The sequence below is a fragment of the Streptomyces sp. NPDC024017 genome (genome assembly GCF_040638895.1).
Classification (GTDB): domain Bacteria; phylum Actinomycetota; class Actinomycetes; order Streptomycetales; family Streptomycetaceae; genus Streptomyces.
In genome coordinates this window covers 1-54181 of sequence record NZ_JBEZYZ010000006.1, presented here as the reverse complement: position 1 = coordinate 54181, position 54181 = coordinate 1, and the positions used below count along the sequence as shown (strand labels likewise).

56 protein-coding genes, 1 tRNA gene and 2 pseudogenes (1 of these 59 cut by a window edge) are annotated in these 54181 nt (G+C 71.4%); 25 read left to right on the top strand and 34 right to left on the bottom strand.

Features of this window, described 5'->3' with window-relative positions; translation table 11 throughout:
* Nucleotides 1–1116, top strand: a pseudogene (locus AB0G20_RS17290) (tyrosine-type recombinase/integrase) (it extends 260 nt beyond the left edge of the window).
* Between the two features lie 45 nt (nucleotides 1117–1161).
* On the opposite strand, the gene AB0G20_RS17285 reads toward AB0G20_RS17290, so the two are convergent.
* Together AB0G20_RS17285 and AB0G20_RS17280 are read right to left on the bottom strand one after the other, a co-directional pair.
* A tRNA-Thr gene (locus AB0G20_RS17285) sits at nucleotides 1162–1235 on the bottom strand.
* A gap of 92 nt (nucleotides 1236–1327) precedes the next feature.
* Nucleotides 1328–1744 (bottom strand): DUF3224 domain-containing protein, encoded by a 417-nt coding sequence (locus tag AB0G20_RS17280; RefSeq protein WP_361302603.1) that lies wholly within the window; start codon nucleotides 1742–1744, stop codon nucleotides 1328–1330.
* Nucleotides 1745–1844: 100 nt separating this feature from the next.
* Between AB0G20_RS17280 and AB0G20_RS17275 the strand changes: the two genes are divergently transcribed.
* The 4 genes from AB0G20_RS17275 (at nucleotide 1845) to AB0G20_RS17260 (ending at nucleotide 5602) form a co-directional block, all read left to right on the top strand.
* Nucleotides 1845–2813 (top strand): WYL domain-containing protein, encoded by a 969-nt coding sequence (locus AB0G20_RS17275; RefSeq protein WP_361302600.1) that lies wholly within the window; start codon nucleotides 1845–1847, stop codon nucleotides 2811–2813.
* A gap of 206 nt (nucleotides 2814–3019) precedes the next feature.
* The gene (ugpC, locus tag AB0G20_RS17270; RefSeq protein WP_361302597.1) at nucleotides 3020–4102 is read left to right on the top strand and encodes a sn-glycerol-3-phosphate ABC transporter ATP-binding protein UgpC; all 1083 of its coding nucleotides are present in this window, start codon (nucleotides 3020–3022) and stop codon (nucleotides 4100–4102) included.
* Between the two features lie 218 nt (nucleotides 4103–4320).
* Nucleotides 4321–4770 carry a hypothetical protein gene (locus AB0G20_RS17265; protein WP_361302594.1) on the top strand — a complete coding sequence of 150 codons (450 nt, stop codon included), beginning with the start codon at nucleotides 4321–4323 and terminating at the stop codon, nucleotides 4768–4770.
* Between the two features lie 100 nt (nucleotides 4771–4870).
* Nucleotides 4871–5602, top strand: coding sequence for a nucleotidyltransferase family protein (locus tag AB0G20_RS17260; protein ID WP_361302591.1), 732 nt, complete (start codon nucleotides 4871–4873; stop codon nucleotides 5600–5602).
* 222 nt (nucleotides 5603–5824) lie between these two features.
* Here AB0G20_RS17260 and AB0G20_RS17255 read toward each other — a convergent pair whose 3' ends face one another.
* The 6 genes from AB0G20_RS17255 to AB0G20_RS17230 form a co-directional block, all read right to left on the bottom strand.
* Nucleotides 5825–7507 carry a DoxX family membrane protein gene (locus AB0G20_RS17255; RefSeq protein WP_361302588.1) on the bottom strand — a complete coding sequence of 561 codons (1683 nt, stop codon included), beginning with the start codon at nucleotides 7505–7507 and terminating at the stop codon, nucleotides 5825–5827.
* A 128-nt stretch (nucleotides 7508–7635) separates the two neighbouring features.
* Nucleotides 7636–8577, bottom strand: a complete 942-nt coding sequence (rlmB, locus tag AB0G20_RS17250; RefSeq protein ID WP_361302585.1) for a 23S rRNA (guanosine(2251)-2'-O)-methyltransferase RlmB — start codon at nucleotides 8575–8577, stop codon at nucleotides 7636–7638.
* Nucleotides 8578–8708: 131 nt separating this feature from the next.
* The gene (gene cysS / locus AB0G20_RS17245; protein WP_361302582.1) at nucleotides 8709–10103 is read right to left on the bottom strand and encodes a cysteine--tRNA ligase; all 1395 of its coding nucleotides are present in this window, start codon (nucleotides 10101–10103) and stop codon (nucleotides 8709–8711) included.
* Between the two features lie 99 nt (nucleotides 10104–10202).
* Nucleotides 10203–10724 (bottom strand): 2-C-methyl-D-erythritol 2,4-cyclodiphosphate synthase, encoded by a 522-nt coding sequence (ispF, locus tag AB0G20_RS17240; protein WP_361302579.1) that lies wholly within the window; start codon nucleotides 10722–10724, stop codon nucleotides 10203–10205.
* Nucleotides 10714–11478: a 2-C-methyl-D-erythritol 4-phosphate cytidylyltransferase gene (gene ispD, locus AB0G20_RS17235; RefSeq protein ID WP_361302576.1), complete on the bottom strand. Its 765-nt coding sequence runs from the start codon at nucleotides 11476–11478 to the stop codon at nucleotides 10714–10716. Before ispD ends, ispF begins: the two co-directional genes overlap by 11 nt.
* 287 nt (nucleotides 11479–11765) lie before the next feature.
* On the bottom strand, nucleotides 11766–12248 hold the full coding sequence (locus AB0G20_RS17230) for a CarD family transcriptional regulator (RefSeq protein ID WP_003953493.1): 483 nt from the start codon (nucleotides 12246–12248) through the stop codon (nucleotides 11766–11768).
* Between the two features lie 580 nt (nucleotides 12249–12828).
* Here AB0G20_RS17230 and AB0G20_RS17225 point away from each other — a divergent pair.
* Nucleotides 12829–13518 carry a DUF461 domain-containing protein gene (locus AB0G20_RS17225; protein ID WP_361302573.1) on the top strand — a complete coding sequence of 230 codons (690 nt, stop codon included), beginning with the start codon at nucleotides 12829–12831 and terminating at the stop codon, nucleotides 13516–13518.
* Nucleotides 13519–13593: 75 nt separating this feature from the next.
* Here the strand turns inward: AB0G20_RS17225 and AB0G20_RS17220 are convergent, their stop codons facing one another.
* Nucleotides 13594–14274 carry a response regulator transcription factor gene (locus tag AB0G20_RS17220; RefSeq protein WP_030243122.1) on the bottom strand — a complete coding sequence of 227 codons (681 nt, stop codon included), beginning with the start codon at nucleotides 14272–14274 and terminating at the stop codon, nucleotides 13594–13596.
* Nucleotides 14271–15563: an ATP-binding protein gene (locus AB0G20_RS17215; protein ID WP_361302570.1), complete on the bottom strand. Its 1293-nt coding sequence runs from the start codon at nucleotides 15561–15563 to the stop codon at nucleotides 14271–14273. Before AB0G20_RS17215 ends, AB0G20_RS17220 begins: the two co-directional genes overlap by 4 nt.
* Before the next feature lie 246 nt (nucleotides 15564–15809).
* On the opposite strand from AB0G20_RS17215, the gene phoU reads away from it, so the two are divergent.
* From phoU to AB0G20_RS17200, 3 genes are all read left to right on the top strand, one after another.
* Nucleotides 15810–16511, top strand: coding sequence for a phosphate signaling complex protein PhoU (gene phoU, locus AB0G20_RS17210; protein WP_361302567.1), 702 nt, complete (start codon nucleotides 15810–15812; stop codon nucleotides 16509–16511).
* A 144-nt stretch (nucleotides 16512–16655) separates the two neighbouring features.
* A complete protein-coding gene (locus AB0G20_RS17205; RefSeq protein WP_167345925.1) occupies nucleotides 16656–16811 on the top strand; it encodes a hypothetical protein in 156 nt (51 codons plus the stop codon).
* 212 nt (nucleotides 16812–17023) lie between these two features.
* Nucleotides 17024–17275, top strand: a complete 252-nt coding sequence (locus AB0G20_RS17200) for an SCO4226 family nickel-binding protein (RefSeq protein WP_361302564.1) — start codon at nucleotides 17024–17026, stop codon at nucleotides 17273–17275.
* 18 nt (nucleotides 17276–17293) lie between these two features.
* Here AB0G20_RS17200 and AB0G20_RS17195 read toward each other — a convergent pair whose 3' ends face one another.
* The 6 genes and pseudogenes from AB0G20_RS17195 to AB0G20_RS17170 all read right to left on the bottom strand — a co-directional run bounded on the left by AB0G20_RS17195 (nucleotide 17294) and on the right by AB0G20_RS17170 (nucleotide 22465).
* Entirely contained in the window at nucleotides 17294–18439 is a 1146-nt protein-coding gene (locus AB0G20_RS17195; protein ID WP_361302561.1) for a DUF6596 domain-containing protein, read from the bottom strand.
* An 8-nt stretch (nucleotides 18440–18447) separates the two neighbouring features.
* Complete coding sequence (locus AB0G20_RS17190; RefSeq protein WP_361302558.1) at nucleotides 18448–18855, bottom strand: YciI family protein; 408 nt, start codon at nucleotides 18853–18855, stop codon at nucleotides 18448–18450.
* A 124-nt stretch (nucleotides 18856–18979) separates the two neighbouring features.
* A complete protein-coding gene (locus AB0G20_RS17185; RefSeq protein ID WP_361302555.1) occupies nucleotides 18980–19522 on the bottom strand; it encodes a DinB family protein in 543 nt (180 codons plus the stop codon).
* Nucleotides 19523–20000: 478 nt separating this feature from the next.
* Complete coding sequence (locus AB0G20_RS17180) at nucleotides 20001–20465, bottom strand: hypothetical protein (RefSeq protein WP_361302552.1); 465 nt, start codon at nucleotides 20463–20465, stop codon at nucleotides 20001–20003.
* A gap of 302 nt (nucleotides 20466–20767) precedes the next feature.
* Nucleotides 20768–21574, bottom strand: a pseudogene (locus AB0G20_RS17175) (IS5 family transposase).
* A gap of 129 nt (nucleotides 21575–21703) precedes the next feature.
* Complete coding sequence (locus AB0G20_RS17170) at nucleotides 21704–22465, bottom strand: phosphoglyceromutase (protein WP_361302549.1); 762 nt, start codon at nucleotides 22463–22465, stop codon at nucleotides 21704–21706.
* A gap of 181 nt (nucleotides 22466–22646) precedes the next feature.
* On the opposite strand from AB0G20_RS17170, the gene AB0G20_RS17165 reads away from it, so the two are divergent.
* Nucleotides 22647–23930 (top strand): MFS transporter, encoded by a 1284-nt coding sequence (locus AB0G20_RS17165; RefSeq protein WP_361302546.1) that lies wholly within the window; start codon nucleotides 22647–22649, stop codon nucleotides 23928–23930.
* A 98-nt stretch (nucleotides 23931–24028) separates the two neighbouring features.
* Here the strand turns inward: AB0G20_RS17165 and AB0G20_RS17160 are convergent, their stop codons facing one another.
* A complete protein-coding gene (locus tag AB0G20_RS17160; protein ID WP_361302543.1) occupies nucleotides 24029–24565 on the bottom strand; it encodes a GNAT family N-acetyltransferase in 537 nt (178 codons plus the stop codon).
* A gap of 299 nt (nucleotides 24566–24864) precedes the next feature.
* A complete protein-coding gene (locus AB0G20_RS17155; RefSeq protein ID WP_361302540.1) occupies nucleotides 24865–25200 on the bottom strand; it encodes a DUF6233 domain-containing protein in 336 nt (111 codons plus the stop codon).
* A 138-nt stretch (nucleotides 25201–25338) separates the two neighbouring features.
* On the opposite strand from AB0G20_RS17155, the gene AB0G20_RS17150 reads away from it, so the two are divergent.
* Nucleotides 25339–25758 (top strand): nuclear transport factor 2 family protein, encoded by a 420-nt coding sequence (locus AB0G20_RS17150; protein ID WP_361302537.1) that lies wholly within the window; start codon nucleotides 25339–25341, stop codon nucleotides 25756–25758.
* A gap of 102 nt (nucleotides 25759–25860) precedes the next feature.
* On the opposite strand, the gene AB0G20_RS17145 is transcribed toward AB0G20_RS17150, so the two are convergent.
* Both AB0G20_RS17145 and AB0G20_RS17140 read right to left on the bottom strand, forming a co-directional pair.
* Nucleotides 25861–26568 carry a hypothetical protein gene (locus tag AB0G20_RS17145; protein ID WP_361302534.1) on the bottom strand — a complete coding sequence of 236 codons (708 nt, stop codon included), beginning with the start codon at nucleotides 26566–26568 and terminating at the stop codon, nucleotides 25861–25863.
* Between the two features lie 115 nt (nucleotides 26569–26683).
* Nucleotides 26684–27109: a DUF2000 domain-containing protein gene (locus tag AB0G20_RS17140; RefSeq protein WP_361302531.1), complete on the bottom strand. Its 426-nt coding sequence runs from the start codon at nucleotides 27107–27109 to the stop codon at nucleotides 26684–26686.
* A 49-nt stretch (nucleotides 27110–27158) separates the two neighbouring features.
* On the opposite strand from AB0G20_RS17140, the gene AB0G20_RS17135 reads away from it, so the two are divergent.
* Nucleotides 27159–27977, top strand: a complete 819-nt coding sequence (locus AB0G20_RS17135) for an AraC family transcriptional regulator (RefSeq protein WP_361302528.1) — start codon at nucleotides 27159–27161, stop codon at nucleotides 27975–27977.
* 219 nt (nucleotides 27978–28196) lie between these two features.
* Here AB0G20_RS17135 and AB0G20_RS17130 read toward each other — a convergent pair whose 3' ends face one another.
* Nucleotides 28197–28706 (bottom strand): YbjN domain-containing protein, encoded by a 510-nt coding sequence (locus AB0G20_RS17130; RefSeq protein WP_361302525.1) that lies wholly within the window; start codon nucleotides 28704–28706, stop codon nucleotides 28197–28199.
* On the bottom strand, nucleotides 28699–30036 hold the full coding sequence (gene mshA / locus AB0G20_RS17125) for a D-inositol-3-phosphate glycosyltransferase (protein WP_361302522.1): 1338 nt from the start codon (nucleotides 30034–30036) through the stop codon (nucleotides 28699–28701). The genes AB0G20_RS17130 and mshA overlap by 8 nt, the downstream gene beginning before the upstream one ends.
* A gap of 203 nt (nucleotides 30037–30239) precedes the next feature.
* On the opposite strand from mshA, the gene AB0G20_RS17120 reads away from it, so the two are divergent.
* The 3 genes from AB0G20_RS17120 to AB0G20_RS17110 all read left to right on the top strand — a co-directional run bounded on the left by AB0G20_RS17120 (nucleotide 30240) and on the right by AB0G20_RS17110 (nucleotide 33995).
* Nucleotides 30240–31058, top strand: a complete 819-nt coding sequence (locus tag AB0G20_RS17120; RefSeq protein WP_361302519.1) for a class I SAM-dependent methyltransferase — start codon at nucleotides 30240–30242, stop codon at nucleotides 31056–31058.
* Nucleotides 31059–31257: 199 nt separating this feature from the next.
* Nucleotides 31258–32346 (top strand): NlpC/P60 family protein, encoded by a 1089-nt coding sequence (locus AB0G20_RS17115; RefSeq protein ID WP_361302516.1) that lies wholly within the window; start codon nucleotides 31258–31260, stop codon nucleotides 32344–32346.
* A gap of 302 nt (nucleotides 32347–32648) precedes the next feature.
* A complete protein-coding gene (locus AB0G20_RS17110) occupies nucleotides 32649–33995 on the top strand; it encodes a SpoIIE family protein phosphatase (RefSeq protein ID WP_361302513.1) in 1347 nt (448 codons plus the stop codon).
* Nucleotides 33996–34042: 47 nt separating this feature from the next.
* Here the strand turns inward: AB0G20_RS17110 and AB0G20_RS17105 are convergent, their stop codons facing one another.
* The 5 genes from AB0G20_RS17105 to AB0G20_RS17085 form a co-directional block, all read right to left on the bottom strand.
* Nucleotides 34043–34375 (bottom strand): DUF2516 family protein, encoded by a 333-nt coding sequence (locus AB0G20_RS17105; protein WP_361303822.1) that lies wholly within the window; start codon nucleotides 34373–34375, stop codon nucleotides 34043–34045.
* 107 nt (nucleotides 34376–34482) lie between these two features.
* Nucleotides 34483–35145 (bottom strand): hypothetical protein, encoded by a 663-nt coding sequence (locus AB0G20_RS17100; protein WP_361302510.1) that lies wholly within the window; start codon nucleotides 35143–35145, stop codon nucleotides 34483–34485.
* Between the two features lie 87 nt (nucleotides 35146–35232).
* Complete coding sequence (locus AB0G20_RS17095) at nucleotides 35233–35856, bottom strand: helix-turn-helix transcriptional regulator (RefSeq protein ID WP_361302507.1); 624 nt, start codon at nucleotides 35854–35856, stop codon at nucleotides 35233–35235.
* A 91-nt stretch (nucleotides 35857–35947) separates the two neighbouring features.
* Complete coding sequence (locus AB0G20_RS17090; protein WP_361302504.1) at nucleotides 35948–36418, bottom strand: GNAT family N-acetyltransferase; 471 nt, start codon at nucleotides 36416–36418, stop codon at nucleotides 35948–35950.
* The gene (locus AB0G20_RS17085; RefSeq protein WP_361303819.1) at nucleotides 36415–36798 is read right to left on the bottom strand and encodes a VOC family protein; all 384 of its coding nucleotides are present in this window, start codon (nucleotides 36796–36798) and stop codon (nucleotides 36415–36417) included. Before AB0G20_RS17085 ends, AB0G20_RS17090 begins: the two co-directional genes overlap by 4 nt.
* Nucleotides 36799–36906: 108 nt before the next feature.
* Between AB0G20_RS17085 and AB0G20_RS17080 the strand changes: the two genes are divergently transcribed.
* Complete coding sequence (locus AB0G20_RS17080; RefSeq protein WP_361302501.1) at nucleotides 36907–37617, top strand: hypothetical protein; 711 nt, start codon at nucleotides 36907–36909, stop codon at nucleotides 37615–37617.
* Nucleotides 37618–37629: 12 nt separating this feature from the next.
* Here AB0G20_RS17080 and AB0G20_RS17075 read toward each other — a convergent pair whose 3' ends face one another.
* Nucleotides 37630–38283 (bottom strand): class I SAM-dependent methyltransferase, encoded by a 654-nt coding sequence (locus AB0G20_RS17075; protein WP_361302498.1) that lies wholly within the window; start codon nucleotides 38281–38283, stop codon nucleotides 37630–37632.
* A 222-nt stretch (nucleotides 38284–38505) separates the two neighbouring features.
* Between AB0G20_RS17075 and AB0G20_RS17070 the strand changes: the two genes are divergently transcribed.
* The 3 genes from AB0G20_RS17070 (at nucleotide 38506) to AB0G20_RS17060 (ending at nucleotide 40869) form a co-directional block, all read left to right on the top strand.
* On the top strand, nucleotides 38506–39033 hold the full coding sequence (locus tag AB0G20_RS17070) for a DUF2269 domain-containing protein (protein WP_361303816.1): 528 nt from the start codon (nucleotides 38506–38508) through the stop codon (nucleotides 39031–39033).
* Between the two features lie 61 nt (nucleotides 39034–39094).
* Nucleotides 39095–39682 carry a WHG domain-containing protein gene (locus AB0G20_RS17065; protein ID WP_361302495.1) on the top strand — a complete coding sequence of 196 codons (588 nt, stop codon included), beginning with the start codon at nucleotides 39095–39097 and terminating at the stop codon, nucleotides 39680–39682.
* 5 nt (nucleotides 39683–39687) lie between these two features.
* The gene (locus AB0G20_RS17060) at nucleotides 39688–40869 is read left to right on the top strand and encodes a GDSL-type esterase/lipase family protein (protein ID WP_361302492.1); all 1182 of its coding nucleotides are present in this window, start codon (nucleotides 39688–39690) and stop codon (nucleotides 40867–40869) included.
* Nucleotides 40870–40916: 47 nt separating this feature from the next.
* Here AB0G20_RS17060 and AB0G20_RS17055 read toward each other — a convergent pair whose 3' ends face one another.
* From AB0G20_RS17055 to AB0G20_RS17040, 4 genes are read right to left on the bottom strand one after another with little or no spacing between them, the layout of a single operon-like run.
* The gene (locus AB0G20_RS17055) at nucleotides 40917–41540 is read right to left on the bottom strand and encodes an RraA family protein (RefSeq protein WP_361302489.1); all 624 of its coding nucleotides are present in this window, start codon (nucleotides 41538–41540) and stop codon (nucleotides 40917–40919) included.
* 24 nt (nucleotides 41541–41564) lie between these two features.
* Nucleotides 41565–43583 carry an AAA family ATPase gene (locus AB0G20_RS17050; RefSeq protein WP_361302486.1) on the bottom strand — a complete coding sequence of 673 codons (2019 nt, stop codon included), beginning with the start codon at nucleotides 43581–43583 and terminating at the stop codon, nucleotides 41565–41567.
* Nucleotides 43584–43623: 40 nt separating this feature from the next.
* On the bottom strand, nucleotides 43624–44247 hold the full coding sequence (locus AB0G20_RS17045; RefSeq protein ID WP_361302484.1) for a TetR family transcriptional regulator: 624 nt from the start codon (nucleotides 44245–44247) through the stop codon (nucleotides 43624–43626).
* A 26-nt stretch (nucleotides 44248–44273) separates the two neighbouring features.
* On the bottom strand, nucleotides 44274–46391 hold the full coding sequence (locus AB0G20_RS17040; protein ID WP_361303813.1) for an aminoglycoside phosphotransferase family protein: 2118 nt from the start codon (nucleotides 46389–46391) through the stop codon (nucleotides 44274–44276).
* A gap of 566 nt (nucleotides 46392–46957) precedes the next feature.
* Between AB0G20_RS17040 and AB0G20_RS17035 the strand changes: the two genes are divergently transcribed.
* Nucleotides 46958–48184, top strand: a complete 1227-nt coding sequence (locus AB0G20_RS17035) for an MFS transporter (protein ID WP_361302481.1) — start codon at nucleotides 46958–46960, stop codon at nucleotides 48182–48184.
* A 63-nt stretch (nucleotides 48185–48247) separates the two neighbouring features.
* On the top strand, nucleotides 48248–48919 hold the full coding sequence (locus AB0G20_RS17030; RefSeq protein WP_361302478.1) for a TetR/AcrR family transcriptional regulator: 672 nt from the start codon (nucleotides 48248–48250) through the stop codon (nucleotides 48917–48919).
* A 64-nt stretch (nucleotides 48920–48983) separates the two neighbouring features.
* Here AB0G20_RS17030 and AB0G20_RS17025 read toward each other — a convergent pair whose 3' ends face one another.
* A complete protein-coding gene (locus AB0G20_RS17025) occupies nucleotides 48984–49241 on the bottom strand; it encodes a LuxR C-terminal-related transcriptional regulator (protein WP_361302475.1) in 258 nt (85 codons plus the stop codon).
* Nucleotides 49242–49625: 384 nt separating this feature from the next.
* Here AB0G20_RS17025 and AB0G20_RS17020 point away from each other — a divergent pair, with 384 nt between their 5' ends.
* From AB0G20_RS17020 to AB0G20_RS17005, 4 genes are read left to right on the top strand one after another with little or no spacing between them, the layout of a single operon-like run.
* Nucleotides 49626–50270, top strand: a complete 645-nt coding sequence (locus AB0G20_RS17020) for a hypothetical protein (protein WP_361302472.1) — start codon at nucleotides 49626–49628, stop codon at nucleotides 50268–50270.
* A 60-nt stretch (nucleotides 50271–50330) separates the two neighbouring features.
* The gene (locus AB0G20_RS17015; RefSeq protein WP_361302469.1) at nucleotides 50331–50984 is read left to right on the top strand and encodes a class I SAM-dependent methyltransferase; all 654 of its coding nucleotides are present in this window, start codon (nucleotides 50331–50333) and stop codon (nucleotides 50982–50984) included.
* Nucleotides 50981–52540 (top strand): MFS transporter, encoded by a 1560-nt coding sequence (locus AB0G20_RS17010; protein ID WP_361302467.1) that lies wholly within the window; start codon nucleotides 50981–50983, stop codon nucleotides 52538–52540. The genes AB0G20_RS17015 and AB0G20_RS17010 overlap by 4 nt, the downstream gene beginning before the upstream one ends.
* Complete coding sequence (locus AB0G20_RS17005; protein ID WP_361302464.1) at nucleotides 52537–53595, top strand: LysR family transcriptional regulator; 1059 nt, start codon at nucleotides 52537–52539, stop codon at nucleotides 53593–53595. Before AB0G20_RS17010 ends, AB0G20_RS17005 begins: the two co-directional genes overlap by 4 nt.
* On the opposite strand, the gene AB0G20_RS17000 is transcribed toward AB0G20_RS17005, so the two are convergent.
* Nucleotides 53530–54181: TetR/AcrR family transcriptional regulator (locus tag AB0G20_RS17000; RefSeq protein WP_361302461.1), on the bottom strand; the 652-nt coding region annotated here is incomplete at its 5' end. The two genes, AB0G20_RS17005 and AB0G20_RS17000, sit on opposite strands and share 66 nt — an antisense overlap.

Here is a 54181-nt window from a genome sequence, read left to right as displayed (position 1 = left end):
TGACTACTGGTCGAAGACCCGCAACGACATCATCCCCGGCGTCGGCCAGCACCGCATCGACAAGCTTCAGCCCGAGCACCTGGAGCGGATGTACCGGGCCATGCTCGACGCCGGCCACGCTCCCTCGCACGTCGTGAAGGTGCACCGGATCCTGTCCCGGGCCCTGAAGATTGCCCACCGGCGCCGCATCGTCGGCGAGAACGTGGCCACGCTCGTGGACCCGCCGAGCATCGACGAGATCGAGGCCAACCTCTTCACCAAGGAGGAGGCCAAGGCCTTCCTGGAAGCCGCGTCGAAGCGACCCACGTTCATGCGGTGGATCGTCGGCGTCGGCATGGGGTTCCGGCAGGGCGAGACGCTCGGCCTGCGCTGGTCGTACGTCGACCTGGAGGCGGAGCTGTTCCGACCCGAGTGGCAGCTCAGCGCCTCACGTGGCGGCACGGCTGCGCCGACCCGCACGCCTGCGGGGCACGCCTGCACCGCTTCGAGTCGTGCCCCGCCGGATGCGCCCGGCACAAGAGCTACAAGCGAGGCTGCCCGAAGCCGTGCCCCAAGACCTGCACGAGGCACGCGAGCGCCTGCCCGCAGCGAAAGGAAGGCGGGCTCGTCTTCACCCGCCCGAAGACCAAGAAGAGCCGGAACGCCGTCCCGATCCCGCCCGTGTTCATCCCCTCCCTGCGCGAGCACAAGGCCGGGCAAGAGGAGCTGCGGGCCGCCGCCGGCGAACTGTGGCAGGAGCACGACGTCGTGTTCTCGCGGCCGGACGGGCGCCCGCTCGACCCGCGCGCCGACTACGAGGAATTCAAGGAGCTGCTCAAGGAGGCCGGGATCGATGACCGCCGCCTGTACGCCGGCAGCCGCCACACCGCTGGCACCATCCTGAACGAGTTGGGCGTGGACATGCCCACGATCATGGAGATCCTCCGGCACACCCAGATCAGCCAGACCCGGCGATACGTGAAGGGCCGATCCCACCTGTCCAAGGACGCCATGCGACGGATGGGCGAGTTCTTCGTGCCCGCGCCCACCACCGCAGATCCGGGCCCCACTGAGACCAGAACTGAGACCGCCGACACCCGCGCGGCCCGCGCACGGCGCCGCCGCCGTATCCGCTGACGACAAAACCCCAGGTCAGACAGCATCCGACCTGGGGTTCACCAGAGCCCCCTGTCGGATTCGAACCGACGACCTACGCATTACAAGTGCGTTGCTCTGGCCAGCTGAGCTAAGGAGGCGGGACCCGTGCACCGCGTGACCGCGCGCGAGGGCGGCTCCACTGTACACAGAGCCCGTTACGCCGAGCCACGACGTTCCGTTCGGGGTGGGGTCACGGCGTCTCGTACTCGAAGCGGTACGCCACAGCCGTCTCACCGTGCCGTGCGGTGAAGGCGCCCTTGCCCTTCAGGCCGGTCAGCCGGCCGCTCCCCGAGCCCGGCACCACCTCGAAGGTGCAGTGCACGGTTCCGTCCTCGTCGAACCGCCCCCGCTCCTCGACCGCGAAGCTCCCCTCACGGCCGTCGACGCGGCCGGTGAGGAGTTCCATGCCGGCGAAGGAGCCGGTCTTCGCGGTGACGTAGACGATCGAGTACTCGCAGTGCGTGCCGGTCGCCTCGATGCCGCCGGTGAAGGTGTTGCGGACGGAGGCGTGGGCGAGGCGGGGGTTCGCGTCCTCGCCGGGGCCGATCACGCGTTCCTGCCAGTCGGCGAAGGTGAAGTGACCGGTGGTGGTGCGGGGGCCGGGCATGGGTGGTCCTCTCGGTGGGCCGGATGTCTGTGACCAGCCTCGACGCCGTACCTGACATCTCCTGTCAGGTACGTGGACGTACGCCGCGACAATGGCCCCCATGCGCGCCGACCGGCTCCTCTCCCTGCTCCTGCTGCTCCAGAACCGCGGGCGGATGACCGCGCCCGAGCTCGCCGCCGAGCTGGAGGTGTCGGTGCGGACGGTCTACCGGGACGTCGAGGCGCTGGGGGCGGCCGGTGTGCCGGTGTGTGCGGACCGGGGGCCCGAGGGCGGTTACCGGCTGGTCGACGGGTATCGGACGCGGCTGACCGGCCTGACCGACGCCGAGGCCGGTTCGCTGTTCCTCGCCGGGATGCCCGGCCCGGCACGGGACCTGGGGCTGGGGGCGGTGCTGGCCAGCGCCCAGCTGAAGGTCCAGGCGGCCCTGCCGGCGGAGTTGTCCAGGCAGGCGCGGCGGGTCCAGGAGCGCTTCCATCTCGACGCGCCGGCGTGGTTCCGGGAGGCCGACCCGGTGCCGTGTCTGGAGGCGGTGGCCGCGGCCGTGTGGGATCGGCGGGTGCTGCGGCTGCACTACCGGCGGTGGCGCGGCGAGGTGCGCCGGGAGGTGCGGCCGCTGGGGCTCGTCCTGAAGGGCGGCATCTGGTACCTGGCCGCCCTGGCGGAGGAGGCCGTGCGGACCTACCGGGTGTCGCGCGTGCTGGCCGTGGAGGACACGGGGGAGATCTTCGAGCGTCCCACGGGGTTCGACCTGGCCGCCTACTGGGCCGAGTCCTCCCGGCGCCTGGAGGCCGCCCTGCACCAGGGCACCGCCCGGCTGCGGATCTCGCCCCGCGGGCGGCTGCTGCTGCCGATGCAGTTCGGCGCGGCAGGCGTGCGGGCTCTCGACAGCGCGGGCCCGCCCGACGGGGACGGCTGGGTGGAGGTGGAGCTCACCGTCGAGTCGGAGGCGGTGGCCGTGGGCGATCTGCTCCGGCTCGGCACGGAGGCGGAGGTGCTCGGCCCTCCCGCCCTCCGGCAGGCCGTCGCCCGGGCGGTGGCGGTGCTGGCGAACCGGTACGGAGAGCCGTGAGCCGGTACGGACAGCCAAGAGGTGCCGCTTCGAAAATTTCCGCGAAGTTCACAGGCCCGGAACTACTGACAGACGTGTGAACGCCAGGTACCGTCCTGAGCCAGTTCACGCGTGTGGACTACACCACAACGGAACCACCGTCGTGGCACCGCCTTCCTACTCGGATCGTCCGGCACGTTCCTGCCGGTAGAAGGGGTTCATTCACCATGGCCACTGTCTCGTTCGACAAGGCGACCCGGATCTACCCGGGTTCCACCAAGCCCGCCGTCGACGCGCTGGAGATCGACATCGAGGACGGCGAGTTCCTCGTCCTCGTCGGCCCCTCCGGCTGCGGCAAGTCCACCTCGCTCCGCATGCTCGCGGGGCTCGAGGACGTCAACGGCGGCGCCATCCGCATCGGCGACCGCGACGTCACGCACCTGCCGCCGAAGGACCGGGACATCGCCATGGTGTTCCAGAACTACGCGCTCTACCCGCACATGACCGTCGCCGACAACATGGGCTTCGCGCTCAAGATCGCCGGCGTCAACAAGGCGGAGATCCGGCAGAAGGTCGAAGAGGCCGCGAAGATCCTCGACCTCACCGAGTACCTGGACCGCAAGCCGAAGGCCCTCTCCGGCGGTCAGCGCCAGCGTGTCGCCATGGGCCGCGCCATCGTGCGTGAGCCCCAGGTGTTCCTCATGGACGAGCCGCTGTCCAACCTGGACGCCAAGCTCCGTGTCTCCACGCGTACGCAGATCGCCTCGCTCCAGCGCCGCCTGGGCATCACCACCGTCTACGTCACCCACGACCAGGTCGAGGCCATGACGATGGGCGACCGTGTGGCGGTCCTCAAGGACGGTCTGCTCCAGCAGATCGACACCCCGCGCAACATGTACGACAGGCCCGCCAACCTCTTCGTGGCCGGCTTCATCGGCTCCCCGGCGATGAACCTCGTCGAGGTGCCGATCACCGACGGCGGCGTGAAGTTCGGCAAGTCGGTCGTGCCGGTGCAGCGCGACGCGATCGCCGCCGCCACCGACAAGACCGTCACCGTCGGCGTCCGCCCCGAGCACTTCGAGGTCTCGGACGCCGAGCAGGGCCTCGCGGTCACCGTGAACGTCGTCGAGGAGCTCGGCGCCGACGCCTACGTCTACGGCACCGCCAAGGTCGGCGACGACTCCATGGACCTCGTCGTCCGCGTCAACGGCCGTGACGTCCCGGAGAAGGGCAGCCAGCTGCACATCGTGCCCCGCTCCGGCGAGACCCACGTGTTCTCGACGTCGACCGGTGCGCGCCTGTCCGACTGATCAACCGGCGAACGCACAACCCCGGGTGATTCACCCAAGTTGACGAAGAGGGCCCCGCAGCGTGCTGCGGGGCCCTCTTCGTTGTCGACAAATACCCCGGCAGACCGGACGTTTCGAGCTTTGTGCGTCAACGCCCTACCCGGAAAGTGGCACTCTCTCATCCCCCGAACCGGTGACTAAATGTCTACAAACCACTACCGGGCGCTACCCTCACACGCGTGAAGCACTCCATGAACCAACAGACGCGACGCGGCCGGGGCCCCGCCCGCCGGATCGGCCGCACCCTCGCTTTCGTCCTGCCCGTCGTCCTGGTGCTCTCCGGGACCCTCGCGGTCACCCGAGTCAACTGGTCGGGGAACTCCACCGACCCGGTGCTCACCGCCGCGGACACCTCCGTGGGCACCCCACGGGCCGCCAAGCGCGCCCCCCAGGACGTCCTGCGCGACAAGCTGCTGACCGAACTGCAGGAGGAGAACCCGGGCGTCGCCCTCACCCACCTCCAGCAGGCCGTCAACGGCCGCCCGTCGCTGGCGAAGCACTGCGCGTCCATCGCCCGCGCCCTCGGCCAGGCCGCCGTCCGGGTCTACGGCCCGACCCGCGCCCAGTCCTACGCCCGCCCGGTCTGCGACACCTCCTTCGCCACCGGCGTCGCCGCCGCGCACAGCTGAGCGCACCGCCCTGCCACCGGGTGGGAAGTCCCTGACGGCTGACGCGGGAACTTTCGTCAGCCGCAATCCCCGGGCGGGACGCCACGTACAGTTCGTTCTCATGAGCGATCCGAGCGCCGCGTCCCGCCCCGTTCAAGCCGTCGTTCTGGCCGGTGGCCAGGGCTCCCGGCTGCGTCCGTACACCGACGACCGGCCCAAGCCGATGGTCGAGATCCCCGGGACGGGGACGCCGATCATCGGCCATCAGCTGTCCTGGCTCGCCGACGAGGGTGTGACGGACGTCGTGGTCTCCTGCGGCCATCTCGCCGAGGTGCTGCAGAAGTGGCTGGAGACGGCCGAGTTGCCCGTCTCCGTCACGACGGTCGTCGAGCCGGAGCCGCTCGGGCGCGGCGGCGGTCTCAAGTACGCCGCGGCCCATCTCCCCCACCCGGACCAGCCCTGGTACGCGACGAACGGCGACATCTGGACGCGGTTCTCGCTGCGCGACATGGCCGACTTCCATGCCGAGCGGGACGCCACGGCGACGCTGGCGCTGGCACGGCCCCGGCTGCCCTGGGGGGCGGTGCAGACCGACGGGTTCGGGCGTATCACCGACTTCATCGAGGCGCCGCCGTCGACCTTCGAGATCAACGCCGGCGTGTACGTCTTCTCCCCTGAGTTCGCCGGGCTGTTGCCGCACCGGGGAGACCACGAGCGGACGACGTTTCCGCATCTGGCCCGTGAGCGGCGGCTGGCCGGGTTCACGATCCCCCAGGGGTCGTACTGGCGGGCCATCGACACGGCCAAGGACCTGACCGAGGCGGCGAAGGAACTGGCGGCGTTGGGGCGCTGATGGCTCCGCCGGTCGCGCCGGTCGGCGAGGGGCCTGACGTTCGTCGAGGAGCTGATGGCGTTGGGGCACTGAGAGCTCGGCTGGTGGCTTCCGGGCGGCGGCTGACCGCTCGTTGTGGCTTGTCGCGCAGTTCCCCGCGCCCCCTGAAGCCCGTTCCTCCCCCACGCGTGAAAAGGCCCCGCACCTCCCTGGTGCGGGGCCTTCTGCCGTTCGGGTCGGCCGCTAGCCCAGGAGGCCGCCCACCAGGCCCGGGCGGCCGGTGGAGGAGGAGCCGCCGCCGCTGCCCGCACCGCCCGTCGAGCCCGCGCCGCCCGTCGCCGTGCCGCCGGAGGTGGGGCCGGTCGTGGTGCTGGGGGCCTGGTTCTCCGGGGTGGACTGCTGGGGCGGGGCCTGACCCGCGGTGCCCTGGGTCTGGCTGGGGGCGCCGCCGGTGACGGTGCCGGTGTCCCGGGTGGCGTCCGGCCGGGTCGTGGTGCCCGCGCTCGGGCTCGCGGAGCCGGCCGTGGCGCCCTGGGTGGGCGAGGAGGAGGCCGACGGGGTCCGCTTGTCCTGCCGCTTGCCGGGCTCACCCGGGAGCGGGGAGCCGGGCAGCTCGTTGCGCGGGGCCTCGCCGGGGCCCGGGACGACGACCCGGTCGGCGTCGCGGACGGCGCCGCCGAGCAGCGAGCCGACGAGCAGGGTGAGGCCGGTGGCGATGGCGGTGACGAGGGCGCCGCGACGCAGCACGTAGCGGCGCAGGTCCCAGATGTCGGCGCGGGGGCCGAGACGGCGCCAGGCGCTGCCGGCCAGCCGGCCGTCGACGGAGTAGACGGGGGCGCCGGCGATGATCAGCGGGGACCACGCGGCGAGGTAGATGATGTCCGGGGTCTCGTAGGCCGGGACGCTCTTCCAGCTGACCGTGACCAGCAGCGCGGCCGACAGCAGGGCACCCAGACACGCGGCGACGCGCTGCCAGCAGCCCAGCACCGTCAGGACGCCGACGATGACCTGTGCGAAGGCGATGACCAGGCCGGCGCCGACCGGGTGCTCGAGGGCGAACTGGCGCAGCGGCTCGGCGACTTCCCACGGATGCAGGGTGTTGAGCCACTTGACCATGGAGCCGCGCTTGCCGCCTTCGAAGTACACGGGGTCGCACAGCTTGCCCATGCCGGCGTAGACGGAGATGAAGCCGAGGAAGACGCGCAGCGGGAGCAGGACGACGCCGAGGTTCATCCGGCGGCCCGGGTAGTAGGCGTGCCGGGCCGGGTCGTCGCCGTGCCGCTTGGCCCGGCGCCCGGTGTCGTCCGCGTCGGTGGCGGAGTCCTCGAACTCGTCGTCCTCGTAGGCCGGTTCGTCGTAGGCGCTGCCGACGGTGCGCATGGGCGGCAGGAGCCGGGTGCCGTCGGCGGGCTCGTGGGTGCGCTGGGGGCCGACGACGGGGGTCTCGACGGTCTGGGCGAGGTCGTCCTCGTAGCCGCCGCCGTAGCCCGCGCCCTGGTACCCGGGGCTGTCGTAGCCCGGGCCCACGCGGGAGATGACCTGGGTGGCTCCGGTGTCGGAGACGGGCTCGTCGGCGTGGCGGACGCTCTCGTGCCGCACGGCCTGCAGGAGCCGGTGCGCGCCGGTGTCGTCGGGGGCTGATCTGCCGCTCCAGACGACGGGCCGGCGACGGGCGGTGGCCCCGTCCGCCTCGCTCCCCGCGTGGGGGATGCGGGCGGTGTCCTCGGTGGCGGTCAGATGCCGTGCGACCCGGGGGGACTGGACGCGACGCGTCGATACGCCCAACTGCACGCGGAAGCTCGCGTGATTGACGATGACCTGCGCCGGGTCGCTCGGCACCTTCACCATGCTCAGCGCGGGAGCGTCGTCGAGTCCCGACGAGCGGTCCCCCGTGGGTGTGCGGGGTGTTCTGGTGTCCACACTCATCTAACCGAGTGACGTCGGGTTAGGACACTGCTTTGACCCGCCGGATCTGTCCGGACCCCGTCAAGCTTGTCCTCGTCGCCCCAATGACACCGGAATTACCCCGTACGGGTGAAGTTCCGGACGCCTGTTCAGCGGCGTCGGCGAGCCGCCTCGTACAGCACGATCCCCGCCGCCACACCGGCGTTGAGCGACTCGGCGCCGCCCGGCATCGGGATCCGCACCCGGTGGTCGCAGGTCTCCCCGACCAGCCGGGACAGCCCCTTGCCCTCGCTGCCGACGACGATGACGACCGGGCCGTCCAGCGCCGGAAGCTCGCCGACCTCGGACTCGCCGTCGGCGGCCAGGCCGACGACCGTGATGCCGGCCTTCTTGTAGGCCTCCAGGGCCCGCGTGAGGTTGGTGGCGCGGGCGACCGGGGTGCGGGCCGCCGTACCGGCGGACGTCTTCCAGGCACCGGCCGACATACCGGCCGCGCGGCGCTCGGGGACGACCACGCCGTGACCGCCGAAGGCGGAGACGGAGCGGACGACCGCGCCGAGGTTGCGCGGGTCGGTGACGCCGTCGAGGGCGACGATCAGCGGGTCCACACCCTCGTCGTAGGCGGCGGACGCCAGGTCCTCGGGGTGGGCGTACTCGTACGGCGGGACCTGGAGCACCATGCCCTGGTGGTTGAGACCGTTGGTCATCCGGTCCAGCTCGGGACGCGGGGCCTCCATGAGGTTGATCCCGCCGCGCTCGGCGGCGACCTGGAGGGCCTCGCGCACCCGCTCGTCGTTGTCGATGAACTGCTGGACGTAGAGCGTGGACGCCGGGACGCCCCCGCGCAGCGCCTCCAGGACCGGGTTGCGTCCGACGACCAGCTCGGACGTGCCCTTGCCGCCGCGGCCGCGCACCGTGGGCCGGCGCACGGCCTGCTTCGCCTTGGCGTTGGCGACGCGGTTCTTCTTGTGCCCCTTGCGCATCTCGGCGGGCGGGGTGGGGCCCTTGCCTTCCAGGCCCCGGCGCCGCTGGCCGCCACTGCCGACCTGCGCGCCCTTCTTGCCGGACATGCGGCGGTTGTTCGCGGCCATTGAGCTACTCGTCTCCGTGAGGTGATGCGTACGTACGACTGCGTCCGTACGGCTGTGTATGTCTGTTCCGTCTATGCAGTGTGCCGCCCGGAGGCCCGGGCGGCACAGTCGATCAGCCCGTGGGGCTCGTCTCAGCGAGGGCCGAGGCTCCAGCGCGGCCCCTGCGGGCCGTCCTCGATCACCAGGCCGGACTGCCCCAGCTGGTCGCGGATGGCGTCCGCGGTGGGCCAGTCCTTGCGGGCCCGGGCGGCCTCGCGCTGGTCGAGGACCATGCGGACCAGCGAGTCGACCACGCCGTGCAGGTCCTCTCCCCGGTCGCCCTCCCCGGCCCACTGGGGGTCCAGCGGGTCGAGGCCGAGCACGCCGAGCATCGCGCGGACCTCGGCGAGCCGGGCCACGGCGGCTTCCTTGTCGTCGGCGGCCAGCGCGCTGTTGCCCTGCCGGACGGTGGTGTGCACCACGGCGAGCGCCTGCGGCACGCCCAGGTCGTCGTCCATCGCCTCGGCGAAGGCGAGCGGCACCTCGGCGGCGGGCTCGACGGCGCCGGCCTTCTCCACCACGCGCTGCACGAAGCCCTCGATCCGCGCGAACGCCGACTCGGCCTCGCGCAGCGCCTCCTCGCTGTACTCGATCATCGAGCGGTAGTGCGGGGTGCCGAGGTAGTAGCGCAGCACGATGGGGCGCCAGCGCTTGACCATCTCGCTGACCAGGACCGAGTTGCCGAGCGACTTGGACATCTTCTCGCCGCTCATGGTGACCCAGGCGTTGTGCACCCAGTACCGGGCGAACTCGTCGCCGTAGGCCTTGGCCTGGGCGATCTCGTTCTCGTGGTGCGGGAAGACCAGGTCGAGGCCGCCGCCGTGGATGTCGAAGGCGGTCCCGAGGTACTTGTGCGCCATCGCCGAGCACTCCAGGTGCCAGCCGGGACGGCCTCGGCCCCAGGGCGTCTCCCAGTCGGGCTCACCGGGCTTGGTGGCCTTCCACATGGCGAAGTCACGCGGGTCGCGCTTGCCCGAGACGCCCTCGTCGGGCTGGCGCAGGTCGTCGATGTCCTGGTTGGACAGCGCCAGGTACTCGGGGAACGAGCGGACGTCGAAGTAGACGCTGCCGTCCGCGACGTAGGCGTGCCCGCGCTCGATGAGGCCGCGCATCATCTCGATCATCTCGGTGATGTGGCCGGTGGCCCGGGGCTCGTACGTCGGGGGCAGGCAACCGAGGGCGTGGTAGCCGTCGTTGAACGCGCGCTCGTTCTCGTAGCCGATGGCCCACCAGGGGCGGTTCTGGTCGGCCGACTTGGCGATGATCTTGTCGTCGATGTCCGTCACGTTCCGCACGAACGTGACGTCGTAGCCGCGGTACTCGAACCAGCGGCGCATGATGTCGAAGTTCAGCCCGGACCGAATGTGCCCGATGTGCGGGGCGGCCTGCACGGTGGCACCACACAGGTAGATCGAGACGCAACCCGGCTGGAGCGGGGAGAAGTCACGGATCTGCCGGGCGCTGGTGTCGTACAGGCGAATAGTCACCACTCCAGGGTAGTGGGCCCCGGGGTGTGCCTCAGGACCTTCCCCTCGGGGCGCACATATTCGTGACATTGGCAACGGGAACGCCCCGAACGCTTGCTCTCAGGCGGCGCGCACGACCAGCGCGGTGGCCACCGCCATCAGTCCTTCCTCCCGGCCGGGGAAGCCGAGCCCGTCCGTCGTCGCGCCCGACACCGACACCGGGGCTCCGGCCGCCTCCGACAGGAGTTTCTGCGCCTCGTCCCTGCGCTTGCCGATCTTCGGGCGGGGACCCACCACCTGTACGGCGATGTTGCCGATGCGGAAACCGGCCTCGCGCACGATGCGTGCGGCCTCCGTCAGCAGGGTGACTCCGGAGGCGCCCGACCACTCGGGGCGGCCCGTGCCGAAGTGCTGCCCGAGGTCGCCGAGCCCGGCGGCGGAGAAGAGGGCGTTGCAGGCGGCGTGGGCGACGACGTCCGCGTCGGAGTGGCCGGCCAGGCCGGGGCCCTCGCCCTCCCACTTCAGGCCGGCGCACCACAGCTCGCGGCCTTCCTCGAAGGCGTGGATGTCGGTGCCGATGCCCACCTGGGGAAGCGGGATCCCACCCGGCGGCAGCCGGAGATCAGATGCCTCAGAAGCCATCGTTGAGCCTCCTGCGGGCCAGGACCGCCTCCGCGAGGACCAGGTCCAGGGGACGGGTGACCTTGAACGCCTCCTCGTGACCGGGGACGGCCACGACCGTGAGACCGAGCTGCTCGACCATGCCGGCGTCGTCGGTGACGTCGCCGGTCACCGTCTCGTGCGCCCGGACCAGCGTGGCCCGGTCGAAGCCCTGCGGGGTCTGCACCGCCCGCAGCAGGGCGCGCTCCGGCGTGGCGACGACCGGCTCCGGCTCGCCGGGGACCGCGGCCGGCTCGACCTGCTTGACGGTGTCGGCGAGCGGCAGCGCCGGGACCACGGCTGGTGCGCCGTCCCGTACGGCCTCGATCACGGCGTCGACCGTGTCCACCGGCACCAGCGGCCGGGCCGCGTCGTGGACCAGCACGATGTCGTGGCCGGCCGGCAGCGCGTCCAGGCCGAGTTTCACGGACTCCTGGCGACTCTGCCCGCCCGGGACGACGAGGAAGTCCGTCCGCTCGGGCAACGCGTGCGCGTCGAGCAGCGACTTGACCTCGGCGGCACCTTCGGGCGGGGCCACGACGACGACCAGGGAGACGGCGCGGGAGGCGGCCATCGCGCGGACCGCGTGGATCAGCATGGGAGTGCCGCCCAGCGCGCGGAGCGCCTTGGGGGCTCCCGGGCCGAGCCGGACACCACGGCCGGCGGCCGGGATCACGGCCGCCGTACGGGCCGCGGAGAGGCCGGCGGACGGCGAGGGACGCGAATCGTCAGACATCGGTTCCTGTCAGGTTTGTGTGCTGGCCTGGCGTGGGTATGGCCTGGAGGAGTGCCGGGCGCGACGCGCTCGACCGGACCCTTCCGTGACGCTGGTCGAGCCGGCTGCCCGGGCCCGGCACGCCAAACACCGGGGCGTGAGTGATAACACATCCCGGGGGGACGGCGCATCGGCGTCGGATTACGAACATGCCGCAGCGCCCGGCGACAGGAATTCGTCATCGGGCACCGCGGCATTTCGATGTGCAGGCGCGCTGATAAGCAGAGCGCTGAGCGACGGGCTTCGCCTCAGGAGGCGAGAACCTCGTCGAGCAGAGCCTCGGCCTTGTCCTCGTTGGTGTTCTCCGCGAGAGCGAGCTCGCTCACCAGAATCTGGCGGGCCTTGGCGAGCATGCGCTTCTCACCAGCGGAGAGTCCGCGCTCACGCTCACGACGCCACAGGTCACGCACGACTTCCGCGACCTTGATGACGTCACCCGAAGCGAGCTTCTCCAGGTTTGCCTTGTATCGACGGGACCAGTTCGTGGGCTCCTCGGCGTACGGCGCGCGCAGCACCTCGAAGACCCGGTCCAGCCCATCCTGACCGACCACATCACGCACGCCGACGAACTCCGCATTGTCCGCTGGCACACGTACCGTCAGGTCGCCCTGGGCGACCTTCAGCACCAAGTAGGTCTTGTCCACGCCTTTGATCTGGCGAGTTTCGATAGCCTCGATCAGCGCGGCCCCGTGATGGGGATAGACCACGGTGTCGCCAACCTTGAACGTCATGTGACAGGTACCCCTTCCGTGGCTATCCAGGGTAACACGGAAACTGCGGGTTCTGAATGGCGTTTTCGCAGGTCAGGGCATATCTCGGGGCTTGACAACTCCGACAGGAACGTGCTTCGGACAGGGAGTGGAAGAAGGTATTCGCAGGTGGGAGCGGCTCTTCGGGGTGAGCGAAACGCGTACGTTACACGCATCCGGAGCGCCCCCCAGACGGCCGAACATCCCCATATGTCCGGTTCCGTATGATCGACTTCCGCTACTCCGTTCGGAGGGCCGAGCCGGGTTCCGGTCGAATCCGGAATTGATCACGAGGCGCCATGACGAGCCGCCGATGATCAATTCCGAGGTGGTCCGCGCATTCCTTCACGGAAAATTTGCCGCACCGCCCTGGGCTCTTATGTGAATGCCGGACGAGCACCACGCCAATGTGACCCGAGGTCATGTGCGACTCAGGCGGGATCAGCCGTGCCGGGGGGTCGGGTGCGGCCGGACGCGGACGGCTCGGTAACCTAAGGCCCGCTGACAGACACTTAGGGCGGCTTTTCCGGCCGCTCCGCTCGAGTCAAGGAGTTGCCGCCCCGTGAGCAGCAGCCTTCGACGCGGTGCCCTCGCCGCCGCCGTCACCGCGTTCTCGATCGCCTCGCTCGCCGCGTGCGGCGCCGGCAACAACGCCCAGACCCTGGAGATCCAGCCGGACAACGCGGCCACGAGCGTCGGCGACATCAAGGTCCAGAACGCGATCGTGATCACGCAGCCCGACCTCGAGTCGACCGGCCCGGCCGCGATCTCCGCGACCTTCTTCAACTCCGGCAAGAGCGCCGAGACGCTGGAGTCCATCACGCTCCCCGGCACCGGCAAGACCGCCGAGCTCAAGCCCGCCAAGGGCAGCAGCCTCAGCATCCCGCCCGGCGGCTCGCTGATCCTGGGCGGCAAGAACAACGCCACGGCGATGCTGCCGAGCAGCCGTGAGGCCGTGCAGGACGGCAACGCCCAGAAGGTCACCTTCACCTTCAGCAAGACGGGTGCCGTGAGCCTGCGCGCGTTCGTCGTCCCCGCCGAGCACTACTTCGCCGAGTGGGGCCCGTCCGAGGTTCCGGCCGCGCCGGGTGCCTCGTCGTCGCCGTCCGGGTCGCCGTCCGGTTCGCCGTCCGGTTCTCCCGCCGAGGGTGAGTCGGGCGCGCCGGAGAGCCCCGCGGGCGGTGAGACGCCGGGTGGCCACGGGGCGTCCGGCACGCCGACCGACGCGGCCTCGGCGAGCGCCGGGCACTGAGCAGTCGCAGCACGAAGGGCGGGACCTCTCCGAGGAGAGGTCCCGCCCTTCGTGCTGCCGTAGTGCGCGGCCGGTCTACGGCTCGAACTTGTAGCCGAGGCCGCGGACCGTCACCAGGTAGCGCGGGGCGCCCGGGTCCGGCTCGATCTTGGCGCGCAGGCGCTTGACGTGGACGTCGAGGGTCTTGGTGTCACCGACGTAGTCGGCGCCCCAGACCCGGTCGATCAGCTGCATGCGCGTGAGGACGCGGCCGGCGTTGCGCAGCAGCATCTCCAGCAGGTCGAACTCCTTCAGCGGCAGGTCGATCTTGGTGCCGCCGACGGTGACCACGTGCCGGTCGACGTCCATGCGGACCGGGCCGGCCTCCAGGGCCGCCGGCGTGACCTCCTCGGGCTCGCCTCTGCGGCGCAGCACGGCGCGGATGCGGGCGACCAGCTCGCGCGAGGAGAACGGCTTGGTGACGTAGTCGTCGGCTCCTATTTCCAGCCCGACGACCTTGTCGATCTCGCTGTCCTTGGCGGTCACCATGATGACGGGGACGTTGGAACGGCCGCGCAGCTGGCGGCACACCTCGGTGCCCGGCAGGCCGGGCAGCATCAGGTCGAGGAGGACGAGGTCGGCGCCGTTGCGCTCGAACTCGTCCAGTCCGTCGGGCCCGGTGGTCGCGACCGCGACCTCGAAGCCCTCTTTGCGGAGCATGTACGACAGGGCGTCGGAGAAGGACTCCTCGTCCTCGACGACGAGCACACGGGTCACGGAAGGACCTCCGGGGCGGGAAGCGTTTCGTACGCTGCTGATTCGGGGGATGTGGGGGTGGACCGCCCGGCCTCCACGTCGAGGCCCGCGCCTCCTGCGCGTGTCTCTCGGGCGGGCTGCTGATGTGCGCGGTCGCGGGCCGCACCGGCCTCAGGCAGCCGCAGGGTGAAGGTGGAGCCCTGGTTCTCGGCGCTCCACACCGTGACCTCCCCGCCGTGCGAGGCGGCCACGTGCTTCACGATCGCCAGTCCCAGTCCCGTGCCACCGGTGGCACGGGAGCGGGCCGGGTCGACGCGGTAGAAGCGCTCGAAGATGCGCTCCTTGTCCTTGTCGGAGATGCCGATGCCCTGGTCGGTCACGGCGATCTCGATGTGGTCCCCGCCGGGCGCGTTGACGGTGCGGGCCGCTATGCCGACGCGGGTGCGGGCGGGCGAGTAGTTGACCGCGTTCTCGACGAGGTTGCCGAGTGCGGCGGCGAGCTGGCCGCGGTTTCCCCATACGTGCAGGTCGGCGGTGCCACCCGCGGCCATGGTGATCTCTTTGGCGCCGGCCTGGTGCCGGCAGCGGTCGATGGCCTCGGCGACGAGTTCGTCCACGCGGACCGGCTCGGCGTCCTCCAGCGGATCGTCGTTCTGCACCCGCGAGAGGTCGATGAGCTCCTGTACCAGGCTGGTGAGCCGGGTGGCCTCGATCTGCATGCGCCCGGCGAACCGCTCGACCGCCTCGGGGTCCTCGGAGGCGTCCATGACGGCCTCGGAGAGCAGCGAGAGGGCACCGACCGGCGTCTTCAGCTCGTGGCTCACGTTGGCGACGAAGTCGCGCCGGACCGCCTCGATGCGGCGGGCCTCGGTCAGGTCCTCCACGAGCAGCAGCACCAGCCGGGAGCCGAGCGGCGCGACCCGCGCGGAGACGGCCAGGGCCTCTCCGCGTCCGGTGCCGCGCCGTGGCAGGTCCAGCTCGACCTGGCGTATCTCCCCGTCCCGCCGGGTGTCCCGGGCCATCTGCAGCATCGGCTCGACGGCGAGCTTGCCGCCGCGGACCAGGCCGAGGGCGTACGCCGCCGAGCTGGCCTTGACCACGGCGTCCGCCTCGTCGAGAACGACGGCTGACGACCTGAGGACCGACAGGACCGTGTCCACGCCCGGCGGAAGCACCGCGTCCGTGTGCAGGGAGCTACGGGTGGGGCGCTTCTGCTCGCGCTCACTCCAGCGGAACGCGAGCATGGCGATGACACCGGTGAGCACCCCGGTGATCGCTGCCGCTGCGGCGACCGCCGCGTTCACGTCCATGCACCCAGGTTAGGCATGGCTCGGGCACCCTCCACAGCCGTCGGGCTGCGAGCTCGAACACTCGTCGCCCAGAGTTCACCTTGGAGCCAGTATTGGTTCATTTGGGATGACGGAAACGGACGCGTACGGGCCGGAACGTGGGAGCGTGGGGTTCGGACCGTTGGTTGTACGACGGTCGTACCGCCGGTTGTCCGGTGGGCCCCGGCCCTTGGACCCCCGACTGAGACGCACGAGAGGGAAAGCCTGATGCGGGACGCGTACCACGAGGAACTGGACTCGATCGGCGACGGTCTGGTGGAGATGGCCCGGCTGGTCGGGTCGGCGATCGGACGCGCCACGACCGCCATGCTCGACTCCGACCTGAAGCTGGCCGAGAACGTCATCGAGGCCGACCAGCGGGTCGACGAACTCCAGCACGAGCTGGAGGCGAGGGCCATAGCCCTGCTGGCGCGGCAGCAGCCGGTGGCGACGGACCTGCGCATCGTCGTCACGTCGCTGCGGATGTCGGCCGACCTGGAGCGCTCGGGCGACCTCGCCCAGCACGTGGCGAAGCTCGCCCGCCTGCGCTACCCGGACCGCGCGGTCCCGAGCGACCTGCACGCCACCATCCTGGAGATGGGCCAGCTCGCGCAGCGCCTGATGGCGAAGGCCGCAGAGGTGATCGTCACCAAGGACGTCGACCTGGCGCTCCAGCTGGAGCAGGACGACGACGAGATGGACCTGCTGCACCGCACCCTCTTCCAGCACCTGATGGACGACCGCTGGAAGCACGGCATCGAGACGGCCGTGGACGTCACGCTGCTCGGCCGCTACTACGAGCGGTTCGCCGACCACGCGGTGTCGGTCGCCAAGCGCGTGGTGTACCTGGTGACGGGTGAGCACGCGGACGAGCTCCAGGCGGATTCGCAGCCGGAGATCCAGCCGGTTTCGGGGGCGGAGAGCGCCTGACGGGCCGCGTCGGGGGCGGGCGCCCGGCACGGGCCGGGGGCGGCCGGGGATGGGCTGGGGCGCGCGGGCGCCTCAGTGCGCCGTTGATGCGCCCAGCGGAACGGGCATCCAATGGGCACAGGCACCAGCCTCGAGGAGGGACCCATGGCCGAATCCCCCAGCACGACGCCCGACCCCGCCCGGCAGCGTGAGACCGAGCAGCCCGCCGAGATCAGGAGCCTGCCCCTGATCGCCGCGTGCGGCTGCGGCTCGGGGTGCGGCTGCGGGTGCCAGTCGGGCAGCCCCTGCCAGTGCGGCTGACGCCGGCGCATCGTTGTTCGTACGACCTGTGGGGCCTCGGCGGTTCGCCGGGGCCCTACGGCGTGGGAGCCGACGTAGGTCTAGGGGTCTTGGGGTCTTGGGGTCTTGGGGTCTTGGGGTCTTGGAGTCGCCCGTGTGGCCGTACGGGCGGAGCATGAGAGGGAGGCAAGGCGGCGCGGGCAGGCTCCGTGCCGGGAAGGAGGCACGCGGCCATGGCCAAGTTCATGGATGTCCACCGCGGCATGAAGGGCATCACGGAAGAACAGCTGCTCGAAGCCCACAACGCGGACCTCGCGATAGAGAAGGACGAGCAGGTCCACTTCGAAATGGCCTGGGCGGACCCGGAGTCCGGTTACGTCTACTGCCTCTCCGAGGCCCCCTCGGCCGAAGCGGTCCAGCGCATTCACGAGCGTGCCGGACACAAGGCGGACGAGGTGCACCCTGTGCCGTTGTCGGTGAGCTGACCTGTCGCATGCGGCCCGTCAGCGGCGCCGGCCGGCGTTGAGGCGGGCCGCTTGGCGGGTCAGGTAGACGCGTTCGGCGAGGTTGGAGGCCTTGCGGGCCGCCTCGGTGTACAGGCGGGCCGCCGTTTCCTGGGCGCCGTCACGTTCGTGGAGGTATGCCGCCACCGCGGTGTGGCGGGGCAGTGAGTCGTCCAGTGCCGCGAGCGCCGCGAGTCCGGCGCGCGGTCCGTCGGCCTCCCCCACGGCCACCGCGCGGTTGAGCCGGACGACCGGACTGTCGGTCAGGCGGATCAGTTCGTCGTACCACTCGACGATCTGCACCCAGTCGGTCTCCTCGGCGGTGGGCGCATCCGCGTGGAGTGCCGCGATGGCGGCCTGGGCCTGGAACTCGCCCAGCCGGTCGCGGGCGAGGGCCGCCTGCAGGATCCCGACGCCCTCGGCGATCGACGCGGTGTCCCAGCGGCCGCGATCCTGCTCGGCGAGCGGCACCAGGCTGCCGTCGGGCGCGGTCCGGCCGGCGCGCCGGGCGTGGTGGAGCAGCATGAGCGCGAGCAGCCCCGCCACCTCGGGGTGGTCGATCGCGGCCGCGAGCTGCCGGGTGAGCCGGATGGCCTCGGCGGCGAGGTCGACGTCGCCGGAGTAGCCCTCGTTGAAGACCAGGTAGAGGACGCGCAGCACGGTGGCGACGTCGCCGGGCTGGTTGAATCGCACGTCCGAGACGGTGCGCTTGGCGCGGCTGATCCGCTGCGCCATGGTCGCCTCGGGCACGAGGTAGGCCCGGGCGATCTGCCGGGTGGTGAGCCCGCCGACTGCACGCAGCGTGAGCGCGACCGCCGACGACGGTGTCAGCGAGGGGTGGGCGCACAGGAAGTAGAGCTGGAGCGTGTCGTCCACGTCGGGCGGGTGCCCGGGCGCCGGCTCCTCGTCGACGAGGTCCTCACGCCGGCGGCGGGCGGTGTCCGCCCGTGCCTGGTCGAGGAACTTGCGCCAGGCCACGGTGATCAGCCAGCCCTTCGCGTCTCCGGGCGGATTCGCCGGCCAGACGCGGAACGCCTCGATCAGCGCGTCCTGCACGGCGTCCTCGGCCGCCGCGAAGTCGGCTCCGCGGCGGACGAGGATCGTGAGCACGCTCGGCGTGAGACTTCTGATCAGGGCCTCGTCCATCGGTGAGCTCACTCCGTGATGCAGGGCTTGGCGCCCATGAACGGGCGCACCTCCAGCCACTCGTGGATCGGCTTCCCTCCCGCCCCGGGGGCGGCTGACAGCTCACCGGCCAGCTCGACGGCGCGCTCGTAGCCGTCGACGTCGACGATCATCCAGCCGGCGATGAGGTCCTTGGTCTCCGCGAACGGTCCGTCGGTGACCGGCGGGCGCCCCTCACCGTCGTAGCGGACCCACGCTCCCTGGGGGGCGAGCGCCTGGCTGTCGACGAACTCGCCGGTCTTCTCCAGCCGCGCCGCGAAGTCGTTCATGTACTGCACGTGGGCCGAGATCTCCTCCGGCGTCCACTGGTCCATGGGGACGTCGTTGGACGAAGCCGGGGCGCCGCGGTAGTGCTTCAGCAGCAGGTACTTGGCCATCGTGTCTCTCCTCGGTACCGGTGCGACCCATCTTGGCCGCCTTCACCCCGGGGACGGAGCAGGGCACGGGTTCTCGACATCGCCGCCGAAGTCTTTTGCCGCCGAATTTTTCATGGGCAGGTGCTCATTGCCCGACGCGGCCGTCGATCCGTTCGCGCAGGAGGTCGGCGTGGCCGCAGTGCCGTGCGTACTCCGCGATCTGCGCGACCAGGATCTCGCGGAGCTGGAGTCGTCCGCCGGGTTCGGGGCCGAAGTCGGAGCGGCCGGCGTTGCGGGTGGCGAGGTCGGTGACGCCGGCCAGGTAGCGATCGGTGCGCTCGACCTCGGTACGCCACTGCCGCCAGGCCTCGTCCACGACCGCCGGGTCGGCGACCGCACCGTTGAAGTCACCGTCCCGGTCTTCCTCCGTGCGGTACAGCTTCGGCGCGTCCTCGCCGGCCATCACCCGGCGAACGTGCCGCTCCTCCTCCGTCAGGTGCCGCACCAGCCCGAGCAGGGACATCGTGGACGGCGGGGTGGATCGCCGGGCCATCTGCTCGGCGTCCAGGCCCGCGCACTTCATCTCCAGAGTGAGGCGGTAGGCGCGCAGGTGGTCGAGGAGAATGCCGCGCTCGTCGACCGGTTGGTCGTCGGTCTCGCGGGGGTCGTCGTCGGGGTCGACCCACATGTCGGGGTAGATGGTCGACTGCGTCCACCGGTCCGTCCCCGACGTCGCTGAACTCGCTGCTATCGCTGTACTCGCTGACATCGCTGCAATCGCTGACGGCTCGTTCGCCGCTCGTTCGCCGGTGTGCTCGCCGGTGTGCTCGCCTGAGACCATGCGGGCATGGTGGACCGGGCGGGGCGGGTCCGCCACCGAATTCCGACCCGTCAGCGGATCTCCTCGGCCGGCGCGACGATGATGCCGCCGGGGCCGCGGACGTGACTGACGGCCCGGGGTTCCGCTCATCGGCCCATTTCGGGGCGGTCCTCAGCGGCAGCGGCTCCCCGATGCGCTCGCAGTGCGGTTCGCGGAACTTCGAGTTCGGTTCGGGGGAACGGCCGGCCCCAGTGAGACTCGTAGGCCTCCTCGCCCTGCTCGTGCGGCCCGCCCGGCGTACGGCTCTGGCGGACTGACCCTACGTGCAGACGCGTTGGCAGGCGCATCAGAGATGGCGCTTGGACGCTCGGACCAGTCGGCTGATGTCGTCGCGGGTCTTCACCCTGCGCTGGTCCAGTTCGGTCCTGCTGTCCGTCTTGGTCAGGGCTGTGACGTCCGCAAGTGCAGCTTCTGCTGCCTCGCTCAAGGCGTCGTCATCGGTGATCATCTGCACCCGGAAGAGAGCTTCTTGGGCGTTGGAACGCAGGTCGTATGCGCGGACTCGCACCACGCTGGGGTCCTCGTGCGGTGGTTGTTCGTGTTCGCAGAACCAGAGATGTACCAGGCAGCGGCGGTAGTTGACGAGTGCGCCGGCGTAGGCGGAGTAAGCATCGAGTCGCTCCTGCCGGAGCCTCTCATGGCGGGTGAACTGATGCCCCTTGTCGGTGGTGCGCTGCTGAAACGCCAGGGTGAGCCCCGAGCCGAGCAGCGTCCCCAGAACGGCTATGGCACTGGCGATGATGGTCTCCACACCCCAAGCTGATCACGTATCGCCGACCGGGCGCAGTACCCGCTCGGCTCTCACGCCAACACGATTTCCAGCTGTGTTGGTGGGGTGCTGGGCGGTGTACGAGGGCGTTCACCTGCGTTCGTGGGTGACGGCCACCTTCGTGGCAGCGCCCCCAGGTCTGGTCTGAACAGCAGTGAACGACGGTGAATGAGACGGAAACTGAGACGGCCAGACCCGGTCGCGATCACCCGTTGACTAGGGCTCATCGCTCACCGAGGTAGCCCAGTCGCGGAACAGGCGCAGCACTTCCCTAAGACACCGTTTCAGTTGGTGAGTCGGCGGTAGCTGATGAGGGATGCGGCTATGCCGACGAAGGCCAGGAAGTGCTCGGCCTTTCGCTCGTAACGGCGGTGCAGCCTTCGACATCCGCCCAGCCAGGAGACCGTTCTCTCGACGACCCAACGGTGTCGGCCGAGCCGCGTGGACGACTCGATGCCCTTGCGGGCGATGCGGTGGCGGATGCGACGCTCACGAAGCCACTTCCGCAGGTGGTCGTAGTCGTAGCCCTTGTCGGCATGGAGCTTGGCCGGACGCCGGCGGCGCGGGCCACGGCGGGAGCGGATGGGCGGGATCCCGCGCACGAGCGGCTTGAGGCCGAGGCTGTCGTGCATGTTGGCACCGGAGATGCCCAGCGACAGCGGCATGCCGTTTCGGTCGGTGATGAGGTGGATTTTCGAGCCCGGCTTGCCACGGTCGGTCGGATTCGGTCCGGTCAGTGGCCCCCTTTTCCGCCTGGACGCTGACAGAGTCGATCGCGCACCGCGACCAGTCCAGCTCGCCCCGAGCGCCGAGTTCGTCGAGGATCACCCGGTGCAGCCGGGTCCACACCCGCTCCCCGCCCACTGGGCGAAGCGCCGGTAGACCGTGGGCCAGGCCGGCCCGAATACCGGCGGCAGCTGCCGCCAGGTGCAGCCCGAAGTGGCCACGAAGATGATCGCTGCCAGGCATTCGCGGTCACCGGCCCGACGCCGCCCGCCACCTTGCGGCCGTATGACCTCCGTCGGAGGGACCACCCGCCGAAACAGCACCCACAACTCGTCGGGCACCAACCGCTCCACCAGATCCGTCATGCACGGCTCAACGAGCGATCACGCCATCAGAAACGATGTCTAAGCGCGACGGCCCAGGGACGGCCCAGCCTCACCAAAAAGCCCCCACCCTGCCAAGAAACCGCAGGTCGGGGGCTTTCTAGCGTCGCGCTACTTCTTCTTCCCCTGGTTCTTGACCGCCTCGATGGCCGCCGCAGCCGCCTCGGGGTCCAGGTATGTGCCGCCCGGGTTCAGGGGCTTGAAGTCGGCGTCGAGCTCGTAGGAGAGCGGGATGCCCGTGGGGATGTTGAGGCCCGCGATGTCCGCGTCGGAGATGCCGTCGAGGTGCTTGACCAGGGCGCGGAGCGAGTTGCCGTGGGCCGCGACCAGGACCGTGCGGCCGGTCAGCAGGTCGGGGACGATCGCGTCGAACCAGTACGGGAGCATGCGGACGACGACGTCCTTCAGGCACTCCGTGCGCGGGCGCAGCTCCGGCGGGAGGGTCGCGTAGCGCGGGTCGGCGAACTGGGAGTACTCGGCGTCGACGTCCAGCGGCGGGGGCGGGGTGTCGTAGGACCGGCGCCACAGCATGAACTGCTCCTCGCCGAACTCGGCGAGCGTCTGTGCCTTGTCCTTGCCCTGCAGGGCGCCGTAGTGGCGCTCGTTCAGGCGCCACGAGCGGTGGACCGGGATCCAGTGGCGGTCCGCGGACTCCAGGGCCAGCTGGGCCGTGCGGATCGCGCGCTTCTGGAGGGACGTGTGGACCACGTCGGGGAGGAGGTCGGCGTCCTTCAGGAGTTCGCCACCGCGGACTGCCTCCTTCTCGCCCTTCTCGTTGAGGTTCACGTCCACCCAGCCGGTGAACAGGTTCTTCGCGTTCCACTCGCTCTCGCCGTGGCGGAGGAGGATCAGCTTGTACGGTGCGTCGGCCATGCCTCAGAGCGTAATCCACGCTTTCGCCCGTTCGCGTGGCTGCCCGGCAGGCGGACGTTTGACCGGATCTGCTAATCGAGTGGCCCCTGGCAACCGACGGCTTGTAATTTGCGTATGCCGCCAGCGCTGCTTACATGCGCCGGCTACGAGCGCCGCTGTCACCTTTGCCTCCGGGGGATCCATGCCGTACGCCCTGCGTGCCCGACGTGCCGTCCGGGAGACGGTCTCCGGTCTCCCCCGCGAGTTCTGGTGGCTGTGGACCAGCACGCTGGTCAACCGGCTCGGCGCGTTCGTCGCCACGTTCATGGCGCTGTACCTGACGGTCGACCGCGGCTACTCCGCCACGTACGCGGGTCTGGTCGCCTCCCTGCACGGGCTCGGCGGGGTGGTCTCCTCGCTGGGCGGCGGGGTGATGACCGACCGGCTGGGCCGGCGGCCGACCCTGCTGATCGCGCAGGCCTCGACCGCCGTGTCCGTGGCGCTGCTGGGCTTCGTGCGCGACCCGGTCGCGATCGCCGGCGTCGCCTTCCTCGTCGGCATGGCGAGCAACGCCTCGCGGCCCGCCGTGCAGGCGATGATGGCCGACATCGTCCGGCCCGAGGACCGCATCCGCGCCTTCTCCCTGAACTACTGGGCCATCAACCTCGGCTTCGCCGTCTCCTCCATGGCCGCCGGGTTCATCGCCGAGGTCAGCTATCGCGCCGGGTTCCTGATCGAGGCGGGGATGACGATGGCCTGCGCGATCCTCGTCTTCCTTCGGCTGCCGGAGTCCAAGCCGGCCGAGACGGCGGTGCAGGCGGGCGCCCCGGACAACTCCATGAGTCTGCGCACCGTGCTGCGCGACGGGCGGTTCATGAGCGTCGTCGGGCTGTCCTTCCTCGTCGCGCTGATCTTCCAGCAGGGGGCGGTGGGGCTGCCGGTGGCGATGGGCGAGGCCGGTTTCACTCCGGCCGAGTACGGCATGGCGATCGCCGTCAACGGCGTACTGATCGTCGTCCTCCAGATCCCGGTCACCCGCTTCATCGAACACCGGGATCCCCGCCGGCTACTGGTCGTCTCGTCCGTCCTCGCGGGGTACGGCTTCGCGCTCACCGCCTTCGCGGGGTCTTTGGGGGTCATCGCGCTCACGGTGTGCGTGTGGACGCTGGCGGAGATCGTCAACGCGCCGACCCAGACGAGTCTTGTCGTACGGCTGTCCCCGGTGCACGGACGCGGGCGCTACCAGGGCATGTACACGATGTCCTGGTCCGTGGCCGCCCTCGTCGCTCCACTGCTGTCCGGGGTCGTCATCGACCGGTTCGGGGCGCGGTGGTTGTGGGGGTTGTGCGCGGTGGTGGGGACGGTGGCCGGGGTGGGGTACGCCGTGCTGATGCGGCGGGTGCCGGAGGAGGCGGAGAAGGTAGACGGGGTCGGGGTGCTGCCGGCCGGGCCGAGCAGGGAGGCACGACGGAGCGGGACTCTGTGACCCAGCCGGTTCAGGTCATGTCGCTCGCGCGGGAGGCACACCGCTCCCCGGCGTGACGGTGTTCGCGGGCCGCGGCGACGTCGTGACCTCCCGGCCCGTCACATCGGCAGGGAGTGCAGTCGCACCCGCCCGGAAGGCCAGCCCGCGGTGCCGTGCAGGGGCGTCACCATGGTGCGCAGCGGCATGGTTACCAAGCGGGAGCCGGGTTGCTCGACGACTACGTCCGTGTCGAGCGGGTGCCATCCGAGGCGCTGGTACAGCGGCACGAGAGGAGGCCGGCAGAACAGGAGCGCATGCCGGGGGCCCTGTGTGCGAGCGTGGTCGAGGGCCGCCGCGAGCACGAGCCGGGCCAGGCCCTGACCCCGTACGCCGGGCGCAACGGCCACTCCCCCGACGCCCACCACCTCTGTCTCCACGTCCCCGATCGCTATGGGCAGCCGCAGCAGACCGGCGTGTGCCACCAGCCGGCCGTCGAGTCGGACGCCGAAGTGTTCCTCCTTGGGAAGCCAGGTCAGACCGGCCCCGGCAACACCGAAGGGGTCGTCGCCGGTGCCGAGGATCTCGTCCTGCTCGGTCTTCGTGTAGTGGGTGAGCCGCGTGACGGCCGGTGTTGCGGAGGGCTGGTTCGCAGACATACCGGCATGATCGTCTCTCCGCACGTGGTCCCACACCCGGCGCCCCGGACGCACGGGACGGGCTGCGCGGCCGGCGCTGGCAGGTCTCCCGCTGGCCATCGACGAAGCCCGAACGTCGGTTGGGTCCCGGACGACTTCTCCGGGCCGCCCCCGGACAGATCGGGGATGCAACCATTCCCTGCAGAGCTGGAACCCCCGGAAGCCGGCCGCGCGTCGAAGACCCTAGCCCCGGGCACTGACAACGGGGCGGGACTCCGGGCGCGGGCGTCGCGTCCCACCCTCCCCCCGGGACGGCCGCACTACCCGTCCACAAAGCCGAGCTCCGTGTCCGGCCTGCACTGCGGGCAGGCCTTGATTCCCTCGGCGAGGGCCCGCCGGGCATGGTCGCGGTCGACGCCCTTGCTGCGCCGGCCGGCGTTCCAGCAGCCGCCGACGTGGACGTACACGGACTCCTGTCCGGACAGACCGCGCTCGATCAGCCAGTCCGGGGAGGGCGGCCGGGCCAGGAGGCCGCGGCGGTGTTCGGCCTGGCGGCGTTCCTCGTCCGCGATCCACCGACGGGTGCGTGCCAGGTCGCGCTCCTGCACGCGCTCCAGGAAGCGGAGCAGCGCGAGCCGCGACTCTGGATCGTTCATGCGTTCGATTCTAGGATCAGGGCCGCCGCACTCCCACCCCGGGAACCCACGGGCCCACCAGGAAGGTGAGGACCAGCACCGCTCGGGTTACCTCCGAGGTAATCGACGATCCTCCGGCGCCCCGGCAGGCTGGGTTCCATGACGCCTACCGACACCGCGGAAGCCACCCGCTCCACCGTCCGGAAGTTCCTCGAACTCCGCCTCGCGGGCGACACCGAAGGACTCACGGCTCTCTTCGCCGACACCGTCGACTGGATGCTCGCCGAGAACGCGGCCGTGCCCTGGATCCGGCCTCGGTCCACCGCCGCCGAATGTGCGGCGCAGGCCGATGAGCTGGCCCGGTACACCGTCCCGGAGGAGGCCCGCGCGTCCGTCGACACCGTTCTCGTCGACGGGACCGACGCCGTGCTGATGGGGCAGCTCTCCGGGACCGTCCGGGCGACCGGCAAGGCCTTCTCGGGGCCCTTCGCGTTGCGGCTCACCGTCGAGGGCGGGCGGATCACCCGGCATCACCTCTACGAGAACAGCGTGTCGATCGCCGCCGCCTGTACGCCCTGACGCCCTGACGCCCGGCGCGGGCCCTTCGAGGTCACCGGCTGACGTCACCGGCCGACATCACCGGCCGACATCCGCCGACGTCACGGGCCTCACCCGCCGACGTCACCCGCTGACCGCACCGGTCACGACCCGGACGTACTGCCGCCTGTCCTCGTCCCGCACGACCACTCCCAGCCGTAGCAGTTCCCCGCGCAACTCCCGGGCCTCCTCGGCGTCGTCCTCGTCCTTGCGGGCCTGGGCGCGGGCCCGCAGCAGGGCGTCCGCGCCCGCGGGCAGGCCGGGGGTGCCGGGCACCCAGCGGCGGAACTCGGCGCGGTGCGGATCCTCCGGCGCCCACGGGTAGCCGTGCCCGGTCAGGGCGTCCGCGAGACGCTGCCAGTTCAGGCCGCAGTGTTCCCGCGCCAGTTCGAGGCTGTCCGGGCCGAGCAGGACGAGTTGCTTGCCGTCCCGGAAGAACACGGCGATCTCCTCGCGGCTGAACTCCTGGGCGCTGTCCCGGACGGTCAGGGTCACGTGGGTGTCGCAGACGCGGACGGACAGCGACTCGTGCGCCGCCGTGAAGCCGAGCAGCAGGCCGCCGAGCACGCCGACCGCGGTGGTGCCGAGGGTGAGGGCGGGTTCCGGGACCGAGGTCAGCAGCTCGGCCGGGCCTTCGAGCGGTGACCACGGGAGGGCCAGCAGCAGGCGGGCGAGGAGCGGGAGCAGGGCGCCGGCCACGGCACCGCAGGCGACGCAGAAGAGCACGATGACCCAGGCCGATTCGGCGAGTTCGATGGCCTTGCCCGCCCGCGCCCGGGGGCTCTTCCGCATGGGAACGTTCCTGGCTTCCTCCATGGGAGCAGTCTCTTCAGGAGCCGCCCGCCCTGTCGTCAGCCGTTGGTCTACGCGCCCGCGACTTTGGTCGTCCTCCCGCCCGCGTCCGGACTCACGGGTGCATGCGCGCCCCCTTCACCACCTTGTCCACGGCGTTCTTCGGGCCGTAGACCGCGAGCCCCGCGAGATCCAGGTCCGCGGTCGGCACGGCCCGTACGGCGGCGCGGTTGTCGCGGTCGTTGCCCGTGGAGAAGAGGTCGGAGGTGAAGACCGCGCGGGGCAGGGCGCGGGAGAGGGCACGGGCGTGGGCGGTGGTCAGGGTTTCCTTGGTGGCCTCGAAGACCATGACCGGCTGGCGGAACATGGGGAGGTAGGGCACGCCGTCCGCGTCCTCGTACGGTTCGCCGATCACCTCGGGAAGCTGGGTTCCCAGGCCGCTGACCAGGAACGATGTCACATTGAGGCGCTGCCAGGGCTCCAGGTCCGCGCGCAGCAGTACGGCGATCTTCGTGTCGAAGCGGATCGGTTCGGTGTTCATGGTCCGAGCGTGCCCGGCGCCCTCCGCCGGGGTCTTGTACGTTCTTTGCATGGCTTCTCCGCCCACCCGCACGAGCGGGCCGGACCGGCAGCGGATCGTCTCCGCCTGGCGGCCCGCCGTCCCGGGTGTCGTCGAGGTCTTCCACGCGCGGTTCACCGAGTACGCGTATCCGATGCACGTCCACGACGCCTGGACGCTGCTGATCGTCGACACCGGCGCCGTGCGGTACGACCTCGACCGGCACGAGCACGGCACCCCGCACGACAGCGTGTCGCTGCTGCCGCCGCACGTGCCGCACAACGGCTCCCCCGTCACTGCGGAGGGCTTCCGCAAACGGGTGCTGTACCTCGACGGGACGCATCTCGGGGACGAGTTCATCGGGGCCGCCGTCGACCGGCCCGATCTGCGCGATCCCCTGCTGCGGCGGCGTGTGGGGCAGTTGCACGGCGTGCTGGGCCGGCCCGGTGAGGAACTGGAGGCCGAGAGCAGGCTGTTGTTCGTCGGGGAGCGGTTGCGCGGGCATCTGCGGGGCGACCCCGCTTCCCCTCGGCCGGCCGATCCCGTTCTCGCGCGGCGGCTGCGCGAGTTGCTGGACGAGCGGATCGTCGAGGGCGTCGGACTGCGGGAGGCCGCCGGGCTGCTCGGCGCCCATCCCGCCCATCTCGTCCGGGCGTTCAGCACGGCCTACGGCATCGCCCCGCACCAGTACCTGACGTCCCTGCGCGTGGGGCACGCCCGGCGGCTGCTCCTCGAGGGGCGCTCACCGGGCGACGTGGCGGTGGCGGCCGGGTTCTACGACCAGTCGCACCTCACCCGGCACTTCCGCAAGCTGGTGGGTGTGCCGCCGGGGCGTTATCGGGCCGGTTAGGGCCTGTCGTTTGGATCAGGTCGCAGGGAAGCGACGGTGCCGTTCGACGCCGGTGAGCGGGGTCTGGTGCGTGTCTCTGCAAGGCGGAGGAGGGCGTCGACGCGATGGGGGTCCCTCCCGCGCGAGCGCAGCCGAGCGTGGGGGAGTCGGCAACCGACGACAACGCGGCAGAGGCGCGTGCCAGACCCCGCGTCTGCGGGCTGATCCAAACGACAGGCCCTAGCGCTCGGCGCGCTGGGTGAGGTGGGCGAACGCGTCCAGGTTGCGCGTCGGCTCCCCGCGCGACACCCGCCACTCGTACTCCTTGCGGATCGCCGAGGCGAAGCCCAGCTCCAGCAGGGTGTTGAAGGCGCCGTCGGAGGCCTCCAGGACCTGGCCGAGCAGGCGGTCGAGCTCGTCGGCGGTGACGGCGGACAGGGAGAGGCGGCCGGTGACGTAGACGTCGCCGTGCTGGTCGACGGCGTAACTCACGCCGTAGAGCTTGAGGTTGCGTTCCAGGAGCCAGCGGTGGACGCCCTGCTCGTTCTCGTCGGGGTGGCGGATGACGAAGGCGTTCAGCGACAGGGAGTGGCGGCCGACGATCAGGGAGACCGTCGTCTTCAGCTTGCGGGTGCCGGGGAGCTGCGCGACGTAGGTGCCGGGCCGGGGGCTCTCCCACTCCAGTTCGGCGTCCTTCAGCGCTCCCTCGACGACCTGTGCCGCGCGCTGTTGCTGATCGGTTTCACCCATGCAGCGAGCGTACGCGACGGCGGTGCGCCTGCATCGCGGCCGTGTAGACGTCCGCCGTGGCGGCGGCCGCCGTGTCCCAGCCGAAGGACTGGGCGTGCCGGGCGGCCTGGTCGCCCAGCCGGGGCGCCAGCTGCGGATCGTCGGCGAAAGCGCCCAGCACGCGCGCGTAGTCGGCCGGATCGTGCCCGCGGACGAGGAAGCCGGTGTGCCCGTCGCGCACGGCGACCGGCAGACCGCCGACCGACGCGGCGAGGACCGGGGTGCCCGCCGCCTGCGCCTCTATGGCGACCAGGCCGAAGGACTCGCTGTAGGAGGGCATGACCAGCACGGAGGCGGCGCGGAACCAGTCCGCCAGCTGCTCCTGCCCGACCGGCGGGCGGAACCGTACGACGTCCGCGATGCCCAGGCGCGCGGCCAGCTTCTGCAGGCCCTCGGGCTTGGCGAGGCCGCTGCCGGAGGGTCCGCCGACGACGGGCACGAGGATGCGCGAGCGCAGTTCGGGGCGCTCGTCGAGGAGGACGGCGACGGCGCGCAGCAGCACGTCCGGGGCCTTCAGGGGCTGGATGCGGCCGGCGAAGAGCGGGATCAGCGCGTCCTGGGGCAGACCGAGGCGGGCCCGGGCGGCGGCGCGGCCGTCGGCGGGCGAGAAGCGGCTGAGGTTCACACCGGGGTGGACCACGGCGACCTTGTCGGTCTCGGCCGCGTAGTGCCGTACGAGTTCGTCGGCCTCTTCGGTGGTGTTGGCGATGAGGCGGTCGGCGGCGGAGACGATCTGGGTCTCGCCGATGACGCGGGCGGCCGGTTCGGGGGTGTCGCCGTCGGCCAGGTTGGCGTTCTTGACCTTGGCCATGGTGTGCATGGCGTGCACCAGGGGGACGCCCCAGCGCTGGGCGGCGAGCCAGCCGACGTGGCCGGAGAGCCAGTAGTGCGAATGGACCAGGTCGTAGTGGCCGGGGCGGTGCCCGGCCCAGGCCTGCATCACACCGTGGGTGAAGGCGCACAGCTGGGCGGGGAGGTCCTCCTTGTTGAGGCCCTCGTAGGGACCGGCGTCGACGTGCCGGACGAGGACGCCGGGGGCCAGCTCGACGGTCGGGGGGAGGGCGGCGGCGGTCGCGCGCGTGAAGATCTCGACCTCGATGCCGTGCGCGGCCAGGCGCTGGGCGAGCTCCACGATGTAGACGTTCATGCCCCCGGCGTCGCCGGTGCCCGGCTGGTGGAGCGGGGAGGTGTGCACGGAGAGCATCGCGACGCGGCGGGGCCTGCGGTGCAACCGCAGGCGCGGCGGCGACGACGCGGAGCGCCGGCCGAGCCTGCCGATGTACTGGCTCACGTGGCGTTCCTCCTCGCTCCGGGCATGCCTTCGCAGGGCGCACGGTGCCCTCCGACGGGGTGCAACACCGGAAGGAGGTGCTCCATTTCCCGATTCAGGAGTTTTACCGAATCATTACCGCCTGTCGCTCAACCGTTCGAGGGCGGAGGGGCCGGGGCCAGGGCCCTCCGGGGTCCCATCCGGGGCCGCATACCCTCGTACGCATGGCATCCCGCGCAGCGACCCGACCCCTGGGCACGGTGACGCGCGGGACGACCAACCCCAATCGGCTGCGCCGCATGGACCGCTGGATCGCGGCCACGCACGGCGCCGAGCTGCGCCGCGCCGCCGACCCGGTGGCGGTCGACCTCGGCTACGGCGCCGCCCCCTGGACGGCCGTCGAGCTGCTGCAGCGCCTGCGTACGGTCGCGCCACGCGCGCGTGTGGTGGGTGTCGAGATCGAACCGGCCCGGGTCGCGGCGGCGCTGCCCTACGAGCGGGCGGGGCTCGCCTTCCGGCACGGCGGCTTCGAGATCCCGATCCCGCAGCGGCCCCTGCTCGTCCGCGCGGCGAACGTGCTGCGGCAGTACGAGGAGGGCGAAGTCGAGGCCGTGTGGCGGCGGCTGTGCGCACGGCTCGCACCGGCCGATCCGGCGACCGGGTCGCGCGGCGGGCTGCTGGTCGAGGGGACCTGCGACGAGATCGGGCGCCGGCACGTGTGGGTCGCGCTCGGCCCGGAGGGACCGCGCACCGTCACCTTCGCGACCCGGCTGGGCTCCCTGGAACGCCCCTCGGACCTGGCGGAACGCCTGCCGAAGGCGCTCATCCACCGCAACGTCCCGGGCGAGCCGGTGCACGCGTTCCTGCGCGACTTCGACCGCGCCTGGGCGGCCGCCGCGCCCTACGCCTCCTACGGCGCCCGGCAGCGCTGGATCCGGGCGGTACGGGACCTGACGGCCGACTGGCCGGTGGCGGACGGGCCGGCGCGGTGGCGGCAGGGCGAAGTGACGGTGCGGTGGGAGGCATTGGCCCCGGGCGCCTGACTCCTCTCGTCCGGAAAGGGCCCGTTGGGAACGATCTCTTTGAGTCGTTCGTCACACCAACGGGGCGATCGTGATGCCGGTGGCATACCTGCGATGGGGTGACGGGAAGTACTGCCCCCTGTCGCTTTCCGAGCCGGCATGGCAGCATCCCCAGGCGAAACGCACGTTACTGACGGTTAATCAGTTTGGGGGCTGAGGTATGGGAACGGGCAAGCGCGGCCTGATCGCGACGGCGGTGGCCGTGGTCTGCGCGCTCACGGTGCTGGCCGCACCGGGCACGGCGTTCGCGAACCCCACCCCCTCACCCACCCCGAGCGCGGGCCCGACGCCGGCTGCCGCCAAGGACCTCGAGGCCGTCCGCAAGAAGCTCGACAAGCTCTACCGCGCCGCGGGCCGCGCCACCGACGAGTACAACGCCGCCGAGGAGAAGGCGGACAAGCAGTCCGCCGAGGTCGTCGAGCTGGCCAAGAAGATCGTCAAGGGCCAGGAGAAGCTCAGGAAGCTGAAGGACCGTGCGGGCGCCGCGGCCGCCGCCCAGTACCGCGGGGGCGGGCTGCCGCCCGAGGCTCATCTGGTGCTGAGCGACGATCCACGGGATTTCCTCGACGGCGCGGGCCGGGTCCGCGAGGGCCACCGTGCGACCAAGGGCCTGCTCGGCGAACTGACCCGCACCCAGGAGGACTTGGAGCAGTACGCCAAGGACGCCTCCGCGCAGTGGAAGAAGCTGGAGGCGGGCCGCAAGGCCAAGGCCGCCGCGCAGAAGAAGATCGAGAAGCAGATCGCGCAGGCGGAGAAGCTCGAGTCCGAGCTGCAGCAGGAGGAGCAGGAGCGCCTCGCCGAGCTGGAGAAGGAGGCCGCGAACAAGGCGCAGACCGCCTGGCTCGACTCCGGCATACTCCAGGAGATCAATGGAAAGGCCTCGGAGCAGGGCAAAAAGGCCGTGAAGTACGCCACGGCCCAGATCGGCAAGCCGTACCAGTGGGGCGCCGAGGGCCCGAAGACCTACGACTGCTCGGGGCTGACGTCACAGGCCTGGCTGTCAGCCGGACGCGGCATCCCGCGCACCTCGCAGGAGCAGTGGAAGCAGCTGCGGCACATCGACGTCCAGGACATGCGCCCCGGCGACCTCATCATCTACTTCGGCGACGCCAGCCATGTCGCGATGTACATCGGCGACGGGGCGATCGTGCACGCGCCGCGCCCCGGGCGGACCGTGACGATCGCGGGGGCCGGATCCATGCCCATCCTCGGGGTGGTACGGCCGGACGCCGACGCCGCCGCCGACTGAACGCGGGCGGCGGCCCGACGACCGCACACCGGATGTCGGACGCCTGCGGTGACCTGGCCCACGTGACCCAGTCCACGCCTCACCGCGGGCCAAACATGCGCTGACGTGACGTTCGTCATCCCCCCAGCATCTCCGAGCTGTCCAACTGCGGGGCATATCGCGGCATATGACACTGGCCGGTGGCGCAGCGGCGTGGCTCACACCATTCCAATGCGGCGCCGACACCCGCTATGGTCCCCGTCGGTGGGTCGAGGTCCCTCGTCCCCGCCGTGCCCTCGGGGGGAGGGAAGGAACCCAAGACGATGCCCGTACCCATACCGCGGCAGAGAGCGATCCCGGCCGTGGAGAGTGGTCAGGCGCAGGCCGCGTCCCCGCGCTGCGGCTCGGCCGAGGAGTCCGTGAAGGACGCCTCGCCCGCGGGCCGCACGCCGGACACCGCCGGGAACACCACGGACAAGGTGGAGAACAACACCGCCCACACCAACCTGACGCTGCTGCTGATCGAGGACGACCCGGCCGGTTCGCCGATCGTGCCGGACATGCTCGACCAGGCCGGCAAGCCGATCCGCGTCCGCACGGCCCGCAACCTGACGGAGGCCGGGCGGCTGCTGACCGACGACGTCCACTGCATCCTGCTGGACCTGGCGCTGCCCGCGCCGGGCCACGGCGATTCCGAGGACGAGCTCGCCGTGCTCAGGCACGTGCTGGAGCTCGCGCCCCGGCACGCCGTGCTGGCACTGACCGCGTCCGGTGACGCCGAGCGCGGCGCCGAGGCGGTGCGCGTGGGCGCCCAGGACTACCTCTTCCGTGACGAGCTGGACGGCAGGCTGCTGAGCAGGGCGATCCGCTACGCCGTGGAGCGCAAGCGCTCCGAGTCGGCCGAGCGCCGGCTCGCCGAGGGCCGGCTGCGCGCGCAGGAGAACCGCCGCCTGGAGCGCGGTCTGCTGCCGACACCGCTGCTGGAGGGCTCCTCGCTGCGGTTCGCCGCCCGCTACCGCCCGGGCCGCTCGCGCGCGCTGCTCGGCGGCGACTTCTACGACGTCGTGCGCACGCCGGACGGCACCGTGCACGCCATGATCGGTGACGTCTGCGGGCACGGCCCGGACGAGGCCGCCCTCGGTGTGGAGCTGCGGATCGCGTGGCGCGCGCTGACGCTGGCGGGCCTGTGCGGCGACCAGCTGCTGGGCACCCTCCAGCAGGTGCTGGAGCACGAGCGGGCCGACGACGAGATCTTCGCGACCCTGTGCACGGTGGACATCGCGCCGGACGGGCGCCGCGCCGGGCTGTGCCTGGCGGGTCACCCGTCGCCGCTGCTGGCCAGCCCGGGCAAACCGGCCCGCCTGCTGCCGTACGACAACAACGGCCCGGCGCTCGGGCTGCTGCCCGGCGCCCGCTGGCCGCGGATGCAGGTGGAGCTGGGGGCCGAGTGGAGCCTGATGCTCTACACCGACGGCCTGATCGAGGGCCACATCGGCCAGGGCCGGGAGCGGCTCGGCCAGGACGGCATGACGGAGATGGTCCGCCGCCAGTTCGCCGAGGGGCTGCGGGGCGAGCAGCTGCTGCGGGCGGCGGTGAACGAGGTGCGCGACCTCAACGGTGGCGAGCTGACGGACGACGTGGCGGTCCTGCTGCTGGACCGCGTGCCGTAGGCGTCCCGGGCGCCGATGCCGCGAGGCGCCGACGCCGCTGCGGGCCCTTACCGGCCGCCGTTGTACGGGCCGTAGGGGCCGTCGCTGCTGGAGCCGCGCCGGCTGCGGCCGCCGCCCGGGAGCGCCCGGATCGCGGGCCGTACGTCGACCATGTACACGATCGTCGCGATGAGGCCGATGATCGGCAGGAACGACAGGATCGGGAAGAGCAGGTTCACCACGAAGGCGATCCCGAGGATGATCAGCCAGAAGGGCTTGGTCTTCTTGTCGGCCGCGCGGTAGGCGTCCTCCCGGCGCACCGCCGCGTCGAACAACGCGAAGCCGCTGAAAACGATCAGAGCCATGCTCAGAAGCCACATAAACCCTGCGAAGCCCTGCATCAGCACAACGTCCACCACCTGACTCGGCTCGTCCTACGCGGTCACCGTACCCGTACAACGGGCCGGACACCCCCAGGGTGCCCGGCCCGTGTGGCCGCTCCGCCGTCCTACTTGGCGGGCGGGGTGGTCTTCTTCGCGGTGGTGGTCTTGCGCGCCGGGGCCTTCTTGGCGGCGGGGGCCTTCTTCGCCTGGGCGGCGGCGGCCGGCTTCGCCGGCTCCTCCTTGACCTCGACCGGCTGCGGCTTCGGCTCGACGGCCACGGCCAGCTCCTCGACGCCCTCGGCGACGTCCTCGATGCTGTCGGCGGCCTCGCCGCGCCAGGTCCGCACGGCCTGCTCGCCGTGCTCGGCGACCTTCTCGTAGGTCTCGCGCGCCTTGACGGCGTACTCGGCGGCCACGCCGACGCCGCGCAGCGCGAAGTCCTGAGCGCTCTCGCCGAACTTCTTCAGGTCCGAGTCGATCGTGCTGCCGAGCTTCTTGATGTCGACGTCGATGGAGCCGATGAACTCCGTGACCTTGGTCTGCAGGGTCTCCTGCGTCTCCTTGACGCGGGCGGAGGCCTCCTTGGCCCGGGCGGACGCCTTCTCCTGCACGGCCTTGGTGTCGGTGTTGCGCACGGCGTCGATCCGCGCGGGAGCCTCGGAGCGCAGCTGCTCCACCAGGGCCGGCACCTTCTTGGCCTGCTGAAGGGCGAGGTCGGCGGTGCCTGCGGCGAAGTAGAGCGGGGTCGGGTCGCTGAAGGTCTTGCGCAGGTCGTCGGTGATGGCCATGGTGATGGTCCTCCCGGATTCTGTGTCGCTTGAGGGTGCGGCTGAGGGTTGTGTGATCCGCGGCGGGCGGCCCATGCCCTGGTCCGGCTAGCCGGCCGTCTGCTGCGGATCGGTGTCGCCGGCGCCCTTGCGGGTCCGGCGGGTGGCGGGCTGACCGCCGTCGTTCGTGATCTCGCTCTTGCTGACGCTCTTACGGCTACGGCGCCGGGCGGGCTGACCGCCGTCGGCCGGGCCGGTCGGCGGTATCTCCGTGCCGGCGTCGGGAGCGTCCCCGTCGACACTCACCGCACCGTCAGCGGCGACGACACCGACGATGCCCACGCCGTCCGAGCCGTCCGGGACATCCGAGCCGTCGCCGGTCCCGAATCCGTTCTCCTTGCGGAAGGACTCGTAGATCTGCAGCAGCACCTGCTTCTGCCGCTCGTTCAGCGTCGGGTCGGCGAGGATGACGGCCCGCGTCTCCACGTCGTCCCGGTCCCGCTCGGCGTCGAGGATGCCGGCCCGTACGTACAGCGTCTCGGCGGAGATCCGCAGCGCCTTGGCGACCTGCTGCAGCACCTCGGCGCTCGGCTTGCGCAGACCGCGCTCGATCTGGCTCAGATACGGATTGGACACCCCGGCGGCCTCGGCGAGCTGCCGCAGCGACAGCTGCGCAGTGCGCCGCTGCTCGCGCAGATAGTCACCGAGATTGCCGACGTTGAGCGAAGCCATGCCTCCACAGTGCAGCACTCCGCTAACTATTGCAAGCACCCGCTTGCAAAAGTGCGCCACGCCACCCGGGGTGTCCCCTCCGGCGTGTCACTCAGGCCAGGAACGTGTGCAGGTCGGCCACCGCGAGGGTCTGTTCCGCTGCGTAGGCCTCGAAGGTGCTCACACATCGGAAGCCGAGGCGGGCGGCCAGATCGAGGGAGCGGGTGTTGGCCGTCTGGGTCACGATCAGGACGGGCTGGTCGGGCAGTTCGGACGCGGCGGTGCGCAACGCGGCCGTGGCCGCTTCGAAGGCCAGTCCCGCGCCCCAGGCGTCGCGGCGCAGGACGTAGGTCAGTTCCAGTTCCCCGCCCTCCTCGGTGACATGGCCGGGGAGGTCGGCGGGGCGCCGGTGGAGCAGGAGTGTTCCGAGGAGGCGGTCGGAAGCCCTGTCGGCGATGACGAACGTGCCGGGCTGGTCGGTGACATGCGGGACGCCCAGCGCGTCGAGATACCGCTCGACCGCGCTCCGCGGCCTCGGCCATCCTGACCGAGTGCGAGGTCCTGTTCGGGTCGCACTCCTCATTCGGGCGCAGCGAGGCCCGCGACGATGCAGAAGGGGTGTCCGGCCGGATCGGTGAGGACCCGCCACTTGTCCTCGTTCGGCTGTGGATCCGGCTTGCCGGCCCCCAGTTCCAGCAGTCGGGCCTCCGTCTCGTCCAGGTCCACGACCCGGAAGCAGCAGTGCAGCTGCTGGGGAACGGCCGGGTCGGGCCAGCTGGGAGCCCGGTGGCCGTCGACCCGCTGAAAGCCGATGGAGAGACCGCCCTCGCTCTCCAGAGCGGCGAAGTCGGTGTCCGACTTCGGGTGGATCCCGAGTCCGGTGGCCTGCTGGTAGAACGCCGCGAGGGCGAGCGGATCGGGGCAGTCGAGGGTGATCGCGCTCAACCGCATGTGCACGGGCATGCCGCCTCCGGGCCGGTCGGTGGGAACTCTCACCCTGCACACCCTAGAAAGCGGCCGACCGCCAATCCGTTCGACGAGTCGAGCCGTGCTCCGCCATGATCCGCACTCATGACGACTCCTCAGCAGCTCCTGGTCCGGGACGCCGCCCGTGACAACGCCGCGTGGTGTGCGGTGATGTGCCGGGTGCATGGGGTGGAGAGCGCGTTCGAGGAGGAGACCTGGGCCGCTGCGCGACGTACGCCCGTCTATTACCCCGACGCGGTGACGCTGAGGCCGGGCGCCGACCCGATCGCGCTCGTGGCACGGATCGACACGGTCTCGCCCGGAGCCTCGGTCAAGGACAGCTTCGCCGACCTCGACCTGACGGCGGCGGGGTTCCGGGTGCTGTTCGAGGCGGAGTGGATTCATCGTGCGGCAGGTGGGTCCGTCGCCGCGCCGGATCTCGCGTGGGAGGTCGTGAGTGATCCGGACGCGCTGCGTGACTGGGCCCTGGCCTGGGACGACGGGGGCGGGAACGCGGACCTCTTCGGTCCGGGGCTGCTCGACGTTCCGGAGACGTTCGTGCTCGCCGGGCGATCCGCCGACGGACGGGTGGTCTGCGGGGCGGTGGCCGGCCGGAGCAGTCGCGTGGTCGGTGTGTCCAACGTCTTCGGACCGCCCGACGCGGCCTGGCCCCTCGTCCTGCACGCGGTCGGCCAGCTCTTCCCCGCCCTGCCCGTCGTGGGCTACGAACAGGGCGCCGGCCTGGCGGCCGCCCTCCGGTACGGCTTCGAGGCCGTCGGACCGCTGCGGGTGTGGGTGCACGAGCGGTCCGCCTGACCCCCGCCCAGGTCACCCCGGCTTGTACGCCAGAAACGTGCCCACCTGCCTCTTCGACCCGCCCTCCGGTTCCTGCACCACCCGCGCCGTGAGCACCAGCCCGGCGCGGTGGAGGAGTTCGGCGATGCGGTCCGGCGGCAGCAGGTACGACTCATAGGACACCGGATGGTCGCCGTAGGCGTGGGTCGGGCGGAGGTGCTCGTCGTTGCCGACATGGCCGGCCAGCATCAGCCTGCCGCCGGGCGCCAGGGCGCGGTGGAACTCGGAGAAGACGGTCGGCAGCCACTGCGGCGGGGTGTGGTGGGTGGCGTAGTACGCGAGGATGCCGCCGAGTTCACCGTCGGCGATGTCCAGCGCGGTCATCGAGCCGACGGTGAAGCGGAGTTCCGGATACGCCGCCCGGGCCAGCTCGACCATCCTCGGCGACACGTCGACGCCGAACACCGGCACCCCGAGGGCGGCCAGATGTGCCGTCACCTTGCCGGGGCCGCAGCCCAGGTCGGCGACCGGCCCGGGGTGCGGGGGCTGTACGAGGTCGGCGAACGCGGCCAGCATCGCGCGGGACACCGGGTCCAGCTCGGCCGGTTCCTTGACGCGCCGGGCGTAGTCGGCGGCGACGGTGTCGTAGGACTCGCGGACCGCGGTGAGGTGGGAGGGTTCGGTCATGCCGCGAACCTAGGGCCTGTCGTTTGGATCATGCCGGCGTCGCGGGGCGTGGCGCAGTCTCTCTCAGCCGACCTGATCCGAACGACAGGCCCTAGGCGACGGCAGTGACACGACCCGTACTCCGACGCCAGTACGCCGGGTTACTCCCGCCGTGAGACGACCCCGCGGCCGCCGTTCGGCACCGTGTCCGACGTGAACACGCATACCGAACAGAAGCCGGGCATGCCGAGGAAGCCGCGCCGGAGCCCGCCGTCGAGGCTCGGCCGCCCGGCCCGCCGGGCCGTCCTCGTCGTGCACGTCATCGTCTCGGCCTGCTGGCTCGGGCTCACGCTCGGGCTGCTCGCGCTCGGGATCACCGCGGCCACCACCGGATCCGCCGGGACCGTGGAGGCCTCCGTCCGGTCCATGGAGCTCTTCGCCGACTGGCTCCTGCTCCCCGTCGCGTTCCTCACGCTCCTCAGCGGCCTGCTGCTGTCGCTGGGCACGGTGTGGGGGCTGGCCCGGTACCGGTGGGTGTACACGAAGTTCTGGCTGACCCTCGCCACGACCACCGCCACGGTGTTCGCGCTGCGCCCCGGGGTGAACTCCGCGGTCACCGCCGTGGCCGCGGGCGGGCCGCTGCCGGACGCCGGTGACGTGCTGTTCGGGCCGGTCGTGTCGCTGTCCGCCTACGTCTTCATGACCGTGATCTCCGTCCTGAAGCCCTGGGGGATGACCCACCGGGGCCGGAGACGGCGGGTACTTGCCTAATCCATTTGCCTAAAACTATTAGGCAGATACACACTCTCTTCAGGCAGAAGAGAGGATCCTTATGGCACGCGTAGGACTGACCCCGGAGCGTCTGACCGAGGCCGGCGCCGAGCTCGCCGACGAGGTCGGCTTCGAGCAGGTCACCGTCTCGGCGCTCGCCCGTCGGTTCGACGTCAAGGTCGCGAGCCTGTACTCGCATGTGCGGAACTCCCAGGACCTGAAGACCAGGATCGCCCTGCTCGCCCTCACGGAGCTCGCCGACCGGGCCGCCGAGGCCCTGGCCGGACGGGCCGGCAAGGACGCCCTGGCCGCCCTCGCGAACGTGTACCGCGACTACGCCCGGGAACACCCCGGCCGCTACGCCGCGGCCCAACTGCGGCTCGACCCGCAGACGGCGGCCGCGAGCGCCGGTGTCCGGCACGCGCAGATGACCCGGGCGCTGCTGCGCGGCTACGACCTGACGGAGCCGGACCAGACCCACGCGGTCCGGCTGCTCGGCAGCGTCTTCCACGGCTACGTCAGCCTGGAGCTCGGCGGCGGTTTCAGCCACAGCGCCCCGGACACCGAGGAGACCTGGGCCCGGATCCTCGACGCCCTCGACGCCCTGCTGCGGAACTGGCCCGCGGCCCCTACCGATCCCCGAGGCTGACACCCATGCACACCGAGCACGACTGGATCACCACCCCGCTCACGGCGGACCTTCTGCGCGGCGCCCTGGACGTGGAGCGCACCGAGCACGGTCTGCTCCCCCACCGGCTCCCCGCCCGGGCCCGCGCGCAGAACACCAATCCGCAGCTGGCGATGGCCGAGGCGCAGCCCTCCGGCGTACGCCTGGCGTTCCGCACCGCGGCGACCGCCGTCGAACTGGACACGCTGCGCACCAAGCGCGACTACACCGGCTTCCCGTCACGCCCGGACGGGCTGTACGACCTGCTCGTCGACGGCGTCCCGGCCGGCCAGGCCGCCGGGACCGGCGGCAACGTGCTCACCGTCGACCTGGCCACCTGGGAGGGCGGGGTCACGCACGGCCCGGTCGGCACCGTCCGCTTCACGGGCCTGCCCGCGCGGGACAAGGACGTCGAGATCTGGCTGCCGCACAACGAGACCACCGAGCTGGTCGCCCTGCGCACGGACGCGCCCGTCGTGCCCGCGCCGGACCGGGGCCGCCGGGTGTGGCTGCACCACGGCAGTTCGATCAGCCACGGCTCCGACGCCGCGAGCCCCACGGCCGTCTGGCCCGCGATCGCCGCGTTGCGGGGCGGTGTGGAGCTGACCAACCTCGGCTTCGGGGGCAGCGCGATGCTCGACCCGTTCACCGCGCGCGCCATGCGGGACACCTCGGCCGACCTGATCAGCGTCAAGATGGGCATCAACATCGTCAACGCGGACGCGATGCGGCTGCGCGCGTTCGGCCCCGCCGTGCACGGCTTCCTCGACACGATCCGCGACGGGCACCCGGACACCCCGCTGCTGCTCGTCTCCCCCATCCACTGCGCCATCCACGAGGACACGCCCGGCCCCACCGCCCCGGACGGCGAAGAGATCGGCAAGGGCCGTCTGGTCTTCGCCGCCATGGGCGACCCGGCGGAGACGCCCACCGGCAAACTCACCCTCACCGTCATCCGCGAGGAGCTGTCCCGCATCGTCCGGCAGCGCGCCGCCGACGACCCGAACCTCCACTACCTCGACGGCCTCGACCTCTACGGCCCGAAGGACGCCGCCGCCCTGCCGCTGCCCGACCACGTCCACCCGGACGCCGCCACCCACCGCCACATCGGCGACCGCTTCCACGAACTGGCCTTCACGAAGGGAGGGCCCTTCGCCGAGGAGGGATGAGCGGTACCCCGCCGCGGCGTGCCGACCGACCGGCTGAGGCCGGCCTGTCAGTCCTCGAAGCCCTGGTCCGCCAGGATCTTGTCGATGCGCGCGCGGTGGGCCGACTCCCACGCGTCCAGGGACTCCTCGGCCTCCTTGGCCAGCTTGGCCCGGGCCGCGGCCAGCACCTCCTCGCGGCGGGCGCCGGGGACCACCACGACGCCCTCCTCGTCGGCGACGACCGTGTCGCCCGGGTCGACCGCGACCCCGCCGCAGCGCACCCGCTCGTTCAGCGGTCGCGCGGCCGACTTGGTGCCCGGGATGGGGATGACGCCGCGTGCGAACACCGGGAAGCGCATGTCCCGGACCTCGGCGAGGTCGCGGATCACCCCGTCGGCGACGAACGCGGTGATGCCCCGGCGCCGGGCGACGGCGCAGACGTTTCCGCCGGCCAGGGCGTAGTCCAGGTCGCCCGACTCCACGACGACGACCGAGCCGGGGCCGGCCCGGTGGATCGCGGCGTGCAGCATCAGGTTGTCGCCGGGAGGGCACCGTACGGTGAAGGCCGGCCCGGCCACCCGGGGCACCGGTCCCCACAGCGGCCGGATCCCGATGTCCATGACCTGCTCGCGGCCCAGCAGATCGGCCAGGGTGGTCGTGGGTATGTCCGTGAACGCGTCGCCGTCAGCCATGACATGGACCCTAGCCACCGTTCCCTAGAAGGGCAGTGGCCTTCCCCGAATCACCTCCAGCCGCGACACCGCCCGCGTCAGCACCACGTACAGCCGGTGCAGCCCACGCTCCTCCGCCTCGGCGATCGCCGCCGGCTCGACGGCCACGACATGGTCGTACTCCAGGCCCTTGACCACACTCGCCGGCACCAGGGCGACCCGCGCGCCGAGTTCGTCCGGGCCCGCCGCCCCGATGCCGGCCGCGTCCAGGGCCGCCCGCACCCGGGCGACGTCCGCGTCCGCCGCGACGATGCCGACCGAGCCCTCCCGCCCCAGCGCGTCCCGTACGGCCGCCACGACCGCCCCGGGCACGCCGTCGACGGTCGTCTCCCGCATCCGCAACTCCCCGTCCCCGCGCAGCGAACGAGCCGCCGGCACGTCCACGTCCAGCCGCTCCAGCAGCCGGTTGGCGAGCCCGACGACGGCCTGCGGCACCCGGAAGCCGGTGGTCAGGGCGACCACGGTCGCGTCCGGTTTCCCCAGGTGCGCGAGGACCGTACGCCACGACCGCGCCGCCCACGGCGTCGTCCCCTGCGCCAGGTCCCCCAGCACCGTCAGCGAACCGAAGCGGGCCCGGCGGGCGATGGCCCGGCACTCCATCGGGGACAGATCCTGCGCCTCGTCGACGACGACATGCCCGTACCCCTCCGGGTGCCCGATCAGCCCGGCCACCTCGTCGAGCAGCACCAGATCGGCGGCGGACCAGCGGGCCGACTTCCACGACCGGGGCGGCCGCTCCCACAGCAGTGCCCGCTGCTCACCGGCATCGAGCAGCCCCTCGGCGGCCGACGCCAACGCCTCCTCGTCACCGAGCAGTTCGGCCACGACCTCCTCGGGCCGCACCCGCGGCCACACGGCGTCGACGTACGCCGACACCGGCCGCGCCCGCTCGACCCGCCGCACCCAGGCGTTCGGCGGCGGCCCGGCCCGCCGCTCGACCTGTTCGCGCAGGCACCGCACGATCCGCGCCCGCACCCGCTCCCTCCCCACCCCGTACGGCGGTTCCTCCTCCCGCACCTCGGCCACGATCCGCGCGAGCTCCCCCGCCGGCACCCGCCACCGGTAGGCCCCGTCCGGCAGGGCGATCTCCGCGCCGCTCCCCTCGGCACGCACCCTCGCGTACAGCGCCCGCCGCAGCACCTCGGCCATCCGCGCGTCGTGCTTCACGACGGCGGCCCGCTCGTCGTCGACGCCCCGGACCTCGCAGCGCGCGATCTCCTCCCCCAGGGTCGACTGCCGCACCCCGCTCTCGCCGAGGGCCGGCAGCACCTCGGCGATGTACGACAGGAAGGTGCGGTTGGGCCCGAGGATCAGCAGGCCGCCGCGCCGGATGCGCTGCGGGTGCGTGTAGAGCAGATACGCGGCCCGGTGCAGCCCGACGGCGGTCTTGCCGGTGCCCGGCGCGCCCTGCACGCACACCGACAGCGCCAGATCCCCCCGGACGAGGTCGTCCTGCTCGGGCTGGATCGTCGCGGCGATGTCCCGCATGGGCCCGACCCGGGGCCGCTCGATCTCCCGGGCGACGATCTCGCTGTCGCGCGTCTCCCCCTGCTCAAGGTGCTCGTCCTCCAGGCCGGTGAGGTCCCCGGAGTCGCCCCGGCTGCCGGGCGCCCATCCGAACCGCCGCCGCACGGCGACGCCCTGCGGGTCCCGCGCCGAGGCCTGGTAGAAGGCGCGCGAGACGGGCGCCCGCCAGTCGACGACGAGGGGCGGTTCGGCCGGGTGCTCGGAGATCCTCAGCCGCCCGATGTGCAACTGCCCGTCCCCGCCCTCCAGGGCCCCGAAGAACAGCGGCCCCTCGGGCAGTTCCCGCAGCGCCTTCGCCCGGCTGCGCAACTGGTACCCGAGGACTTCGGCATCGGCGCCGGAGGCGGACACGTCCTCGCCGACGACGACCTGTTCACCGGCGCCCTCGACCATCGCGGCGAGGGCGGTCCGGCAGCGCTCGTGGTGGGCGCGTTCCCGGTCGAGGGCGTACTGGAGGGCAGGCTCGGTCGAGGTCATTCCACCGAGCGTACGCGAAAACGTGACCGAGTTAAATAATTTACCGAGTCTCGCCCCGGAGGTGCGGCGGCAGCCCGGCCGCGAGCCGCCCGAACGCCCGCTCCGCCGCCGCGACCGCGTCCGGCCGCACGTCCGCCACCCGCTCCCCCGCCGCGATCCGCCGCCAGTTCTCCAGCGCGAGCACCCGCAGCACGGCCATGATCTGCCCGGCCGCCAGCCGCGCGTCCAGATCACCCCCGAGCACCTCGGCCAGCGCGGCCTCCGACCGCTCCTGGTGCGTGTGCGCCCGGGCGACCAGGGAGGGCGTCCCATAGAGGAGGGTATGAAAGGCGAGCACGTCGGGATGGTCGTTGAGCCCGGTCACGGGGTCCCCCCGCTCCAGCCCCTCCAGGAAATGCCGCCGCAACGCCTCCACGGCCGCCACCTCGGCCCCCGCCACCACCCGGGCGGCCTCCCCCTCGTGATCGGCGATCCGGTACAGCACCAGATCCTCCTTGGCCGGGAAGTACCGGAACAGCGTCGGCTTCGAGATCTCGGCCGCCGCCGCCACCTCCGCGACGGACACCGCGTCGAACCCCTTCTCCATGAAGAGCCGCACGGCGATGTCCGACACGGTCTCGTACATCCGCTGCTTCTTGCGCTCACGCAGGCCGGGGTCGCTCATGAGGGGGAGCCTACGCAGGGGCCGGGTCAGGCCAGGGCGCGGGCGAGGTACGGGTTCGCCGTGGAGCGCACCGGGAGGCCGAGCGAGCCCGTGGCGACGGCCAGCGTCACCGCGTAGGAGTCCACCGCCCGCCGGACGTTGGGGGCGTCCAGGCTCGCGCCCGTCACGATGCGGTCCAGGTCGACGTAGGCGGAGCGCACGATCTCCAGCCGGCGGTACACCCGCCAGTCCTTGCGCCAGTCGCGGGTGTACGCGGCGGGCAGCAGGCGCTCCCAGCGGCGGAACATGCGCTCCCTGATCTCCGGACGGGTCGGCGTGAGGTGCATGTGCCGGACGAGGTCGTAGAGGGGGTCGCCGACGACGGCCATCTCCCAGTCGATGATGGTCAGCGCCAGATCGTCGTCACGGCGTACGAGGTTCCAGGGGTTCAGGTCGCCGTGCAGGAGCGCGGGCTCCCGGTCGCTCACGCCGTGCCGGGAGAGGATCAGCTGCAACCGGTCCGGGTCGGGCAGCCCGAGGTGTCGCGCCAGCTGCTGAGACGCCTTCGGCAGGTCCCGTACCAGGGAGATCAGCTGCTCCCGCAGCCAGTCGTGGAACGCGCCCTGGCCGGCGAGCGGGTCGACCTGCTCGTACCTGACCTGCGTCAGGGCGCACAGCTGGTCCACCAGGCCGTCCGCCTCGTGCGGCAGCAGACCGTGGACCGGGTGGTTGGGGGGCCGGTCGACGTCCCGCGGCCCGCCGTAGGTGTGCAGGGCGATGGTGTCGCTCTGGTAGGTCTCGCCCAGGGCGAGCACCTGCGGCGCCGCCACCCGGGCGGACGACTCCTCGATCGCGCGCAGCACGGCGTGCTCGCTGAGGAAGCCGCGCTCCCGGCGGCATACGTCGGGCAGCTTCCGCCGTACGACCACGGGCGAGCCGAAGCCCGGCACCGCCACCACGGTGTTCAGGTGCGCGGTGCCCTTGAACACCCGGCCCGCGGGCGCGGCCCCCTCCGCCAGCAGTGCCTCCCGGACCGCAGCGGAGGGGAAGTCGGAGCGCTCGGGCACCCGCGGGTCGGGCCGCCACTCGAACGCCTCCGCGATCCACGCCCGGCCGTTGATGTCCCCGTTCATCCGCGACACCAGCCACCGGAACAGGGCCCGCCGGATCTCGCCCTCCCGCGGCACACCGAGGAGCCGCAGCGGTTCCGCCGCCGCCTCCAAGGCCCGGCGCACCTCGGCCGTCGCCTCGTCCAGGCTCGTCTGCGTGAACGATTCCTCCAGCGACCGGGCGGCCCTCATCACGTCCGGGAAGACGGACTGCGCCCGCTCGAACGCCAGATAGTGCCGCAGATCCCGCGCCAGACCGCTGACCGCGGCCGGACGGACCTGCTGCATGGCCTCGCCCCAGGCGTCGACGACTTCGGCCCACTGGTGCGCCGGGTACCGCATCCGCACGAGGTGCGTCGCGAGGTCGTGCAGCGGGTCGCCGTAGGTGGCGAGCTCCCAGTCGACGCAGATCAGGGGCGGGTCGCTCGCGTACGACACGATCACGTTGTCGCGGTGCAGGTCGGCGTGGAGCAGGCTGTACGGCCGCCGGGCCATCGCGGGCACCCGCCCGGCCAGCCCGGCGAGCGCGTCCTCCGGGATGCCGAGCGCCGCGAACAGCCCACCGAAAGCAGTCCAGTTGGGCTGCCTGATCTGCCGGTCGGCCAAGTGGACCAGCGTCTGGAGGAAACCCTGGCTGTCCGTGTCGTTGCGGGGCCAGCCGGACGGCAGGGCGGGCAGCGCCCCCCGCCGTACGTGTGCCATCCGGGCGAGCAGACCGGCCAGGGCCCGGATGAGCAGGGTGTCGACGGGTTTGCCGTCGGCGCAGACGCTGGACAGCGGAACGCCCTCCACAAAGCTGTGGACGGCGAAGTCCTCGCCCTTGACGAGACATTCCGGCGCGTGCGGCAGGACCCCCCGGACCGCGCCGAGGATCTCCGCCTCGTCCTCCCACGTCCGGATGACGACGGGCAGCGCGTCCGGACGCCGGATCCGAACCGTCACCGACGTCCCCGCCTCACGCCCGACCAGGCGGGCCATGCCCTCCGTGAGCGGAACAACGTAGTTCCGGTTGTGGTGGCCGCTGGTCGCCACACCCAGCTCGGCGGCCCGTTGCACGAAGGCCCGGCAGGTGGCGTCGTGCGAGGCGCGCTCCCCGAGAAGAGGACGGGAAGCAGAGGGTGCGCCCACGGGCCGCTCCGGAAGTACGAGAAGGGGGGACGGTCAGGCAAACGGTAGGTTCGCGATCGGTGCCGCGCACGGCGGAGTGCGCCATCACGGGTGGTTTGCCACTCATCCGCATGAGCGTGCGCGAGCTTGTTCGATGGCGGCCGGTCGGCCCCTTCCCATACGAACGTGGACGAGCGTTTGACTCAATCGCTGCACGGTGCCGGAATGCTACACCCGGCCGCCCCCGGCCCCCTCCTGTCTCCGTGTCCGCACTCTTCGGCTTGACCTTCGAGCGCGTGATCGAGACCCGCTACGGCCCGTCCGGCGTCCGCACTCAACCCGCGAGGTGTGAGCCGGGCCGCCGTGCCCGCGCCCTGTTGGTTCACCATCCCCTGGCCATCACCGCACCATTGAATAGACGCGACGACTAGTCTAGTCTCCAGATTAGACGCAACGGTAAGTCTCGGCATGCGCCGCGCCTTTCCGCACTCAACCGCTCACGAGAGGCCACTTCAGTGGGGAACTCGACCGTCCGCGCCGTCGACCGGACCGGCGCTCCAGAGAGGGCACGCGGCGGCGGCCTCGCTGTGTTCAGCGTGGCCTTCGCCTTCTGGATCACCATGGCGGGCACCACCGCGCCCACCCCGCTCTACCCGCTGTACGGTGAGGAGTTCGGCTTCACACCGTTCACCGTGACCGTCGTCTTCGCCGTCTACGCGCTCGGCGTCGTCCTCGGGCTGCTGGTCTTCGGCCGGCTCTCGGACCAGGTGGGACGCCGTCCCGTCCTGGTCGCGGCCACCCTGCTGTCCGTGGTCGCCGCGGTGGTGTTCCTGCTGGCCCAGAGCGTCGCCGCGATGCTCGTCGCCCGGGTCGTGTCCGGCTTCTCCGCGGCCCTGGTGACCGGCGCCGCCACCGCCTCCCTCACCGAGCGGCTCGGGCAGCACAGCCGCATCAAGCCCGCCACCCTCGCGTTATTCGCGAACATGGGCGGCCTCGCCTGCGGCACGCTGATCGCGGGGATCCTGGCGGACCTCGCGCCCTCCCCGCTGCGCACCCCCTGGGTCGTCATGCTCATCCTCGCCGCCATCGGCACGCTCGGTGTCCTCGTGAACGGGGAGAGCTCCGCCCACCGTTCCGGTTTCTCGCTGCAGGTCCAGCCGCTGCACGTCCCCGCCGAGATCCGCTCGGACTTCCTGCGCTCCGCGATGGCGGCGGGCGCGGGCTTCGCCGTGCTCGGCGTCCTGACCGCCGTGACGGGCCTGTTCCTGGGGACGGTGCTGCACGAGTCCAGCCACGCCCTCACCGGACTCGTGGTCTTCATCGCCTTCGCCTGCACCGCCCTCGGCCAGCTTCTCGTCCGCACCCTCAAGCCCGCCACCGCCCTGCCCGCCTCGTGCCTGGGCCTGATCGTCGCGGCCGGTCTGATCGCCGCCGCGATGGCCACCAGCACCATCGCTCCTCTGCTCGTCGGTGCCGCGGTCAACGGACTGGCGACGGGCATCGCCGTGGGTCACGGCATCGGCGGCATCACCACGCGCAGCGCCCCCCAGCACCGGGGCGCCTCGGTCTCCACCTTCTTCGCCATCCTGTACTCGATGCTGGCGGTGCCCGCGATCGGTGTGGGCGTCCTGATCCGCGAGACCAGCCTGCGCCCGGCCGGCGAGACGTTCAGCGCGGTGGTCGCCGCGCTCTCCCTCGGCGTCCTGCTCAGCCTGGTGCGGACCGGCCGGAAGGCCGCCTGAGCGGGCCTGCCGTGAACCGTTTCATGGCGGGCCCGCTGTGCCAGAATCACAGCTACGGACACGATGCGAAGGGTTGACGGAACCATCAGCGCCACGCGGAAACCACCACCGGCCTGCGAGAAGACCACGGTCGTCAGCCGAACCGGCCCACGCCGCAGCGAGAGCGTCCGGCTCGCGGTGCTGCACGCCGCGGACGACCTCCTGGTCGAGCGGGGCTTCGCCGCCCTGACCATCGAGGGCATCGCCCAGCGCGCGGGGGTGGCCAAGCAGACGATCTACCGCTGGTGGAAGTCGAAGGTCGACATCCTCCTCGACACCCTCACCGACGACGCCCGCGAGGCCCTGGAGTGGCGCGCGGACGAGAGTCGCGGCGTCGAGGAGACCCTCACCTCCCACCTGCAGCGGGTGGCCGACTTCTTCGAGGAGCCCGCCGGCCAGGTGCTGCTGGCCCTCCTGGGCCACGCCCAGCTGGACAGCGAGACGGCCGCGTCGCTGCGGGCCGGGTTCCTGAAGGAGCAACGGGAGCGCGACATCGCCGGCCTGCGAGATCTCCTCGCCCGCGACCAGGACCTGACCTTCGACGACCGCACCCTCGACCACCTCGTGGATCTGCTGCTCGGTCCGCTGTACTACCGGGTCCTGGTCTCCGGTTCCCCCATCGACAAGGAACTGGTGGAGACGACGTCCCGTCTCGTCCTCGCGCTCGCCCGCGAGCCGTCGACCCGGAACCCCTGACCTCGGACCGACCTGTGCGTGTGGCCCCCGACGCGTGTCGTCGGGGGCCACACGCACGCGACGATCAGTGCAGGCTGATGCAACCGCTCCTGATCCCCTCGATAACCGCTTCGGTTCGTGATGCCGCGCCCAGCTTGATGAAGATCGAGTGCAGATGGACCTTGACGGTGCGCTCGGAAATCCCTAGCAGTCGGGCGACCATCCTGTTGGAGTTCCCCTCCTTTATCCCGTTCAGGACCTGACGCTCCCGCGGCGTGAGTGTCGATACCGTTCTGGCCGCCACGCGATCCGACACCACCTGCTCGGGCTCCAGAGTAGCCACTAATCGCTCGGACGTCGGACGGGATGCGCGAGACATGTACTTCCCCCTGCCATGCATGGTCATCACCCATCAAGATGTGCACGCGAGCACCATTGCCCACGCAGCCGCATCTTCAACGATTACTCGTCGCGAAAACAGTATATGGGCGCCACCGAAAACCATGGATTAAACGTGGGTTACTTCACACATAAAGGTTGCATCCTAAACTTCCCCTCACCCGAACCGCCCGGGCAGCCGGAAGCGAGGATTCCATCCAAAGAAAATGTATGTTGCATACATTGCACTGGATAAGGCATCGAACGATCAATAAAGTGGAACTCGAAGGCGGAATACTGATTCCGCCTCGCTCCTCATCATTCGTTTTCCCTGCGGGGAGGTGAGCCGGTGCTCGTCGAGCGAGTACGGCGAAAGAACCATTTACTCTATCCGGTCGGCTGCCTGGTCTTCTCCTGCGGCGCCTACCTCTTCATCCACTCCGACCTGGGCACCGATCCGCTCGACGTGTTCTCCCTCGGCCTGGTGCGGCACCTGCCCGTCACGGTGGGCGTCTCGCAGACCCTGGTGGCGGTGGTCTGCCTGGTCGTCGTGGCGGCCTGGACACGGGAGAGGCCGTTGGTGGCCCCCCTGTTCACCTTCTTCTTCTGCGGCAGCGTGATCGACCTGCTCCGCTGGTCGGACCCCGCCCGCGCCCTGCCGGTTCCGTCGGCGGGGCTGCTCGCGTGCGCGGTGCTGCTGTGCGCGTACGGGTCGGCGCTCATCATCATGAGCGGTTTCGGCATCCGCGCCATCGACGTGCTCGCCCTCGCCATGACCAGCCGGTGGCGCTGGCCCTTCTGGACGGCGAAAGGGCTCATCGAGACCTCTCTGATGATCTCCGGATTCCTTATGGGGGGACCTCTCGGGATCGGCACGGTGTGTTTTCTCGTGGGCGTCGACCTGCTCATCCAGCCACTCATCACGGCACATTGCAAAACCTTCCGCATTCCCCATCCAGTAATCCCAGAACGGCCAGTCCAGACCGTCCGCTGACCCCCGCGAAAAGGACGCAGAAGAATGTCTTCCTCTCTGTCTTCCCCCCAGGTGCGAGCAGTGCTCGACACGATCGCAGCCGAACAGCAGCGAGTGGACGCCGTCGAACAGCCGAAGCTTCTCGACAACATCAGGAATCGCACCACTCCATGGACTCCGGAAGAATTGGTGGACGCGTGCGCCGGCGGTTATTACGCGGCGCCCGCGGACATCGGCCGAATGCTTTATGCATGGGTGCGCGCCGTGCGCCCGCATACCGTCTTCGAGTTCGGCACCTCCTACGGTTTCACCGCCATCCATATCGCGGCGGCGCTCCGGGACAACGGTTCGGGAAAGCTGTACACCGTGGATCTCCACGAAGGAAAGTGCGCGGCGGCCCGGGACCATCTGAAATCCGCGGGCGTGGCCCAGTACGCCGAGGTGATCGTGGGTGAGGCGGTGGAGGTGATGTCGTCGTTCCCCGAGCGGATCGACCTCCTCTACCTGGACGGCTGGGCGGACTTCTATCTCGACGTCGTCCGCGCCGCCGAGCCCCGGTTGCGCCCCGGCGCGCTGGTGCACGCGGACGACACCGTGAAGTTCGCGGCCGCCGCCCTGCCCTATCTCGACCACGTCCGCGACCCCGCCAACGGCTACGTCTCCGTCGCCGTCGCCGACGGGCAGGGGCTGGAACTGTCCACCTTCACGGGCACGTCGGGACGGACCGGCTCATGAGCGCCTCCCCGTCCGCCGGCCCGGCTCGGCGGTCCGCCGCCGCGCCGGGCGGGGACCGCCCCGGCTCGCGGGCGGCCGTCGCCGCGCTCGGCATGTGCGTCATGCTGGTGTTCGGTCTCGGAGCCGGTGTGAACCTGGCGGTCGGCCGGCTGGCCACCAGCGCGCTGCGCCCGACGCCGACCGAGGTGCTGTGGATCGTCGACAGCTATCTGATCGTCTTCGGGTGCCTGCTGATTCCGAGCGGAGCCGTCGGTGACCACTTCGGGCGAAAGGGCGCCCTGCTCACCGGCCTGGCCCTGATGGTCGCGGGGTCCCTCGGATCCGCCGTTTCCCCGACGGTCGCCCTGCTGCTCGTCGCCCGGGCGGTGACCGGGGCCGGGGCCGCCCTCATTCTGCCCAACAGCCTTCCGCTTCTCACCGGTTGCTATCCGCCCGACAAACGCGGTCACGCCGTCGCGTTGTGGACCGCATTGAGCGGGGGCGGCGGTGTGGCGGGCAACATCGTGGGCGGTGCCGTTCTCCAGTTCTTCGACTGGCAGGCCCTGTTCGCGGTTGCCGCTCCTCTCGCCGCATTCGGATTCGTCGTGGCGGCGAAGTCCCTGCCACGAGTCGAACGCCATCAGCACTCCATGGACGCGGGCGGGGTGTTTCTCCTCGTCGTCGCCGTCTTCGGCGTGCTGTTCGGCATCATCGAGGGGCCCGAACTCGGCTGGGCCTCACCCGCCGTGCTGCTGAGCTTCGCCGCGGGCGCGCTGTTTCTCGCGCTTTTCCGCCGGTACGAACTGCGCCGGGAACAGCCGTTGCTGGATCCCCGTGTATTCCGCCACTCCGGAATGCGCGCCGGGACCCTCGGCATCATCGTGTCCTTCGTCGCGATGTACTCCGTCTTCTTTCTCAACGGCCAGTACCTGATGAACGTCAAGGACTATCCGGCCGTCCTGGCGGGCCTGGGCACGGCCCCCCTGGCCGTCGTCATCTTCCTGGTCTCGCCGCGGGCCGCCCTGCTGGCCGGCCGGTACGGCGCGCGGCCGGTCATCGGCTGCGGGCTGCTCGTGGTCGTCGTGGGCCTGGGGCTCTTCTCGTTGTGCGGCCCCGGCACCGCCTACGTGCTGTACGCCGGGTGCATCGTCGTTGTCGGCGTCGGGTCGGGGCTGTCCAACCCGCCGCTGTCCCAGGCCATCGTCGGCTCGGTGCCCGCGCATCAGGCGGGCGTCGGTTCGGGCGTCAACAGCTTCAGCCGGGAGATCGGCGGAGCGCTCGGATTCGCCGTGTTCGGCACGCTGCTCAACGCGCGGTTCACCGAGGCCCTCCCGGCCGGGCTGCGGCACCTGCAGGGGACGTCCGGAGGACAGGCGCTGGGCACGGCCCTGCGCGGGGCGGAGCGCTCCGGCACCGCCGCGGCCCGCCTATCGGCGCAGATACGGGAGGCGTTCACCACGGGAATGGCCGAGTCGTTGCGGTTGATCGGCCTTCTGTTGCTGGTGGCGGCGCTCCTGGTCATAGCGTGGCTGCGTCCCCACGCCGGAGAGCCGAGCACGTCCCAGGAGAAGCATTGAGCCCAACCGGTGTCGACGACCCCGGCCAGGACGGCGACTGGGCGGGCACGCTGCCCGGTGCCCTGGCGTCTCATGTGGACATGCGGCTGTTGCCCGCCCTGGACGCCCTGTTGCAGGAGGGAAGCGTCACCGGGGCGGCCGAGCGGCTGGCGCTGTCCCCACCCGCCATGAGCCGTGCGCTGTCCAAGATCCGCCGCGCGCTCGGCGACCCCGTGCTGGTGCGGGCCGGGCGCGGTCTGGTCCCCACGCCGAGGGCGCTGGAGCTCCAGCCCAAGGTGCGGGCCCTGATGCGGGAGGCCGAAGCCCTCCTCGCCCCGAGCCGGCAGGAGGACATCTCGCAGGTCAGCAGGACCCTGACCATCGTCGCGGACGAGGCCTACGCCGCGGTGCTGGCTCCGGCGCTGCTGAACCGGGCGAGCGCGGAGGTGCCGCTCGCCCGGTTCACGTTCACGGTGGAGAGCAGCCACGGCAGCGCGCCGCTGCGGGAGGGCGCCGTGGACATCGAGGTGGGAATCATCGACGAGTGCAGCCCGGAACTGCGCGTCGAACCGCTCTTCGAGGACCGGTTCGTCGGAGTGGCGCGATCCGGTCATCCTCTGCTGGCCGCGGCGGTGAGCGCGCAGGCGTTCACCTCGGTCCGGCACGTCAGCGTCTCCCGCAAGGGCCGTATGACGGGCCCGATCGACGGTGCGCTGCACGCGCGCGGTCTGCGACGGGACGTCATCGCCTCCGTGCCGAACTACGGTGAGGCGTTGCTGATGATCGCGTCGAGCGATCTGGTGACCGCGATGCCCCACTCGCTCGCCGCCAGCGCGCGGCAGTCCGTGGGCATCGAGCTGTTCGACCTTCCGGTGGAGACCGACCCCATCAACATCTGCCTGGCCTGGCACCCCCGCCACGAGACCGAGCCCGTGCACGTGTGGCTGCGGCACGCCGTCCGTGCCGCGCTCACCCGGTCGGCGCCCCCGGCCCGGCCCGGCGGACGGTGCTCAGGCCCGCCCGCCGGTCAGGAAGCGGACCGGGCCATCGAGCAGGACGTCGACGGCCGACGGTGACGGCGGTGGCCCCGCCCCGTCGCCGGGACCGCCCAGCTCCGCGGCGGCGCCGACGACCGCGCCCACCAGGAGCCGGGCGGCGAGCCGGGGGGCGATGTCGCCGCGCACGTCGCCCTGCGCCACGGCCCGCTCGTACAGATCGGCCAGCCGCCGGACCACCTCGTCACGGCACACGGCGTCGGGGGCCGGCGGGCCGGGCTCGCCGTCCGGTCCCCAGAACAGGGCGTACCGGACCGGGCCGACCGCAGCCGCGCCGGCCAGCCCGCGCAGCAGCTCGGTGAGTTCATCGACGGGCCGGCCCGTCCCGGCCGCGCTCGCGGCCAGCAGCGCCCGCACGTCCGCGCGGACCGGCCCGGTGATCGCGCGCAGCAGCTCGGCCTTGCCCGTCACGTGGCGGTACAGCGCCGCCTTGGTGAAGCCGAGGCGGGCGGCGATGTCGCGCATGCTCGTCGCGTCGTAGCCCCGCTCGTGGAACAAGGCCGTCGCGGCCGTGAGGACGGGCCGTTCGGTGCGCGCTGCTACACGCTGACGCTCTCGGCGGCCATCGACCGGGGGATCTGTGCGCCGTACCAGGTGGTGTGCGTGG

Excerpts from the sequence above, each read along its gene's own strand:
- AB0G20_RS17075 (WP_361302498.1), bottom strand. The coding sequence starts at position 38,283 with ATGACCGAACCCTCCCACCTCACCGCGGTCCGCGAGTCCTACGACACC.
- ispD (WP_361302576.1), bottom strand. The coding sequence starts at position 11,478 with ATGTCTGACGATTCGCGTCCCTCGCCGTCCGCCGGCCTCTCCGCGGCC.
- AB0G20_RS17185 (WP_361302555.1), bottom strand. The coding sequence starts at position 19,522 with ATGTGGGTCGACCCCGACGACGACCCCCGCGAGACCGACGACCAACCG.
- AB0G20_RS17135 (WP_361302528.1), top strand. The coding sequence starts at position 27,159 with ATGGCTTCTCCGCCCACCCGCACGAGCGGGCCGGACCGGCAGCGGATC.
- AB0G20_RS17065 (WP_361302495.1), top strand. The coding sequence starts at position 39,095 with ATGGCACGCGTAGGACTGACCCCGGAGCGTCTGACCGAGGCCGGCGCC.
- AB0G20_RS17230 (WP_003953493.1), bottom strand. The coding sequence starts at position 12,248 with ATGACGTTCAAGGTTGGCGACACCGTGGTCTATCCCCATCACGGGGCC.
- AB0G20_RS17150 (WP_361302537.1), top strand. The coding sequence starts at position 25,339 with ATGACGCCTACCGACACCGCGGAAGCCACCCGCTCCACCGTCCGGAAG.
- AB0G20_RS17280 (WP_361302603.1), bottom strand. The coding sequence starts at position 1,744 with ATGCCCGGCCCCCGCACCACCACCGGTCACTTCACCTTCGCCGACTGG.
- AB0G20_RS17215 (WP_361302570.1), bottom strand. The coding sequence starts at position 15,563 with ATGGACGTGAACGCGGCGGTCGCCGCAGCGGCAGCGATCACCGGGGTG.
- AB0G20_RS17275 (WP_361302600.1), top strand. The coding sequence starts at position 1,845 with ATGCGCGCCGACCGGCTCCTCTCCCTGCTCCTGCTGCTCCAGAACCGC.
- AB0G20_RS17090 (WP_361302504.1), bottom strand. The coding sequence starts at position 36,418 with ATGAGGAGTGCGACCCGAACAGGACCTCGCACTCGGTCAGGATGGCCG.
- ugpC (WP_361302597.1), top strand. The coding sequence starts at position 3,020 with ATGGCCACTGTCTCGTTCGACAAGGCGACCCGGATCTACCCGGGTTCC.
- rlmB (WP_361302585.1), bottom strand. The coding sequence starts at position 8,577 with ATGGCCGCGAACAACCGCCGCATGTCCGGCAAGAAGGGCGCGCAGGTC.
- phoU (WP_361302567.1), top strand. The coding sequence starts at position 15,810 with ATGCGGGACGCGTACCACGAGGAACTGGACTCGATCGGCGACGGTCTG.
- AB0G20_RS17110 (WP_361302513.1), top strand. The coding sequence starts at position 32,649 with ATGCCCGTACCCATACCGCGGCAGAGAGCGATCCCGGCCGTGGAGAGT.
- AB0G20_RS17105 (WP_361303822.1), bottom strand. The coding sequence starts at position 34,375 with ATGCAGGGCTTCGCAGGGTTTATGTGGCTTCTGAGCATGGCTCTGATC.
- AB0G20_RS17095 (WP_361302507.1), bottom strand. The coding sequence starts at position 35,856 with ATGGCTTCGCTCAACGTCGGCAATCTCGGTGACTATCTGCGCGAGCAG.
- AB0G20_RS17195 (WP_361302561.1), bottom strand. The coding sequence starts at position 18,439 with ATGGACGAGGCCCTGATCAGAAGTCTCACGCCGAGCGTGCTCACGATC.
- AB0G20_RS17050 (WP_361302486.1), bottom strand. The coding sequence starts at position 43,583 with ATGACCTCGACCGAGCCTGCCCTCCAGTACGCCCTCGACCGGGAACGC.
- AB0G20_RS17100 (WP_361302510.1), bottom strand. The coding sequence starts at position 35,145 with ATGGCCATCACCGACGACCTGCGCAAGACCTTCAGCGACCCGACCCCG.
- AB0G20_RS17170 (WP_361302549.1), bottom strand. The coding sequence starts at position 22,465 with ATGGCCGACGCACCGTACAAGCTGATCCTCCTCCGCCACGGCGAGAGC.
- AB0G20_RS17030 (WP_361302478.1), top strand. The coding sequence starts at position 48,248 with ATGCGAAGGGTTGACGGAACCATCAGCGCCACGCGGAAACCACCACCG.
- AB0G20_RS17140 (WP_361302531.1), bottom strand. The coding sequence starts at position 27,109 with ATGAACACCGAACCGATCCGCTTCGACACGAAGATCGCCGTACTGCTG.
- AB0G20_RS17145 (WP_361302534.1), bottom strand. The coding sequence starts at position 26,568 with ATGCGGAAGAGCCCCCGGGCGCGGGCGGGCAAGGCCATCGAACTCGCC.
- AB0G20_RS17085 (WP_361303819.1), bottom strand. The coding sequence starts at position 36,798 with ATGCCCGTGCACATGCGGTTGAGCGCGATCACCCTCGACTGCCCCGAT.
- ispF (WP_361302579.1), bottom strand. The coding sequence starts at position 10,724 with ATGGCTTCTGAGGCATCTGATCTCCGGCTGCCGCCGGGTGGGATCCCG.
- AB0G20_RS17055 (WP_361302489.1), bottom strand. The coding sequence starts at position 41,540 with ATGGCTGACGGCGACGCGTTCACGGACATACCCACGACCACCCTGGCC.
- AB0G20_RS17260 (WP_361302591.1), top strand. The coding sequence starts at position 4,871 with ATGAGCGATCCGAGCGCCGCGTCCCGCCCCGTTCAAGCCGTCGTTCTG.
- AB0G20_RS17160 (WP_361302543.1), bottom strand. The coding sequence starts at position 24,565 with ATGTCTGCGAACCAGCCCTCCGCAACACCGGCCGTCACGCGGCTCACC.
- AB0G20_RS17130 (WP_361302525.1), bottom strand. The coding sequence starts at position 28,706 with ATGGGTGAAACCGATCAGCAACAGCGCGCGGCACAGGTCGTCGAGGGA.
- AB0G20_RS17155 (WP_361302540.1), bottom strand. The coding sequence starts at position 25,200 with ATGAACGATCCAGAGTCGCGGCTCGCGCTGCTCCGCTTCCTGGAGCGC.
- AB0G20_RS17080 (WP_361302501.1), top strand. The coding sequence starts at position 36,907 with ATGACGACTCCTCAGCAGCTCCTGGTCCGGGACGCCGCCCGTGACAAC.
- AB0G20_RS17190 (WP_361302558.1), bottom strand. The coding sequence starts at position 18,855 with ATGGCCAAGTACCTGCTGCTGAAGCACTACCGCGGCGCCCCGGCTTCG.
- AB0G20_RS17205 (WP_167345925.1), top strand. The coding sequence starts at position 16,656 with ATGGCCGAATCCCCCAGCACGACGCCCGACCCCGCCCGGCAGCGTGAG.
- AB0G20_RS17120 (WP_361302519.1), top strand. The coding sequence starts at position 30,240 with ATGGCATCCCGCGCAGCGACCCGACCCCTGGGCACGGTGACGCGCGGG.
- AB0G20_RS17255 (WP_361302588.1), bottom strand. The coding sequence starts at position 7,507 with ATGAGTGTGGACACCAGAACACCCCGCACACCCACGGGGGACCGCTCG.
- AB0G20_RS17115 (WP_361302516.1), top strand. The coding sequence starts at position 31,258 with ATGGGAACGGGCAAGCGCGGCCTGATCGCGACGGCGGTGGCCGTGGTC.
- AB0G20_RS17060 (WP_361302492.1), top strand. The coding sequence starts at position 39,688 with ATGCACACCGAGCACGACTGGATCACCACCCCGCTCACGGCGGACCTT.
- AB0G20_RS17200 (WP_361302564.1), top strand. The coding sequence starts at position 17,024 with ATGGCCAAGTTCATGGATGTCCACCGCGGCATGAAGGGCATCACGGAA.
- AB0G20_RS17070 (WP_361303816.1), top strand. The coding sequence starts at position 38,506 with ATGCCGAGGAAGCCGCGCCGGAGCCCGCCGTCGAGGCTCGGCCGCCCG.
- AB0G20_RS17010 (WP_361302467.1), top strand. The coding sequence starts at position 50,981 with ATGAGCGCCTCCCCGTCCGCCGGCCCGGCTCGGCGGTCCGCCGCCGCG.
- AB0G20_RS17165 (WP_361302546.1), top strand. The coding sequence starts at position 22,647 with ATGCCGTACGCCCTGCGTGCCCGACGTGCCGTCCGGGAGACGGTCTCC.
- AB0G20_RS17045 (WP_361302484.1), bottom strand. The coding sequence starts at position 44,247 with ATGAGCGACCCCGGCCTGCGTGAGCGCAAGAAGCAGCGGATGTACGAG.